Source organism: Pedobacter sp. A2324 (assembly GCF_059693705.1).
In genome coordinates this window covers 57,672-115,342 of the sequence record NZ_JCASSK010000007.1, presented here as the reverse complement: position 1 = coordinate 115,342, position 57,671 = coordinate 57,672, and the positions used below count along the sequence as shown (strand labels likewise).

48 protein-coding genes (1 of these 48 only partly in view) are annotated in these 57,671 nt (G+C 39.0%); 15 read left to right on the top strand and 33 right to left on the bottom strand.

The genetic code is table 11. The features are described 5' to 3' along the window. The 12 genes from AC570I_RS19595 to proS form a co-directional block, all read right to left on the bottom strand. A protein-coding gene (locus AC570I_RS19595; RefSeq protein WP_047800957.1) for a sulfite exporter TauE/SafE family protein crosses the window boundary here: on the bottom strand, positions 1 to 475 show its 5' portion. It extends 359 nt beyond the left edge of the window; only the first 475 of its 834 coding nucleotides appear in the window; it begins with the start codon at positions 473 to 475; its stop codon lies beyond the left edge, outside the window. A gap of 8 nt (positions 476 to 483) precedes the next feature. Beyond that, on the bottom strand, positions 484 to 1,140 hold the full coding sequence (locus tag AC570I_RS19590; RefSeq protein ID WP_497406839.1) for a FadR/GntR family transcriptional regulator: 657 nt from the start codon (positions 1,138 to 1,140) through the stop codon (positions 484 to 486). A 112-nt stretch (positions 1,141 to 1,252) separates the two neighbouring features. Next, the gene (locus tag AC570I_RS19585) at positions 1,253 to 1,633 is read right to left on the bottom strand and encodes a LytR/AlgR family response regulator transcription factor (protein ID WP_497406838.1); all 381 of its coding nucleotides are present in this window, start codon (positions 1,631 to 1,633) and stop codon (positions 1,253 to 1,255) included. Between the two features lie 191 nt (positions 1,634 to 1,824). Further along, positions 1,825 to 2,493, bottom strand: coding sequence for a response regulator (locus AC570I_RS19580; RefSeq protein ID WP_053058482.1), 669 nt, complete (start codon positions 2,491 to 2,493; stop codon positions 1,825 to 1,827). Between the two features lie 79 nt (positions 2,494 to 2,572). Beyond that, positions 2,573 to 3,544, bottom strand: a complete 972-nt coding sequence (locus AC570I_RS19575; protein WP_497406837.1) for a PorP/SprF family type IX secretion system membrane protein — start codon at positions 3,542 to 3,544, stop codon at positions 2,573 to 2,575. A gap of 8 nt (positions 3,545 to 3,552) precedes the next feature. Next, a complete protein-coding gene (locus AC570I_RS19570; RefSeq protein ID WP_497406836.1) occupies positions 3,553 to 4,881 on the bottom strand; it encodes a T9SS type B sorting domain-containing protein in 1,329 nt (442 codons plus the stop codon). A 9-nt stretch (positions 4,882 to 4,890) separates the two neighbouring features. Then, complete coding sequence (locus tag AC570I_RS19565; protein WP_497406835.1) at positions 4,891 to 6,348, bottom strand: CshA/CshB family fibrillar adhesin-related protein; 1,458 nt, start codon at positions 6,346 to 6,348, stop codon at positions 4,891 to 4,893. Between the two features lie 6 nt (positions 6,349 to 6,354). Then, entirely contained in the window at positions 6,355 to 13,695 is a 7,341-nt protein-coding gene (locus tag AC570I_RS19560; protein ID WP_497406834.1) for a phage tail-like protein, read from the bottom strand. Positions 13,696 to 14,188: 493 nt separating this feature from the next. Next, positions 14,189 to 14,803: a Crp/Fnr family transcriptional regulator gene (locus AC570I_RS19555; protein WP_497406833.1), complete on the bottom strand. Its 615-nt coding sequence runs from the start codon at positions 14,801 to 14,803 to the stop codon at positions 14,189 to 14,191. Between the two features lie 117 nt (positions 14,804 to 14,920). Further along, positions 14,921 to 15,688, bottom strand: a complete 768-nt coding sequence (locus tag AC570I_RS19550; protein ID WP_497406832.1) for a TIGR02757 family protein — start codon at positions 15,686 to 15,688, stop codon at positions 14,921 to 14,923. Between the two features lie 92 nt (positions 15,689 to 15,780). Beyond that, positions 15,781 to 16,920, bottom strand: coding sequence for a cystathionine gamma-synthase (locus tag AC570I_RS19545; RefSeq protein ID WP_497406831.1), 1,140 nt, complete (start codon positions 16,918 to 16,920; stop codon positions 15,781 to 15,783). 83 nt (positions 16,921 to 17,003) lie between these two features. After that, positions 17,004 to 18,476 carry a proline--tRNA ligase gene (proS, locus tag AC570I_RS19540; RefSeq protein ID WP_497406830.1) on the bottom strand — a complete coding sequence of 491 codons (1,473 nt, stop codon included), beginning with the start codon at positions 18,474 to 18,476 and terminating at the stop codon, positions 17,004 to 17,006. 194 nt (positions 18,477 to 18,670) lie between these two features. On the opposite strand from proS, the gene AC570I_RS19535 reads away from it, so the two are divergent. After that, positions 18,671 to 19,621: a hypothetical protein gene (locus AC570I_RS19535; protein ID WP_497406829.1), complete on the top strand. Its 951-nt coding sequence runs from the start codon at positions 18,671 to 18,673 to the stop codon at positions 19,619 to 19,621. Between the two features lie 18 nt (positions 19,622 to 19,639). Continuing rightward, positions 19,640 to 21,142, top strand: coding sequence for an OmpP1/FadL family transporter (locus tag AC570I_RS19530; protein WP_497406828.1), 1,503 nt, complete (start codon positions 19,640 to 19,642; stop codon positions 21,140 to 21,142). A 72-nt stretch (positions 21,143 to 21,214) separates the two neighbouring features. Here the strand turns inward: AC570I_RS19530 and AC570I_RS19525 are convergent, their stop codons facing one another. The 3 genes from AC570I_RS19525 to AC570I_RS19515 form a co-directional block, all read right to left on the bottom strand. Next, on the bottom strand, positions 21,215 to 23,425 hold the full coding sequence (locus tag AC570I_RS19525) for a hypothetical protein (protein ID WP_497406827.1): 2,211 nt from the start codon (positions 23,423 to 23,425) through the stop codon (positions 21,215 to 21,217). A gap of 243 nt (positions 23,426 to 23,668) precedes the next feature. Next, positions 23,669 to 25,504, bottom strand: a complete 1,836-nt coding sequence (locus AC570I_RS19520; RefSeq protein ID WP_497406826.1) for a UbiD family decarboxylase — start codon at positions 25,502 to 25,504, stop codon at positions 23,669 to 23,671. 105 nt (positions 25,505 to 25,609) lie between these two features. Further along, entirely contained in the window at positions 25,610 to 26,089 is a 480-nt protein-coding gene (locus AC570I_RS19515) for a Dps family protein (protein WP_047801255.1), read from the bottom strand. A 281-nt stretch (positions 26,090 to 26,370) separates the two neighbouring features. Between AC570I_RS19515 and AC570I_RS19510 the strand changes: the two genes are divergently transcribed. Further along, complete coding sequence (locus AC570I_RS19510) at positions 26,371 to 27,891, top strand: muramidase family protein (RefSeq protein ID WP_497406825.1); 1,521 nt, start codon at positions 26,371 to 26,373, stop codon at positions 27,889 to 27,891. Beyond that, the gene (locus AC570I_RS19505; protein ID WP_497406824.1) at positions 27,888 to 28,535 is read left to right on the top strand and encodes a uridine kinase family protein; all 648 of its coding nucleotides are present in this window, start codon (positions 27,888 to 27,890) and stop codon (positions 28,533 to 28,535) included. The genes AC570I_RS19510 and AC570I_RS19505 overlap by 4 nt, the downstream gene beginning before the upstream one ends. Positions 28,536 to 28,579: 44 nt before the next feature. On the opposite strand, the gene AC570I_RS19500 is transcribed toward AC570I_RS19505, so the two are convergent. From AC570I_RS19500 to AC570I_RS19485, 4 genes are all read right to left on the bottom strand, one after another. Beyond that, positions 28,580 to 29,242 carry a CoA transferase subunit B gene (locus tag AC570I_RS19500; RefSeq protein WP_497406823.1) on the bottom strand — a complete coding sequence of 221 codons (663 nt, stop codon included), beginning with the start codon at positions 29,240 to 29,242 and terminating at the stop codon, positions 28,580 to 28,582. Positions 29,243 to 29,272: 30 nt separating this feature from the next. Next, positions 29,273 to 29,986 carry a CoA transferase subunit A gene (locus AC570I_RS19495; protein ID WP_497406822.1) on the bottom strand — a complete coding sequence of 238 codons (714 nt, stop codon included), beginning with the start codon at positions 29,984 to 29,986 and terminating at the stop codon, positions 29,273 to 29,275. Positions 29,987 to 30,345: 359 nt separating this feature from the next. Further along, on the bottom strand, positions 30,346 to 32,724 hold the full coding sequence (locus AC570I_RS19490; protein ID WP_497406821.1) for an endonuclease MutS2: 2,379 nt from the start codon (positions 32,722 to 32,724) through the stop codon (positions 30,346 to 30,348). A 1-nt stretch (position 32,725) separates the two neighbouring features. Next, positions 32,726 to 33,280 (bottom strand): DUF4296 domain-containing protein, encoded by a 555-nt coding sequence (locus AC570I_RS19485; RefSeq protein WP_047801261.1) that lies wholly within the window; start codon positions 33,278 to 33,280, stop codon positions 32,726 to 32,728. 68 nt (positions 33,281 to 33,348) lie between these two features. Here AC570I_RS19485 and AC570I_RS19480 point away from each other — a divergent pair, with 68 nt between their 5' ends. From AC570I_RS19480 to AC570I_RS19465, 4 genes are read left to right on the top strand one after another with little or no spacing between them, the layout of a single operon-like run. Then, positions 33,349 to 34,047, top strand: coding sequence for a YggS family pyridoxal phosphate-dependent enzyme (locus AC570I_RS19480; RefSeq protein ID WP_497406820.1), 699 nt, complete (start codon positions 33,349 to 33,351; stop codon positions 34,045 to 34,047). Further along, the gene (locus AC570I_RS19475; RefSeq protein ID WP_497406819.1) at positions 34,048 to 34,515 is read left to right on the top strand and encodes a GNAT family N-acetyltransferase; all 468 of its coding nucleotides are present in this window, start codon (positions 34,048 to 34,050) and stop codon (positions 34,513 to 34,515) included. A gap of 3 nt (positions 34,516 to 34,518) precedes the next feature. Next, positions 34,519 to 35,790: an aspartate kinase gene (locus AC570I_RS19470; RefSeq protein ID WP_497406818.1), complete on the top strand. Its 1,272-nt coding sequence runs from the start codon at positions 34,519 to 34,521 to the stop codon at positions 35,788 to 35,790. Positions 35,791 to 35,792: 2 nt separating this feature from the next. Beyond that, the gene (locus tag AC570I_RS19465) at positions 35,793 to 36,977 is read left to right on the top strand and encodes a THUMP-like domain-containing protein (RefSeq protein ID WP_497406817.1); all 1,185 of its coding nucleotides are present in this window, start codon (positions 35,793 to 35,795) and stop codon (positions 36,975 to 36,977) included. Positions 36,978 to 37,037: 60 nt separating this feature from the next. On the opposite strand, the gene AC570I_RS19460 is transcribed toward AC570I_RS19465, so the two are convergent. The 4 genes from AC570I_RS19460 to AC570I_RS19445 form a co-directional block, all read right to left on the bottom strand. Beyond that, a complete protein-coding gene (locus AC570I_RS19460; protein WP_497406816.1) occupies positions 37,038 to 37,235 on the bottom strand; it encodes a cold-shock protein in 198 nt (65 codons plus the stop codon). 198 nt (positions 37,236 to 37,433) lie between these two features. Beyond that, complete coding sequence (locus AC570I_RS19455) at positions 37,434 to 38,069, bottom strand: peroxiredoxin (protein ID WP_497406815.1); 636 nt, start codon at positions 38,067 to 38,069, stop codon at positions 37,434 to 37,436. Positions 38,070 to 38,229: 160 nt separating this feature from the next. After that, positions 38,230 to 39,327: a trypsin-like peptidase domain-containing protein gene (locus AC570I_RS19450; protein WP_497406814.1), complete on the bottom strand. Its 1,098-nt coding sequence runs from the start codon at positions 39,325 to 39,327 to the stop codon at positions 38,230 to 38,232. Between the two features lie 8 nt (positions 39,328 to 39,335). Then, on the bottom strand, positions 39,336 to 39,902 hold the full coding sequence (locus tag AC570I_RS19445; RefSeq protein ID WP_047801269.1) for an RNA polymerase sigma factor: 567 nt from the start codon (positions 39,900 to 39,902) through the stop codon (positions 39,336 to 39,338). A gap of 81 nt (positions 39,903 to 39,983) precedes the next feature. Here AC570I_RS19445 and AC570I_RS19440 point away from each other — a divergent pair, with 81 nt between their 5' ends. From AC570I_RS19440 to AC570I_RS19415, 6 genes are all read left to right on the top strand, one after another. Next, positions 39,984 to 40,331, top strand: coding sequence for a hypothetical protein (locus tag AC570I_RS19440; protein ID WP_231582726.1), 348 nt, complete (start codon positions 39,984 to 39,986; stop codon positions 40,329 to 40,331). A gap of 140 nt (positions 40,332 to 40,471) precedes the next feature. Continuing rightward, on the top strand, positions 40,472 to 40,693 hold the full coding sequence (locus AC570I_RS19435; protein ID WP_047801270.1) for a hypothetical protein: 222 nt from the start codon (positions 40,472 to 40,474) through the stop codon (positions 40,691 to 40,693). A gap of 146 nt (positions 40,694 to 40,839) precedes the next feature. Further along, entirely contained in the window at positions 40,840 to 41,058 is a 219-nt protein-coding gene (locus AC570I_RS19430) for a hypothetical protein (protein WP_047801271.1), read from the top strand. A gap of 259 nt (positions 41,059 to 41,317) precedes the next feature. After that, positions 41,318 to 41,518, top strand: coding sequence for a hypothetical protein (locus AC570I_RS19425; protein ID WP_047801272.1), 201 nt, complete (start codon positions 41,318 to 41,320; stop codon positions 41,516 to 41,518). A gap of 124 nt (positions 41,519 to 41,642) precedes the next feature. Then, entirely contained in the window at positions 41,643 to 42,989 is a 1,347-nt protein-coding gene (purB, locus tag AC570I_RS19420) for an adenylosuccinate lyase (RefSeq protein ID WP_497406813.1), read from the top strand. Positions 42,990 to 43,076: 87 nt separating this feature from the next. Then, a complete protein-coding gene (locus AC570I_RS19415; protein ID WP_497406812.1) occupies positions 43,077 to 43,628 on the top strand; it encodes a NifU family protein in 552 nt (183 codons plus the stop codon). Between the two features lie 122 nt (positions 43,629 to 43,750). Here AC570I_RS19415 and AC570I_RS19410 read toward each other — a convergent pair whose 3' ends face one another. From AC570I_RS19410 to AC570I_RS19380, 7 genes are all read right to left on the bottom strand, one after another. After that, entirely contained in the window at positions 43,751 to 44,542 is a 792-nt protein-coding gene (locus AC570I_RS19410; RefSeq protein ID WP_047801275.1) for an inositol monophosphatase family protein, read from the bottom strand. 46 nt (positions 44,543 to 44,588) lie between these two features. After that, complete coding sequence (locus AC570I_RS19405) at positions 44,589 to 45,740, bottom strand: prolipoprotein diacylglyceryl transferase (RefSeq protein WP_497406811.1); 1,152 nt, start codon at positions 45,738 to 45,740, stop codon at positions 44,589 to 44,591. A gap of 93 nt (positions 45,741 to 45,833) precedes the next feature. Beyond that, the gene (mtaB, locus tag AC570I_RS19400) at positions 45,834 to 47,156 is read right to left on the bottom strand and encodes a tRNA (N(6)-L-threonylcarbamoyladenosine(37)-C(2))-methylthiotransferase MtaB (RefSeq protein ID WP_497406810.1); all 1,323 of its coding nucleotides are present in this window, start codon (positions 47,154 to 47,156) and stop codon (positions 45,834 to 45,836) included. 106 nt (positions 47,157 to 47,262) lie between these two features. Next, positions 47,263 to 47,838 carry a UbiX family flavin prenyltransferase gene (locus tag AC570I_RS19395; protein ID WP_497406809.1) on the bottom strand — a complete coding sequence of 192 codons (576 nt, stop codon included), beginning with the start codon at positions 47,836 to 47,838 and terminating at the stop codon, positions 47,263 to 47,265. 481 nt (positions 47,839 to 48,319) lie between these two features. Further along, positions 48,320 to 48,967: a Crp/Fnr family transcriptional regulator gene (locus tag AC570I_RS19390; protein ID WP_497406808.1), complete on the bottom strand. Its 648-nt coding sequence runs from the start codon at positions 48,965 to 48,967 to the stop codon at positions 48,320 to 48,322. Between the two features lie 296 nt (positions 48,968 to 49,263). After that, positions 49,264 to 50,127, bottom strand: coding sequence for an OmpA family protein (locus AC570I_RS19385; RefSeq protein ID WP_047801280.1), 864 nt, complete (start codon positions 50,125 to 50,127; stop codon positions 49,264 to 49,266). Between the two features lie 72 nt (positions 50,128 to 50,199). After that, on the bottom strand, positions 50,200 to 52,713 hold the full coding sequence (locus tag AC570I_RS19380) for a beta-L-arabinofuranosidase domain-containing protein (RefSeq protein ID WP_497406807.1): 2,514 nt from the start codon (positions 52,711 to 52,713) through the stop codon (positions 50,200 to 50,202). A gap of 340 nt (positions 52,714 to 53,053) precedes the next feature. Between AC570I_RS19380 and AC570I_RS19375 the strand changes: the two genes are divergently transcribed. Beyond that, positions 53,054 to 53,377 (top strand): RNA recognition motif domain-containing protein, encoded by a 324-nt coding sequence (locus AC570I_RS19375; protein ID WP_316798488.1) that lies wholly within the window; start codon positions 53,054 to 53,056, stop codon positions 53,375 to 53,377. 233 nt (positions 53,378 to 53,610) lie between these two features. Here AC570I_RS19375 and AC570I_RS19370 read toward each other — a convergent pair whose 3' ends face one another. Genes AC570I_RS19370 through AC570I_RS19360 form a run of 3 tightly spaced genes read right to left on the bottom strand, consistent with a single transcriptional unit; the run spans position 53,611 to position 57,541 of the window. After that, a complete protein-coding gene (locus AC570I_RS19370; RefSeq protein ID WP_497406806.1) occupies positions 53,611 to 55,287 on the bottom strand; it encodes a sodium/sugar symporter in 1,677 nt (558 codons plus the stop codon). 29 nt (positions 55,288 to 55,316) lie between these two features. Continuing rightward, the gene (locus AC570I_RS19365; RefSeq protein WP_497406805.1) at positions 55,317 to 56,468 is read right to left on the bottom strand and encodes a galactokinase; all 1,152 of its coding nucleotides are present in this window, start codon (positions 56,466 to 56,468) and stop codon (positions 55,317 to 55,319) included. An 11-nt stretch (positions 56,469 to 56,479) separates the two neighbouring features. Then, on the bottom strand, positions 56,480 to 57,541 hold the full coding sequence (locus tag AC570I_RS19360; protein ID WP_497406804.1) for a UDP-glucose--hexose-1-phosphate uridylyltransferase: 1,062 nt from the start codon (positions 57,539 to 57,541) through the stop codon (positions 56,480 to 56,482). Between the last annotated feature and the right edge of the window lie 130 nt (positions 57,542 to 57,671).

Below are 57,671 nucleotides of genomic sequence, written 5' to 3'. Positions count from 1 at the left end.
CCCCGACATTCCTGAGTTCATATTTCACAATGCCTTCGGCAGTTGGATAGCTTCCATTCAATTTTAGCTTTGCTGCCAGCAGACTGCCATGCTGAAGCGCATCCTGGTTCTTTTTTCTGATGGTCATTGCCGCAGAAAACAACAAAATGCTGCCAAATAGAATTGCGATGGTATTGGTTGGAGTATATACGGCAATTACTGCCCCCATTACAGCACCAACTGTTGTGGCTATTTCGAGAAACATACCTAGCCGTATATTGGTAATGCCTTCCTTAACGTATGCGCTTGCAGCGCCTGATGAGTTAGCAATGGAAGCAAGTAATGCTGCACCAATGGCATATCGGATATCTACGTGAAAAACAAGTGTTAGCAGTGGAATAACCACTACACCGCCACCGAGACCCGTAAGAGAACCTACAAGGCCAGCTAAAAAGGCGCCCAGTAAAAGGATAATAGAAAAAGTAAGAATAGTCATACTGGTAATTAATAATTATTTTCAAGAATTTCATTTGTAATCTGGCGGGCTTTAGCGGCATCACCTTGCTGAATGGCGTTGCAGAGCTGCTCATGAAGATGGTGGCTCATGGCAAAATGGCTTAAACCCTGTTTTTCCCGCTTGAGAAAGAAGTCGCGGATTAAAGCAGTAAAGCTACGATACAGATCGGCAAGAACTTTATTGGCTGAGGCATCCGCAATGGCTGCGTGAAAAGCAATGTCAGCATTGATACAATCCTGACGGTTCTCTTCAAAAATTGCATGCTTTCGGGCCTTTAGGTGTTCGCTTATGAGCTCCAGGTTTTCGGTTGAACGGTTTGTGACAGCCAGATTGACAATCTCAAGCTCCAGTAACTTTCGGACCGCATTGAGTTCATCGAAATCGGCTCGCCGCAAACGCTGATCTATGGTTTCAGAAAGATTAACTTCATTTACAAACGTTCCTGATCCTTGCTGAACCGTTAATATACCAATTTCAACCAGCGAGCGAACAGCTTCACGGATGGTAGAGCGACCAACGCTGTACATCTCCATTAATTCTCCTTCGGAAGGTATTTTGTCGTTTTGTTTCCATCGACCGGAAGTAATATCATGGCGAATTTGCCTGCTCACCTTATCTCCAAGTCTTTCTTTGATATCATTCATTGATACAAAGGTATGATGTTATATTTAAACATCAGACGTTTAATCAGAACATGACATTTCCAGGATGGATTACTGCATTAACCACATAGCTAATGGGTTTTGTAAGACAAAATTAATTAACTACAGATTGTTCGGTGTGTTTAATGAGGCGAAGAACTGTTTGCGTGAAACGTTTCGGAGAGATGGGTTTTCCGAGGTAACATTCAAATGAACCATCAATGTTGCGGATGTCCTGTTCAAGATTGGAGGACGCGTAAATCACATTTTTAACACGTGACTTTAAATGCTGCCATAGTTCTGTGCCTTTCATACCCTCCATATCAACGTCGAGAAAGAGAAAGTCAATCTGATCGTCGGAAGTGATTTCGGCAAGCGCATTCAACGGATTGTTGTACGTTTTTGATAAATTTAGAAATTCACAATCATTAATATAATCATGCAGGATATCTATTGCATGTTTCTCATCATCCACGATGGCACAGTTGTACGGCATAAAAGTCTAGCTAAGTTTACAAATATGGTTCGCAAAAACATATATCCCAAATAAAAGAATTAATTAGGGTAAAATTACGGTACCAGAAACTGTTTGACTAAAGTTCAGGATAATTGAAAAGCACTTAGGATTTGAAGACGACCAGGATAAAAATAAATTAAGAGAAGCGATAGAGAGCGCTATTTTCTCTTTTATCGCTCATATATACTCATCTTTTCTGCGAGTTCTATGATACTCTTAATCTTTAACTTTTGAAATAAACGAAGTTTATAGGTACTCACTGTTCCCATTTGCAAGCTTAGCTGATTTGAAATTTCTAAAACCCCGATTCCCTTTGTCAGTAATTCTGCTACCTCTAGTTCTCTGGATGAAAGTTTTGTAAAAGGGTTATCGCCATCATTGCCCAATATGCTGTTAAACATATTTTCTTTTACGTTTCTACTTGAGTACCTGCTACCCGCAAGGATGGTGGTTATTGCTGTAACGATTTCCGATTCCTCAGCATTTTTAGTCAGATAACCTGATGCTCCGGATTTCAAATAAGGTACGGCATATATATTTTCGTTCAATGAAGAAAATACGAGAATCTTAGCATTTGGCTGAACCAGTTTTAGCTGGTCAATTACTTTCAGATTATTCCCTCCCGGTAAGTTAACATCGATAATAATGAGGTTGGGAGATTTTTCGGTTTCAATTAATGCCTGTTCTAAAGTTGACGCCTGAAGCAGTTGAACACCGGCCCAGAAATCTGAAATCAGACTTTTTAAACCTCTGCGGATGATCTCATGGTCATCGGCGATAAGAATAGTAAACGTCGATACGGCGTTCTTAGGTTTTAAGGGATTAGGGATAGTTGACAATGTTGTAAAAGTTAGTTGTGATATATTGTTTGTTATGTTACTATTTGCTTACTCTGTTGGTCTGCAACAGATTTAATTTTTAGAACACCCTTGGTGTGGCCAGTCGGATGTTTGGTTTGATGAATGAATAGGCAATCGAGATCTCATGTGTACCTCCGCTATAGCCCTGTAATGGACCAATAGAGAAATCATAGCCATAACCAATCCTGATTTTCTCTGACGGGAAGATCTGTATCGCTGCAACAGCAGAGTTGCGTGGCGTCAGGTCTGCCTGGAGATAGCTCTTGTCGTACAGCTTTACACCCGTACGGTATGATCCACCTACCCAAAGAAATTCTTTAATCAGTAAAAAGGCATTTAAATCCAAACTCGTTGGACCGCCCCTGTCGTCTTTTAGCAGGAATGAGGGTTTGATCTGAAAGTTTTCATTAATCGGAAACAGTGCACCGCCTGTAAGGTAATAATGGGGCTTTGGTTGTGCGATGAAAGCATAACTATCGATATTGATGTAAGTTGCAATCAGGTTATCAACAGAGAATCCGGCATAATACCTGTCGTTGGCAAAGTACACCCCTGCCCTTGCATCCGGTACAATGGTGCTTTGTACACCAACAGGCTGATAAGGTTCAGGATCGTTAGGGTTTAGTAGAGATCCATCAATCCCCAGTTGCATCATGCCGACACCCAATCCCAAAGCTAAACGGGAACTCCCGTCATCGTTCATCCGTATCCGGTAGGAATAATTTCCATAGATACTCAGGTTGGTCTGCGCACCAAGTTTATCACTGGCAACCTGTAAAGCTAGTCCCACATTGCCACTGTTTGCAATGGCATCAACAGCAAGGGCCATACTTTTGGGTGCGCCGGTAATACCCGTCCACTGACTGCGGTAAAAGCTGTGCACATTAAGTACCTCTTTGTAACCTGCGTAAGCCGGATTGATGTATATCCCGTTGAACATATACTGACTATACTGCGCATCCTGTTGGGCAGATGCCGGCCTTAACATCAGTAAAAGTGAACTCAACACCAACAATAATAATTTCCTCATCCTCACATTTAATTTTTAAAAGCCCTGATCAAGGTGATATACCCTTTAAATACCTGCCACGGCGCAGCTGCATTTTCTTTCACACGAAGTACGTAGTAATAAGTTCCTTCATTTAGCCCTTCACCTGTCCAGTTATTTTGATAATTATCTGATTTATAAACCTGATTACCCCATCTGTTAACAATTACGAGATCATTTTGCGCAAACAGGTTTAACCCTCTGATTTCAAATGTTTCATTGATACCATCGCCGTTTGGCGTAAATAAGTTGGGAACAAATAAACTACTGCCTGAAACCGAATGCTTGGTAAAAAAGGCGCCGTTTGCTGCCATATCGGTGGCCACCATTACATTGGTGCGCACGTGTACACCGGTTGAAGGATTGGTTACAGATAAAAGATCCCAATTAGAGCTACCAAGATATTTTGCAAGGGTTGCAGATGCATCAACAAATTTCGCACCGTCGGTACTGATGTTATGTTGTAGTGTAATTGTTGTTTGGACAGGTACCGAAGAGTAGATGTTCCACATCCTGTCGATACCTTGTATAGTGGTGATTCCTGGCAGGCTTGCTGCGGAATAATTTTCGACACTAACGTAAAATTTACCTGCCGACTGAGGTTGCAAAGTTGCCGGGGTATAATCGCCTTCCGCAATACCTACAGGGAATACAAAAGCAGTATTGCTATCAAACTCTTTTACCATGTGACCGATTATACTATTGCCGGTGACAACCATCCTGTCGCGGCTGTAGTTAGTGATTTTACCTGCGGCATTGAAGGCCAGGTTATTTCCATTTAAAATAATGTTTGCTCGGTTCACAGCCAGATCAAGTGTACCCCCAATATTAAGTGTAGCAGCAAGTGCACCTGTAGGATTAACCGTATTATATCCCGGATCTTTTACGTCCGACAGGATCACGTTATTCTTATTCCTGTGCTCAATAATGAGATTAATAAAATTACTGTTATTTCCATCGATGGCAGTAGCGCCAGCAGACATAGTGGTATAGTAAGGGTTATCACCAGGATTATAGATAATGATTTTACCTGTACCATTAAAAGTAGCGCCGGGTGCAATCCAGATGTTTTTACTGTAGATTTCCAGTACTCCATTGATTACCCAATTCGCATTCGGCCCAAAATAGCATCCTTCAGTATAGCGGGTTTCGGTACTCCCTGCGTTAATGGTAACAGCAGAGTTATCTACGGTCATGCTTCCTGCACCTGTTTGAGCATAGCTTGTTATCCCACTAAAAAGAAGCAGAACAGCAACTAACACTAACTTAAACAGCCGCAGTTTAACTAAACAGCTTATATTCTGATATGGCGAATTCATTTAACGCATTTAATTTTTTCGCCCTTTTGAAGGAAGCATCGGATTGGTTATGGTTGGCCCCTGAATAAAGATTTTGTGATCTTCTACCTCTCCGCCTGGGGTAGCTGTGGTTGGAGACAATAAATCGGTATAATTGCGTCCGTACCTCAAACGTACATAAGTACTTCTGATGATCCTGGAAAATGGCACTGTCCACGTTAAAGTAACTGAAGTACCAGCTTGAAGCGCCGGAACTGTTACCCGCTCACTATCTTCAAACACACCATTCTGATTGAAATCGATCCAGCCGGAAATATATCCGTTAAAGGTTCCTGAGTATGGGATAGTAGCGGCTATAATGTTGCCGGGCATATAGCTGGCTTTGTAAGAAAAGCTTTTATATTTTGTTGGCCATGCATCTTCTTCCAGTACACCAGCGGGTCCGTTATTATTATCACCCATGGCATCTTTACTGTATAGCGGTCCGGCATCAACGTCTGGTGCTATGGTTCCTAGATAACCAGATGTAGAAGCAACCAGCGATCCGGGGGTATAAGCAGTGGTATTTAAATTGGTTGCCGTTGCCATGGCGGTATTTGCGGCAATTCCATCGGAAGTAATGGTTACTTTTTCAACCGCATGCAATGGGGCACCGTAACTGGCCGGCGCATCACCTCCATCCACGCCCGGAGGCAAAACACCGAGTGCAATTGCTGTTAAGCCCCCACCTTTTAGCGTCACATCGAAGGTTACGGCATAATCGGTACCACTAAAAGCCGTTTCGTTAAAGGTTAAAAATGATATAGCGCCCGTATTATCATCGTTACCTCTTAAAAACTCAAAACGCTGGGCAGTGGTGCTTACGTTCACTTTTCTTACCTCATAAGGGGTAGTTGTATTGGTAAGATTTTTTTGTAGCTCCACGATATTCCACACACCATCAGCAGTAGCATTAAAATACTCGGCCGGTGCTAAAGACTCCGCATCGCCCAAAACCATACCGGTTAACTTTACCGGTGATCCCTGCAATGTCGCTTTACAAGTAATCCTGAAGCTACATAAGCCTTTATCCACCGCATTTCTGATTCCGTTTACTAATTTGTTTGCTGTCCCTACTCCTCCGATATTGTAACGGTCATCCATCGAATCGTAGGCAAAGTTTCCAGGCGCATAGCTTTTAATACCGTTGCCCGTCAGATTCGAAATCACTGCCTGTAAACATAAATATCTGCCACCACCCAAATCAATCGACGCGTAAGATGCTGCGCCATCAGCAAGGTCAACATTATGTTTGCCGTAGGGGTTATCAGCTATATTATCAAGCGTTGAACCCCAGGTAAGCCAAAGCACCTGGTTTTTATAGGGACTGGTACCTCCCGTTGCAAATGTCGCCGTTTTCGGTTGTAAAGGATAACATTGAGCCGCAGCATTCTGAGTATGTAGCATTCCCAGAATTATGATCGATGATAAAATGAATATTCTTCTCATGTTGATTTATTTAACAGCAAAAACAATATTCATAAAAGAACCAACAGTCACATCTGCACCCGCAACAACGGTATAGGTTAGTACTCCGGCAGCACTTACCTGCACATTACTAAATACTGTAGCATCATACCAGGTAACATAATAATACAGGTCGGTTTTGGCAAAAATTGGCAATGCAGGGGCACCGGGACTGCTTTTTAATGGCGTTAGAAACTGCTTCGAGTAGCGATCGTAAAGATTCATTGTTCCGAAAGACTCACCGGTAACACCTGATTCAGCGACGAACTGGTCGGCCGCAGTAGGAATGACTACTGATGGCATATAAAAGAATTTCGGCATAGCTGCTTTAACCTGTTTTAATATACCGTTCGCATCGGCTACGACTACCTGATCTGTTACGGTGCCAGTTTGTAATCCAGTAACGGCCATTGTATTGTTGCCTCCGGTCGCGACTGTTAACAAATTGGTTCCGGTGGTTACCGTTGTTGCCTGATTTAAGGTACCGCCTAACTGAACGTTATTGTTGGCAACTGTTAAACCGTTATTTGCATTCAATCCCAGTTCTCCGTTGCTGTTGATGGTTACCGGGCTTGTTGCAAGTTGTTTCACCACACCGGCCGTAGTACCGTTTGCTGTAGCGACGTTCACCTTATAATCTGTTACATTTCCTGTAGTCGTTCCGGCAACTGTAGTATTCAAGCCGTTGGATAATGTAGTTGTCTTTTGCGTAGCCACAACTGCTGTCGAAATATCCAGTGGTGTACTTGCTACACCATTTACTGTGGTGATTAGTTTATTGCCAGCATCAAGACTAGTGGTGTTGGTATTGATAATATTTACGGCAGTGCCTGCTTTGCCGTTTACTGTAGTAGTTAAACTATTTCCTGTTGAGGTATTGCTTACCGATGTCGCGGTTGATTTGTCGACCCATTCAGTAGCTGTTCCTGCAGCATTTGTAACCAACATTTGATTTGCTGTTCCTATAGTAATCTGGTTGTTGGTTACTTTACCGCCAATGTTGGATAGGGTTAAGTTTGCCTCGTTAACATCAACTGAAAACGCTTTTAATGCAGCACCTGCTGGGGTTCCTCCCAAAGTTACTTTATTGCTTCCTGCACTAACATTTTCACCTGTGATTGATCCGCTTGGAATTGTGTTAGAGTACGTTACGGCACCTATTGCATCAGCAATAGCTAAACGACCTGCTGTGCCGGTTCCAGCATCCAGTTTTGAAGCAGTTACTGCTTTCGCATCAATTTTTGCATTAGTTACTGCAGCAGTTGCGATATCATCGGTCTTAACTTCACCGTCTTTAATTTTATCCGTTGTGATCGCATCAGCACCAACTTTAGCATTAGTTACTGACCCGTCAGCAAGTTTAGCTGTAGTTACTGCACCGTCAGCAAGTTTAGCAGTCGTGATTGCACCATCGGTAATTGCTAAAGTAACATCTTTCAATGTTGAACCTGCTCCACCAGTTACCGTGATTCCTGTAGCCGTGATTCCTTTAGTACTTGTTAAGTTAGTTTCTGATAAAGTTTGATAAGTAACTGTTCCGTTTGCATTGGCCGTAGCCACTTGTCCAGCTGTTGCGCCAGTTGCATCCAGATTTGTAGCAGTAATTGTTTTATCAGCAACTTTATCTCCTGTTACTGCTTTATCGCCAAGATCAGCAGTTTTAACTTCACCGTCTTTAATTTTATCTGTTGTGATTGCATCAGCACCAACTTTAGCGTTAGTAACAGCACCGTCAGCAAGTTTTGCAGTCGTGATTGCACCATCCGTAATCGCTAAAGTAACATCTTTCAATGTTGAACCTGCTCCACCACTTACCGTAATTCCTGTAGCAGTAATCCCTTTTGTACTGGTTAAGTTAGTTTCTGATAAAGTTTGATAAGTAACTGTTCCGTTTGCGTTTGCTGTAGCTACCTGACCAGCTGTCGCGCCAGTTGCATCTAGTTTTGTAGCCGCGATTGTTTTATCAGCAACTTTATCTCCGGTTACTGCTTTATCGCCAAGATCAGCAGTTTTAACTTCTCCGTCTTTAATTTTATCCGTTGTGATTGCATCAGCACCAACTTTAGCATTAGTTACTGACCCGTCAGCTATTTTAGTAGTAGTTACTATGCCATCAGCTAATTTAGCGGTAGTAACCGCACCGTCAGCAAGTTTAGCAGTCGTGATTGCACCATCGGTAATTGCTAAAGTAACATCTTTCAATGTTGAACCTGCTCCACCAGTTACCGTGATGCCTGTAGCGTTGATTCCTTTAGTACTTGTTAAGTTAGTTTCTGATAAAGTTTGATAAGTAACTGTTCCGTTGGCGTTTGCTGTAGCTACCTGACCAGCTGTTGCTCCCGTTGCATCTAGTTTTGCTGCAGTAATGTTTTTATCTGCAAGATCAGCAGTTTTAACTTCACCGTCTTTGATTTTATCCGTTGTGATTGCACCAGCGCCAACTTTAACGTTAGTTACTGACCCGTCAGCTATTTTAGTAGTAGTTACTGACCCGTCAGCTAACTTAGCGGTAGTAACCGCACCGTCAGCAAGTTTAGCAGTCGTGATTGCACCATCGGTAATCGCTAAAGTAACATCTTTCAATGTTGAACCTGCTCCACTAGTTACCGTGATTCCTGTAGCAGTGATTCCTTTCGTACTGGTTAAATTGGTTTCTGATAAAGTTTGATAAGTAACTGTTCCGTTTGCATTAGCAGTAGCTACCTGACCAGCAGTTGCGCCGGTTGCATCTAGTTTTGCCGCAGTAATGTTTTTATCTGCAACATCAGCAGTTTTGACTTCACCATCTTTAATTTTATCTGTAGTGATTGCATCAGCACCAACTTTATCATTAGTTACTGACCCGTCAGCTATTTTAGTAGTAGTTACAGCACCGTCAGCAAGTTTAGCAGTCGTAATTGCACCATCCGTAATCGCTAAAGTAACATCTTTCAATGTTGAACCTGCTCCACCAGTTATGGTGATTCCTGTAGCAGTGATTCCTTTCGTACTGGTTAAGTTGGTTTCTGATAAAGTTTGATAAGTAACTGCTCCGTTTGCATTAGCAGTAGCTACCTGTCCAGCTGTTGCGCCAGTTGCATCTAGCTTTGTAGCAGCGATTGTTTTATCAGCAACTTTATCTCCGGTTACTGCTTTATCGCCAAGATCATCAGTTTTAACTTCTCCGTCTATAATTTTATCCGTTGTGATCGCATCAGCACCAACTTTGGCATTAGTCACTGACCCGTCAGCTATTTTAGTAGTAGTTACCGCACCATCAGCAAGTTTAGCAGTCGTGATCGCACCATCGGTAATCGCTAAACTAACATCTTTCAATGTTGAACCTGCTCCACCAGTTACCGTGATTCCTGTAGCAGTAATTCCTTTAGTACTGGTTAAGTTGGTTTCGGATAAAGTCTGATAAGTAACAGTTCCGTTTGCATTCGCAGTAGCTACCTGTCCAGCTGTTGCGCCAGTTGCATCTAGTTTCGCTGCAGTAATGTTTTTATCTGCAACGTCAGCAGTTTTAACTTCACCGTCTTTGATTTTATCCGTTGTGATTGCATCAGCACCAACTTTAGCGTTCGTAACAGCACCGTCAGCAACTTTAACAGTAGTAACAGCACCATCAGCGAGTTTAGCAGTCGTGATTGCACCATCGGTAATGGCCAAAGTAACATCTTTCAATGTTGAACCTGCGCCACCAGTTACCGTGATTCCTGTAGCAGTAATCCCTTTTGTACTGGTTAAGTTAGTTTCTGATAAAGTTTGATAAGTAACTGTTCCGTTAGCATTAGCAGTAGCCACTTGTCCAGCTGTTGCGCCAGTTGCATCTAGTTTTGCCGGAGTAATGTTTTTATCTGCTACATCAGCAGTTTTAACTTCACCGTCTTTGATTTTATCCGTTGTGATTGCATCAGCACCAACTTTAGCATTGGTAATAGCACCATCAGCTATTTTACCAGTAGTTACTGCACCGTCAGCAAGTTTTGCAGTGATGATACCGCCATCAGCAACTTTCAATTTTGAATTTACCAATGTTGCTCCAGTTCCATCGGTTACTGCGATTGAACCGTCTTCTGCAGTCAGGTTTTTACCTGAAATGTTAGTAGCTGATAAAGTTTGATAAACAATACTCCCATCAGCCTGAACCACGCCTACTTTATCTTTGTCAGCAGGATTAGCCGTAAGCTTTTCAGCAGTTACTGTTTTATCAGCGATTTTATCTCCCGTTACTACTTTATCGCCAAGATCAGCAGTTTTAACTTCTCCGTCTTTAATTTTATCCGTTGTGATTGCATCAACACCAACTTTAGCGTTAGTTACTGATCCGTCCGCTATTCTAGTAGTAGTTACCGCACCATCAGCAAGTTTAGCAGTCGTGATACCGCCATCAGCAACTTTCAATTTTGAATTTACCAATGTTGCTCCAGTTCCATCGGTTACTGCGATTGAATTGTCTTCTGCAGTCAGGTTTTTACCTGAGATGTTGGTAGCTGATAAGGTTTGATAAACAATACTCCCATCAGCCTGAACCACGCCTACTTTATCTTTGTCAGCAGGATTAGCCGTAAGCTTTTCAGCAGTTACTGTTTTATCAGCAATTTTATCTCCCGTTACTGCTTTATCGCCGAGATCAGCAGTTTTTACTTCTCCATCTTTAATTTTGTCTGTGGTAATCGCATCAGCACCAACTTTAACATTAGTTACTGCACCATCAGCTAATTTAGCAGTCGTAACTGCACCGTTTTTGATATCGATATTAACATCTTTTAATAAGGAAATCGAGCCGTTTGCAGAGATTGTTAAATCATTTGATGACAAGGCTTTTCCAGTGACAATTGCCGAAGCATCAACCAAAAGTGTTCCTGTTCCATCTACTGTTAAACCAGCGCCTGGTTTAACAGCTCCGGTTGTTGTTGTCGTAGCATTATTTACATTTACCTTGTAATCGGTAACATTTCCTGTTGTGGTTCCGGTAGCAGTGGTGTTGCTGCCATTAGACAATGTCGTGGTTTTTTGTGTAGCGACAACCGCTGTTGAAATATCCAGTGGGGTACTTGCTACGCCGTTAACGGTGGTGATTAGCTTATTTCCGGCATCAAGACTCGTTACATTAGTGTTGATAATGTTTACTGCAGCACCTGTTGTACCATTAACCGTAGTCGTGATGATATTTCCTGTTGAAGCGTTACTAACTGAAGTTGCAGCTGATTTATCAATCCATTCTGTGGCTGTTCCAGCAGCATTGGTCACTAATATCTGGTTTGCCGTTCCTGTGATGATCTGATTGTTGGTTACTTTACCTCCAATATTAGCTAAGTTTAAATTGGCTTCGTCCACGTCAACAGAAAAGGATTTTAATGCAGCACCTGTCGGCGTTCCGCCTAAGGCTACTTTATTGCTTCCGGCAATTACATTCTCACCGGTAATTGATCCACTCGGAATAGTGTTAGAATAAGTTACAGCTCCTGTGGCATCAGCAATAGCCAAACGACCCGCTGTTCCTGTTCCCGCGTCAAGTTTTGCGGCGGTAATGTTTTTATCAGCAACATCAGCAGTTTTAATTTCACCATCTTTGATTTTATCTGTCGTGATTGCGTCAGCACCAACTTTGACGTTGGTTACTGCACCATCAGCCAATTTAGCAGTATTAATACCACCATCGGCAACCTTCACTTTTGAGTTTACCAGTGTTGCACCAGCTCCATCAGTTACTGCAATTGAACCATCTTCAGCTGTAAGATCCTTTCCTTTTATGTTACCACCAGATAATGTTTGATAAACAATGCTTCCGTCTGCCTGAACCACACCGACTTTATCTTTATCTGCAGGGTTCGCGATTAACTTATCAGCGGTAACTGTTTTATCAGCAATCTTATCGCCGGTGACAGTCTTATCACCGAGATCAGCCGTCTTAACTTCACCATCTTTGATTTTATCCGTTGTAATTGCATCGGCACCAACTTTAACGTTGGTTACTGCACCATCAGCTAATTTAGACGTGGTAATGCCTCCATCAGCAACTCTCAGCTTGGCGTTAACTAAGGTAGCACCAATTCCATTCGCTACAGCGATTGAACCATCTTCCGCCGTTAAGTCTTTACCTGAAATGTTTGACGAAGTTAGAGTCTGATAAACAATGGTTCCATCTGCCTGTACAACGCCAACCATTCCTTTATCTGTTGGGTTGGCAACAAGTTTGTCGGCACTAATCACCTTAACTGCAACCTGATCACCCGTAACGGAGCCTTTGCCTATCTTTTCAGTGGTAACAGCCTCATTAGCTAACTTCACAGTACTGATGGCACCATTCTTAACCTCAACTTTATAACTTGTGTTATTTAAGATAGTGTTTGAAGTTACTTCTGTAGTTTCACTGTTTGATAATAATGTTGTAAGTTGATTTTTTGTAACCAGTTTTGCTATATCAATAGTATTGACAATTTTATTTTCATCAGAGTATGTCAGGGTATTTTTAACCACGTCATACACCAGACTAGTAACGGTTTCTTCCTTATCTATAACATTTTTAATGGTGGTATAGAGTGCACCTTCATTAATGATATTCGTATTTATATCGCCTATCACGTTAAAAGTTACCTTATCGTTTTTCTCATTAGTGTAGGTATAGCTACCATCTGTATTCTTTACCAATGTAGTTATGGTTTCTCCACCCTTTACAATCTGTGTAAGATTTATTACTTGTGTAGCACCGCTTTTATCAATATATGTCAAATTTGTACCATCAAAAAATACGTTGCCGGCAGTATTTTTGACAATATTTTCGATGATCTGTTTTACCGATAATGTGTTGGCAATGGTTTGAAAGTTGTTAATCACATCTGTTGGAACATTGATCGTGGTTTTCGCGCCATCTTCTGCAGTGTAAACATAGGTTCCGTTTTCCTGTTTTACCAAAGAAGTTAATGTTTCGTTTTTCTTGACAACGTCGCGCAGATCAACCAGTACGGCAGCATTGCTTGACGGGTCGAGGAAACTTAAAGTATAAGTTGTAGGGTTATAAGATAGGTTTGTAGCCTGACCCTGGCGGGCAAGTGTCCATTTGCTTCCATCATTATAATAGATTCCCGGTACCACATCTGATGCCGTTTGCGTATTATATACCATCATACCTGCAATGTGCGCAGATAATGGAGCCGGATCCCTGGAATCCTTAAGTGCTACTCTCGAAAATAGTAATCCTTTATTTGTGCTTTCTAATTCCAGAATGGCATCCTTATTAGGCAGATTACCATATGTAACCGTGCCATCTTTCATTTTTTGTTGAGCCAAGGCTCCAAAAACACTTAATACAAGAACTAAACTGAGAGATAGTTGTTTTTTCATTTCAATTGTAATATATGAGCATCAATTTTCAGCATTTGAATATACTTAAAGAAATGGTCTGGGGAGTTTTCTACACCTGCATTGGGTTTGAAGAGAACTTATATCTTATTAAAAAGCTTATATCGAGATAGTTAAGCAACCATGGGTCAAAGAACGTACTGGATTCAGCGTTTTTAGATAGACGACTTCTTTAAGCTGAGTTCATTTCCTGATTCTAAACAAAAATTCGAATCCGGGGACAGAAATGATACTTAAAGCTTTAAATACTGTATTATCAATACTACAAAGTAACTGAAAAACAATGTAACAATTTGTCATCGTAATTCAAGTAAACCCATATGGCCTGCATTATTTGATAATAATCAACAACATTTCTTTAAAAAGCAGTATTAATCATACAAAATAAGGAACTGAAATGGTTTTTTTATAAAACAATAAGGCTATGATTTTGTTAAGTATAGCTCCACGTTCTAAATACGAAGAAATTTGAAACTTATAGTTTGGCCCGTATCCGGCTAAGTGTTTCGAGCCGCACTGCCAGGAACGAAGCGATATATTTCAGGGATACCCGGTTAATTAAATCGGGGAATGAGGCGAGAAATCTTTTATATCTTTTTTCTGCGGATGATATACGGCACAAATATGCCCGTTCTTCGGCTGACCGGTAATAGAGTTCCATCATTTTTCGACCTACAATATTTGCCTCCGGAAAGTTCTCGTAAAGATATTCCGATAACACATGCGGAATCGCAATTAGCTCAACATCTTCCAGCGCCTGTAGGTATTCTTCTGAATCGCCATCAATCCATAAATTGCGGATAGTACCGACTACCTCATTTTCTTTTGCAATCCACGTAGTAATTTCCGTTTTGCCATCTTTGATAAATCCCCTTACTATTCCTTTTACAATTAAAAACAGATATTTATTATGATCTACAGGAGAAACAAGAAATTTATTCTTTTTATAACTAATTGGAAAAGTATGCTGATTAATTCGCTGTTCGATCTCATCATTAAGAGGATGAAAGTTTTTAAAAACAGAAATCAATGGTGAGGAATTATTGTATCTTCTCCACCTATCTTCATCAGATAAATTAACTGCAATCATGTTTGTTTAGCTTAGCGATAGACGCAACTTACATCAAATGTAAAATCAGTATGTAATGATAGGAAGTTTCAAGGGAAAAACGAAGGTTTGAGGTTATTTTTCTAATACAGAAAAATATCACAAAACTTTTTCCACCCCAAGACCAAATAGCGCAAAATCATATTTAACAGGATCCAGCTCATCGAATTGCTTGAGCTGTGTGGTTAACTCGACTGCGGTAGACCAATCTGTCTGTTTTCTGGTAATTAGTCCGAGCAATCTGCCTACCCGATCTACATGTACATCGCAAGGGCACACCAGATCCTCCGGTCGGATGGTTTTCCAGATGCCAAAATCTACACCCTTGTCATCTTTCCTCACCATCCATCGTAAAAACATATTTAATCGTTTACACGTAGATTTTTGTCGCGGCGATGAAATGTGTTTTCTGGTACGATGTGGAAAATCTTCAAGTGAAAAAAAGTAACTTCTGAAGTGATTTAACGAATCTTCAATACTAAATTCGCCTCTTGCCGGAATGAATGCCTGTTCGAAAGTATCAAATTTGCCGTAGTGCATTTTGAAGAATGAGATAAAATAAAGCAGATCAGTATCGTTAAATGTTCGGTGCTTAAAAAAGAGTAACCGCTTTAAATCGTCATCGGTGTGGTTCAATACAAAATCATAAGGGGCGTTATCCATACGATTTAATAACTCTCTACATTTATTGATGATCGTTTTACGTTGTCCCCAGGCTAGCACCGCAGCAAAAAAGGCAGAAATTTCAATATCCTGCTTTTGCTGAAAAAGATGAGGAATGCAAACCGGATCATTAACAATAAAATCTGGTGTATTATATTGTTCAACTTTTCTGTCAAGAAAATTCTTGAGTTCGAGAAATTCCATATGGCCAAAATAAAATACAAATAGCAGCTATTGCTGCTATTGAAGGTGGTTAAAAATAATCAGGCAAAGCGTAATTTGCCTGATTGTTCTTATTAAGAAAGTGCATTCTCGAGATCTTCCAAAAGGTCGTCAATATCTTCTACACCAACACTTAAGCGAAGTAAATTATCTGTAACGCCAACTTTTTCTCTCTCTTCTTTTGGAATAGACCCATGAGTCATCGTTGCAGGGTGATTGATTAATGATTCTACTCCTCCCAACGATTCTGCCAAGGTAAACACTTTGAAGTTAGAGGATACCCTGAATGTTTCAGCAAGATCTGCGCCTTTTAACGTAATGGAAATCATGCCTCCAAAGCCCCGCATTTGTTTTTTGGCAACCTCGTGATTTGGATGATCTTCAAATCCTGGCCAGTATATCTTATCTACTTTGGGATGAGATTTTAAGTAATGTGCTATTCGCTCGCCGTTCTCGCAATGTGCCTTCATACGCAAATGCAGTGTTTTAATACCTCTTAGTACCAGAAATGAATCCTGGGGACCTGGTGTTGCGCCGCATGCATTATATATAAACCAAAGGTCTTTATACAATTGCTCATTACTGGTTACCAGCGCGCCCATTACCACATCCGAGTGACCACCAATATACTTGGTTACCGAGTGCATAACTATGTCAGCACCTAAATCGATTGGGTTTTGCAAGTAGGGAGAGGCAAATGTATTATCAACCGTGAGAATTAAATTCTTCTCTTTGGTAATTTTAGCTACCCCTTCAATATCAATGATCTGCATAGTTGGATTAGTAGGCGTTTCAATCCAAACCAATTTTGTTTTTTCATTAATGTATGGCAACATATTTTCTGGCTTAGAAAGGTCCAGAAAATGAAATTTGATACCGTACTTAGTGAAAATTTTGGTAAAGATGCGGTAAGAACCACCGTAGAGATCGTTACCAGTGATCACCTCATCGCCTGGCTGAAGAAGTTTTAAAACGGCATCTGTAGCCCCCATTCCGCTTGAGAACGCTAAACCATATTTCGCATTTTCTAACGCCGCCAAGCAGTCTTCAAGCGCTTTACGCGTTGGATTTGTTCCTCTGGAATACTCATAGCCTTTATTATCGCCAGGAGATTTTTGCCAGTATGTGGACGTTTGGTATATGGGTGTCATAACCGCACCCGTTGTTGGATCAGGTTCCTGACCTGCATGTATTGCTTTTGTTGCGAATTTCATTTCTTATTGTGATCTGAGATCTGAGATTGGAGTTAACGAGTTGAGATTAACGCTCAACCCGGTTTCTCAAATCTCAAATCTAATTAATATGCTCTTGCGAACAATACCCTTTGTGTAGATGGTTTGCCTGAATAAATACAAACGCCATCTTCCAACTTATTATCCAAAGGAATACAACGGATCGTTGCTTTTGTTTCTTCTTTGATTTTCTGTTCGGTTTCAGAGGTTCCATCCCAGTGTGCAGAAATAAAACCTGCTTTACCATCCAATAGATCTTTAAACTCCTGATAGGTATTTGCCTCAGTAATGTGTTCATCTCTGTAAGCCAATGCCTTATTAAACATACTCGTCTGGATATCCTCTAACAATTTAACAATATAAATATCCAGGCCTTCCTGAGGTACGGTTTGTTTTATCTTAGTATCCCTTCGGGCAATTTCTACCGTTTTATTTTCCAGATCCCTTCCACCTATAGCAATACGAACCGGAACACCTTTCAATTCGTAATCTGCAAACTTATAACCTGGACGTTGTGTATCTCTGTCATCGTATTTTACCGAAATACCCATGCCACGCAGTCGCATGGTAAGCTCATTTACGTAAGCAGAAATTTTTGCCAGGTCTTCATCTCCTTTATAAATTGGAACAATTACTACCTGAATCGGAGCGAGTTTTGGTGGAATAATTAAGCCTGAGTCATCACTGTGGGCCATGATCAGTGCTCCCATCAAACGGGTTGAAACACCCCATGAAGTGGCCCAAACGTGATCCAACTTTCCATCTTTACCGGTGAACTTAACATCGAATGCTTTAGCGAAATTCTGGCCTAAAAAGTGTGATGTACCCGCTTGAAGTGCCTTGCCATCTTGCATTAGAGCCTCAATGCAGTAGGTATCAATTGCACCAGCGAATCTTTCATTCGGAGATTTCCTTCCTCTTACCACAGGAACAGCAAGCCAGTTTTCAGCAAAATCAGCGTAAATGTTAAGCATGCGTTCAGTCTCCTCGATAGCCTCTTCAGCCGTGGCGTGAGCAGTGTGTCCTTCCTGCCACAAAAACTCTGCAGTGCGTAAAAACAAACGGGTACGCATTTCCCATCTAACTACGTTTGCCCATTGATTGATCAGTATAGGCAAGTCACGATAGGACTGAATCCAACCCTTGTATGTGTTCCAGATAATGGTTTCGGAAGTTGGACGAACAATAAGTTCTTCTTCCAGCTTTGCCGTTTCGTCAACTACAATATTTCCATTACCATCATTTTTTAGACGATAATGTGTCACAACCGCACATTCTGTTGCAAAACCCTCAACGTGAGAAGCTTCCTTAGAAAAAAATGACTTTGGAATGAATAATGGAAAATAGGCATTCTGATGACCCGTATCCTTAAACATCTTATCCAAAACTGCCTGCATTTTTTCCCATATAGCATAGCCATTAGGCTTGATAACCATGCAGCCACGAACTGCAGAGTGCTCTGCCAGGTCAGCTTTTAATACAATATCATTATACCACTGGGAATAATCGGCTTCTCTACTTGTAATTTCTTTGCTCATATTATGTATTTGGAACGTAATTTGTGTGTTAAATAGTGTAAAATTAGCGCACAAATTTATAAATTTATGCCTAACAAATGCGATTAACATTGACTAGCTGTAAAATTTATATATTTTATTCCCTTAATAAATAGTTAGTAATACTTTTGATTTGTTTATTTATCCGTGAACACACACAACTAAATATAAACACAATGAAACCAATTAAATTTTTACCCGTAGTGATGATTGCTGCCGCTGGGTTGGTAGCGTCATGTTCTACATCAAAATTGGCTAGCAATAAGCCAGTTGATGATGTGTACAACTCTGTTGCGAAAGCACAGGAAGTTGAACAATATATTCCAACTCAAAATCAGGTTCAGGCTCAAACGCAGCAAGGCCAGACTGAGAACTACGATGAGTATTATGGAACAAGTAATCCTTATTACGATATGGATTATTCTTCAAGAATTAACCGTTTCTACAATGGTTACAGTTTCCAGGGTTATTATGATCCTTATTTTGACAATTACTATTATGGCAATAGTTACGGTGTTTCTAATTATCTTGGATACGGCATCGGCTGGGGTAATGGTTATGGATTAGGAGGCTGGGGTGGAAATTACTACGGTAGCATCTGGAATAATCCATTCTATTATGGTAATTCGGGCTTTGGATGGAACACCGGTTTATATGGCTGGAACTCATGGGGTCCTTACTCCTACTACGATCGTTTCGGTTGGGGTGGCGGCTGGTATGGCGGCGGATGGGGTGTAGGTGGTGGTTACTATGGAGGTGGTGTTGCTACCAACCGCGGTAATTACAGACCAAGACCTGGAAGCAATGATACTGGCGTTCCTAGAACTTCTGTAGCGGGTGTAAATCCAAACTACGGTCGCCCTAGCAGATCTGGTTATACCGGTAATGGTAATGGATCTATCAGTTCTACCAATCCTAATGGTAGCGGCAGACCAACAAGAAGTTATCAGCCGACAAATAACGGAAACACTTACACACCCAGCGAACGTCCTACTCAAATGAGTCGTCCTACTAGAACTGAGAGTGCTCCGAGTTACTCGCCTCCTGCTAGCAGCGGATCAGGTTCTGGTTCAAGCGGCGGTGGTGGCGGCGGTGGCGGCAGACCATCAAGAGCAGGAAGAGGTTAATTTAGCGAAACACACAACATGAAAAAATATATACTGGCTTCCATAGTAGCTACAGTAGCTACTATAGGAACATCATACGCTCAAAGTTACGCGCCCGATGCTTTTCGTTTTTCACAAACTAACTATGGCAGTTCGGCCCGTTTTAAAGGAATGGGAGGTGCTCAGATTGGTGTAGGCGGAGACATGGGATCTATTAATGCCAATCCGGCGGGATTGGGCCTATTTACAAAATCTGAATTCAGCTTAACTCCCGAATTTAATTCGGTTTCGAATAACAGTTCATTTTTAGGAACAGACACCAAGGCTACTAAAAACCAGATTAATCTGAATAATATTGGAGTTGTATTTTACAACCCAGCCTATAAAGCTAAGGGAAGCGACGTAAATAAGGGTTTGGTAAGTACTGTTTTTGGTTTAAGCTATACCCGAAACAATGATTTTTTAAATAACATCAACTATGGTGGTGTAAATACCAATAGTTCAATCAGAGATGCATATGCTGAACAGGCAAACGCTTATGGGATTGATAATACTGTTGCCGGTGATGCTTATGACAGTTATTTAATAAACAGAAATGCTACTAATTTCCCTAACGGTTTTTCTGCAGAGCCTTACACCGGTACGAGCTTTAACCAGAATTGGAATGAAGCGCGACTTGGGTCGACATCTGAGTTTAACGTTGCCGGTGCTTTGAACTTTGGTAATAAGGTCTACATTGGCGCTACCGCGAGCTTTGTAAATGTTAGATATGTTAGCGATGCTACATTTACTGAAAGTGGCCTGGTAAACACCTACGATGCGGCTGATGGATACGCAGGTAATGAAAATTATAGCCTTACACACTTCAGGAACCAGGAAACAAAAGGTGGCGGCTTTAACCTGAAACTGGGATTGATCTTCAGACCGGTTAGTGAATTTAGAATCGGTTTGAATTTTCAAACGCCAACGTGGATGAATATTCAGGATAATACCAGCGAAACTGTCAACAGTCAGTTAGCTGGCTATTCCTCAAACAACCCAAGCAGAAATTACACCTTTACCTATAATCTGCGCACGCCTTTGAAAGCATCAGCGGGTTTAAGTTATGTGATTGCGGGAACGGCACTAATCTCGGCAGATGTTGACTATATTGATTACGCTTCGATGCGCTTCTCATCAGACAATGGTTCAGATCCGGCGACAATCAATAGCTCGAACACCTTTATTAAAAATTCTTACAAAGAAGCTGTGAACTACCGTGTAGGAGCTGAGGTTAAGGTGAGTCCTGAAGTTAGTATCAGAGGCGGTTATGGTGTAAATGGAAATGGTGTTAAAGGTGGAGATAATTCGTTTTATCAAGGTCAGTATTTCACTGGTGGAATTGGTTATCGTGTTGATAATTATTACTTCGATTTGGCTTACCAGAATTACAAAACTAATTTCAGTTCTGCTCCTTATGAGCTTAACGATTATTCTGAACCTGTTGCTGACGTTAACAGCAAAAGAAACAATGTATTCTTAACCTTCGGTGTTAGGTTTTAATAACAAATACTCAAAAACATATAGGTATTTAATATTGCCTCCAAAAAGCTAAACGCTTATTGGAGGCATTTTTTATTTCCGCTGGACTGTAATTATCTTTTCCCCGTAAATCAATCCATTATCTGCGACGCCTTGTACCACCACCTTGAATTTTCCAGTTAAATCTCCGGTATTGAATTTGATAACAGTCGGCTTATCAGCAGTTAATGGCGTTTGATAGTTCCAATATACTGTTGCAAAGTTTATCGGTTCATTTTTGTTTGTGACATCCGAAATATAAAATTCTTTTGGAAGTTTAACGCCATTCAAGACATAGACATTTGGTTTCGGTTCATAACCTGTACATCCTATATATACTATATTGCCTCCCCTACCGCCATTTCCATAGGTTCTCCCTTTTACTGGTGCACGGTTACCAGAATCTCCGGGATGATTTGGACAATTGAGAATATTGTATTGACATACATAGTCGCCACATTCATTGGCATGCTGATGAGATAAGCCATTATTACGATTTTCGGTAATGATGACCTCTTTTAATTTAATACCCCCGGTATGTGACTGCCGATCGTTTAGATCATTTATGGAAATCATTTGGGAGGAATCCATTTTGTAGCCTTGCAACCGCAGCTCTTTTTTAATCCTATTTAAAGGATCGTTAAAACTCAGGTCATAACCCGATGAATTCTTTTCCTGCAAATTTAGCCATACTTTCCCCTTATCTTTTGCGAGCAGATACTCTACTGGTATTGTAAAATAACCGGCATTATCCGTTTTGAATACATTAACGTTATTAGCTGCAATTGTGAAAAGGCTGACAGGTACTTTCAGATTTTTTTTCCCTTTCTTTACCTGACCAGTTAGTTCCATGCTCGAAATGGAGTCACGATACTCTAGTTTTTCGACCGGCCACCTGTAACGAGTCCATCCTTTGATCATCAATAGCTCATTCAGAAATGCCCGATCAGAAAACCTTATTCCAGACAAATTGGAGGGGAGCACACCTAATTCTTTCTCTAATAAGTAATAATCAACTATGTTTCTTTCATTTATAAGTGTTAAACGATTTGCCTGGACACATGCAATGGAAACAAAACCGCTTTTCCATGGAAGTTGAGACTGCAAATCAAGTTCCAGATGAACACTGTCACGGGTTGAATATATTTCTTTATCGATTTCTATATTAATTTTACTTAGTTGGTCATGGTGTGCGAAGATTGCTTTCTCGGCCAATGGCCCGTACAAACTATCTAGAACGGTTATGCTGTTAAGCCCAGCAGGTACCGAATCAAGCTGGAACTTTACTGGCTGTGACATATTGGCCTTAAGCATCAAATTTGTATGAAGAAAAATACCGGAATAATTATGTAATACAAGGTGGACTTTTGCATCTAAATTACTCTTTAAATGAATTCGCAATATATTGTCGCAGATGCTTTCTGTAGCAGACAAGGTAATCCCGGTTCTAAGTATTTCTGGCAAGAGTCTAGTTTGGCCCGAACCGTCACCGCTTAAAATCTTAATATAATATTTAGACTTTAAGTTGGGGTAAAGGTTAAAGAAACCAAAGCCATGCGAATTGGTAGAAATGGTATCAAGTACTTCGTTATCCCGAAACAATAATGCTCTGGCTTTGATTGATGCATCATTCAATCCTTTGATTTCAAAACCAACTCTACTTGTTATTCCGTTTACTAGATAACCACCTTCGGGAAAAAATCTAACCTGATATTGTTGTTGATTTGTGTAAGGCAAATCATAGTTGATGTACCGAGTATCATTGCCTTTATTAACGGTGATGGAAAGCAAATTATTTTCTGCTGTAATTGCGGCAGATGGGTAATCAATCATTAATTCTCCGATGACACTACTTTTCGCGGTACCTCTTTTTAGTATTTCAGACCTTCCGATAGTATAGTTAATCTCGGCATTTTCTACAAAGCGGTTATCACTTGTAAGCACTTTTAATAAAGCTGTTCCCGTTTTGTTATTTTCCTGATTTCTGTTAAAAATAGCGACAGTAGCTGTTAATTTATTAACTATTGTAGATTTTATCGTAATGGGCTGGATAAATTCAACATCAGACTTACCATTGACGATGACATTGGCATTGATAACGAAACGGTAGTTTCCACCAGTTATAGAATCAGGCAGTGTGAGATTACCGAAGCAAATTCCTTTTTCAATAAGAAACTTATCTTGCAGAACAACAGTACTATCGAGGTTATTTACTAATGATATATATAGCGTGTGGTAATTAGCCAGATCTGTTACACCTTTCAACAAATAACCGGTAAACCAAACCTGATCATTATTGGTGTATACATTCTTATCAAAGTGAACGAACAAGGTTGATTTTATATGATGCTTTCCATAATGATGTAGGTTATCGGCGATGCTATCCAGCTTTTGACCATACGACTTTGATGCGCATAAAAGCACTGGCAGCAAAATGAAGAATCGAAATAGCTTAGGCATTATATTAACCTTTCTTTCTCAGATCAATAAAACATTAAATATTTAAAACTAAATTATTCCAGCTAATATAGCACCAGGCTGCCCCATCTGATCTACTTTATTTTCTACATCTGAGTTTTTGACTAGTTCTGGGGCATGATGGGTTTTTTTCCTGGCATCGATAATTAAAGAACCTTTACATCCCCAGTGTTTATTAATTGTAAAATCATTTATGCCATAAATATCGGCAGCGGGATTGCTTCGGGTAAATGTGATCCAGACCAGGTTATCAATATTTGCTGCTGTAAATTCGGCATCATCAGCTAAAATGAGTAGAGGAAATCCACTCAGATCCTGATCAATCAATGAGATATTTAATTTTGCGATTTCAACTGCCGTTTTCTCTGCGCTTATAAACTTGTCGCACTCCAGTATCAGCACTCCAGCGATGGCCACTTCAGCCGTATAACAGCCGTCTCCCAATTTGAGGTTTTCGGGAAGTGCTTCCCATAGTTCACGTTTTTTTTCGCCGGCCGCTGCAATAACTACTTTAGATCCGCTGTTTAGCCCATCCCCACTGTAATCCAATGTATCAATTGTGGTATTTGTGTAGAAATGTACATCTCTGGTAAAATCAATACGCTCAAGAATATGGGATAAGAAGCCCTTAATATCATGAGTGTTTAGGGTTTCATCGTCCTCTTTTGCAGCAATAAAAACATATTTAGCCAGACTAAGCTGATTTTTGCCCAAAATATGGTTGGCGATGGTTAGTATTTCCTGGGGTCTTCTTTCCTTTAAGTATGGGGTATATCGCTCACTTCCGATAGCAAACAATAAGGGATGAACACCTGCTGCATCTACAGCATGAACTTCTTTGAGACCATGAATTTCCTGAGGAATGGCAGATCCCGTAATTTCATGAATAAGTGCGCCAAAGCTGGTATCTTCCTGTGGAGGGCGTCCAACTACGGTAAACGACCAGATGGCATCTTTTTTATGGTATACATTGTGCACCTTCATCAAAGGGAAGGGGTGTGTTAAACTGTAATAGCCTAAATGATCCCCGAACGGTCCTTCTGGTTTATTCTCATTTGGATGGACAGTTCCAGTAATGATAAAATCGGCATCCGCAGAGATACAGAATCCTTCCTCATCATAAAAATACCTGAACCGTCTATCGCCCAATGCGCCGGCGAAAGTCATTTCAGACAATCCTTCAGGCAAAGGCATCACAGCAGCAAGGGGGTGTGATGGAGGACCCCCAACGAAGATACTTACCTTTAGTGGTAAACCCAATTTATTAGCTTTAGATTGGTGAACACCAATTCCACGATGAATCTGATAGTGTAATCCGATTTCTTTATCCTGAATGTAATCGTTACCACCTAACTGGATACGATACATACCCAAATTAGCGTTAAGCACCCCTTTTTTCTCTACATCTTCTGTGTATACTTGTGGCATGGTGACAAAGGGTCCACCATCCATTGGCCAATTTACGATTTGCGGTAATTGACTAATACTTGTTTTTAGAAAGTTATGCCTTGCTGACGGCGTTTTTAACGGTAGGGCTGACAATGCCGACATTGCTGAACCCGCGTATTTAAAAGGATTCTTAAGGGCCTTAATAGGATCGTTACGTAAAGAAACCAATTGTTGCACTTTTGGCAAAGTATCTCTAAATATGAATTTAGATCTTTCCAGCGTACCGAATAGATTTGAAACTGCAGGGAACGGGCTCCCTTTCACGTTTTCAAAAAATAACGCAGGACCCTGTTTTTCATAAACCCTTAAATGGATGGCTGCCATTTCCAGGTAAGGGTCTACCTCTTCTTTAATACGAATTAAATGACCATGCTTTTCGAGGTCTGCAATACAGTCTGCCAAACTTTTATATGCCATGCACCAAAGATAATTAATTACTTATGCTATAAAACAAAAAGCCCCGGATAAACAGATTTTAATATTCATCTATTTATCCGGGGCAAAGAATTTTTATTCAATTTGCTATTTCTTACCTGCAAATGAGCGTAACATCCAGATTGTTTTTTCTTTGAACTGCATGAATTTGTTTACCATGTCATTCGTCCCATCATCACCCGCCTGATCAGCAGCTTCCATCACCACGCGTTCAATCTCGATCAATTTAGACATGTCATCAAGTAGTGCTTCAACCATATCAAGGTCTTTCATACCGATGGTATCGATTTCCTTAATTTGTGATTCGCTGATGTAATCGGCAAAACGGCTGTGAGGTGGTTTACCTAAAGTTAGCACACGCTCCGCGATTTCGTCGATGGTAACCTGTGCATTCGTATATAATTCTTCAAATTTAATATGCAGTGTGAAGAAGTTTTGTCCCTTAATATTCCAGTGACAACCTCTCAACTTTTGGTAATGAATGTGATAATTAGCTAAATAATCATTTAAAAGATCAACCACAGGTTTAACTTCCTTTTCGTTTAAGCTTATCTCTTTAGCGTCCATTTTCTTTTGTTTATATTGTTTTTATTGTGTGATTAACAAATCAGGCTTACAAAAGTTTTAATGTATTTTTCACTTTAAACAATACCATTATTATTCGCTCGTTTATTAATCGACATCATAACAAACACCAATTTTACAAGTTATTAGAAATGAATAAAATACAATCTAATCAAAGCTAGAAATGTGAGTTCCCGGCTGATGTTGCTTACCCTGTATACCCTTTCATTTATAATATTATTCGTATAATTGCTTTCTTTGACTTAGAATTTACATAAAAATAAATGCACAAAATATATTTATCTGCTGTAGTTTTATTTGCGATAAACATCGCAAATGCAAAGGCTAATTCAGCAAGAGACTCTATCGGCGTAGAAAATAATAACGGCAAAAAACTTATCATCCATCAGATCGTAGCCAAAGACACTTACTATTCAATAGGGAGAAGATACAATGTAGCTCCAAAAGACATCATGACCTATAATGACAACAAATATCTCCAGATTGGGGTAGTCATTAAAGTGCCTACAAATACCCCCTTTGGATCAGCCACTGCGGCCGCTCAAACACCGGCTAATGTAGAAGGAGGAATTATTGAGCATACGGTGAAAGCAAAAGAAAACCTGAATATGCTGGCGGAGAAATACGGTACAACGGTGAATGAAATTAAAAGATTAAACAATCTTTCGGGAAACAATCTCAGCATCGGACAGGTATTAAAAATTTCTTCTAAAACCACCAGCCAGTCAGTTCAGCAAACCGAAAATGCCCCGGCTAAAGTAACCGCACCACAACCTCAGCAAGAAAATACAACAACCGATCAAACCATGATCGAACATACGGTCGCACCAAAAGAGTTTCTGGGGAAAATAGCAGAGAAATATGGAACTACGGTTGATGAGGTTAAAAAAGCGAATAATCTATCAGGCAATAACCTTAGAATAGGACAAAAGCTAAAGATTCCGGCAACAAAAAACGTTGAGGAGAATAAAATTGTAAGTGTAGCCGAGCAACCTCAAACAGAAGCGGCAAAGACAGCTGATGCTGCCGGAAGCCATACCGTATTAAGAAACGAAACTATTTTCACCATTGCCAAGCAGTACGGTGTTACTGCCTACCAACTGAGAAAACTTAATGATTTACCAGATAACAATCTGAACATCGGGCAGGTAATAAAAGTTCCGGGTGGAATAGTAATGGAAGTTCAGGTACCGAAAGATAAACAGGGAGAGGAGGCTAAACAAACAACCCCAATAACTGCTAAAGAAGAGAGTTTTATTCATACAGTTGTTGACGGAGAAAACATTTTCAGCATAGCAAAAAAATATAACCTCACCGCTTATCAAATCAGGGTAGCCAACAAAATGGACGACAATATTTTGAAAGTTGGTCAGAAGCTTATTATACCTACGCCACCTCAGCCTAAATCAGTTAATGATTTATCGAAAGAAGCACAGGAAAATGAGCCGGATAGCACGGTAATTAAGGATCCGAAACTCCGTCGTGACCCTAGTGTTTACGGTTTGAGCCAGATCGAGGAAAAAGGAACTGCAATCTGGATTGCTGATGCAGATTTGGATGGAACAAAGATGTTGGTTTTACACCGTACTGCACCCGTTGGACGTGTAATTAAAATTACCAATCCGATGACTAACAAAACAACTTTTGCGAAGGTTGTTGGTAAATTTACTGAGAATGAATCAACAAAAGATGTTATCATTGTAATGACTAAAGCTGTAGCCGACTCTTTGGGAGCTTTAGATAAGCGTTTTTTCTGCAACTTAACATACAGTGCTGCTCAATGAGTTCAATTAAAAAGCCTTTTATAATTGGTATTGCCGGAGGTAGTGGATCGGGTAAAACATTTTTCTTAAACTGCTTTCTACATCATTTCAAACAGGATGAGGTTACGTTGGTATCGCAGGACGACTATTATATCCCTGCAGGTGAAATGACCCAGGAAGAGAATAAACTTTATAACTTCGATCTGCCGTCAACCATTGATAGTGAACAGTTTTTAAAAGATATCAAGCAATTGATAAATGGTGAGGTGGTTTATAAGAAGGAATATAATTTTAATAACCCATTAGCGGTTGTGAAAATTCTGGAAATTAAATCTGCCCCTATTATAATTGTTGAAGGGCTTTTTATCCTACACTTTAAAGAGATAGCCAATTTACTAGACCATACCATATTTGTAGATTCGGATGAACAGGTAGCGCTCGATCGGCGCATCAAGCGCGACGGCTTGGAACGTGGCTATCCGGAAGAAGACGTTCTATATAAATGGCACAATCATGTTGTTCCTGCATACAAGGAATACTTATTACCGTATCGAGAACAATGCCATAAAGTAGTGATGAACAATACCAATGAGCCTGATGAAATTATTGCGATTACCGAAGATATTTCTAATAATTTGCGAAATAGTATTCTGATTGATGTTTAAAATTCTTTTTTAAAGTCAGACTTATCCAGTCTGACTTTTTTGTTTTAATCCAGATTCATTTCTGATATCTCCCCTTCTATAACTAATCGCCCGGCAGTTGATTGTCTGATAAAATCTATACTGACACCGGGTGCCCTTTCCAAAAGCTTAAAACCGCCTTCAGGCAACACATCTAAAACGGCAAGTTCAGTCACTATTTTTTTTATGCACCTTACACCAGTTAACGGGAGCGTGCATTTTGGTAGTAGTTTACTTTCTCCAGCTTTATTAACATGCTGCATGGCAACAATAATATTCTTTGCAGAGGCTACCAGATCCATCGCTCCGCCCATCCCCTTTACCATTTTACCCGGAATTTTCCAGTTGGCAATATCACCATTTTCAGAAACCTCCATTGCTCCGAGAATGGTAAGATCGACTTTTTGGGCCCTGATCATTCCAAAGCTCATCGCCGAATCAAATATCGAAGAACCAGGTAGAGTGGTAATGGTTTGTTTTCCGGCATTAATTAAATCGGGATCTTCTTCACCTTCAATTGGAAAAGGACCCATTCCAAGTAAGCCATTTTCAGACTGTAAAACGATATTAATATGATCAGGAATGTAATTGGCCACCAGCGTCGGGATACCTATTCCCAGGTTTACGTAGTATCCGTCTTTTATTTCCTTAGCAATACGCTGGGCGATTTCTTCTTTTGTGAATGGCATAATGAATGATTGAAATAGAAAATAAATGAGTTATTTATTTGGCTGATTGACTGTTCTGGTTGTCCTTTGCTCAATTCGTTTTTCATAGTCCTTGCCCTGAAAAATACGGTGAACATATATTCCAGGTGTATGAATGTGGTCGGGATTGAGTTCGCCGGCTTCTACAAGTTCTTCAACTTCGGCAATGGTGATTTTGCCTGCCATGGCCATTACAGGATTAAAATTTCTGCTTGTCGACCTGAATATCAGATTACCTGCTGTATCTCCTTTCCATGCTTTTACAATGGCAAAGTCTGCATCGAAAGCATATTCCAATAAATAATCTTTACCGTGAAAGTTTCTAATCTCCTTACCTTCTGCAACCTCGGTTCCTACCCCTGCTGGTGTAAAAATAGCAGGCATACCGTGGCCTGCGGCCATGCAGCGCGTAGCAAGGGTTCCCTGTGGAATGAGATCAACCTCCAATTCGCCACTCAAAAGCTGACGTTCGAATTCCGCATTCTCACCCACATAAGAAGAAATCATCTTTTTGACCATACGCTTTTTAAGCATCAAACCAATTCCGAAGTCATCAACTCCGGCATTATTTGATATACAGGTAAGCGATTTTATCTCTTTAGCTACGAGAGCAGTGATACAATTTTCCGGAATGCCACACAAACCGAAACCTCCGAGCATAATTGTAGCGCCATCAAAAATATCTCTGATAGCCTCATCGGCACCCGATACAACTTTATTGATCATTTTTACGAATTTTGGTTAGACTCCTAAAATAATAAATCCGAATCAATATACGTTACAAAAACACTCCGAATTTGTTTAGATTCAGTTTAAATTGGAAATAACCATAACATCTATTACCTTTGTAATGCAATGATTTACGAGAGAGACGACAAAACATTTATTATCCCAAGCGATCCTGAATTTCAAAAAGGAATGGGGTTCATTTTAAGTTGTAGCGCAGAGCATAAAAAATGCTGCGAGAAATTTAAGAAAGGTAAACGCTGTAAGAAATGCCCCGGTAACAAAAAGTAACCGTTGATATTTTCAGAAGTAGCTAACTAATAATCGGGCTAGCCACTTCTGTTTAAGTATTATTTTTGTTAATTAAGATAAACATAGGTAATTCCATCTCCGCCCCTGTCTGCGTGTTCATCCTCCATCCTGTTAACCTGACTGTATTTTCTCAAATACTCTCTAATCATTTTCCTCAAAATCCCATCACCTTTACCGTGAATAATTTTAATTGATGGAAAACCAAGCATTATCGCTTTATCGAGATATTTTTCCACTTCAAATAAGGCATCCTCAGTACGTTTTCCACGTAGGTCAAGCTCGGCCCGAAAACCAGAAACAGCATCGTTCATACGGCCAGCGAAAGAACCACCACTACTTTGAATCACCTTTTTCGCTTCTTTGTTACTAATTCTTTGAACACGGTTCTTTTTAACCGTTGAACGTAGATCGCCAATAGCCAGTATCAGTTCGTTACGGTTAATTTCCAATACCTGGGCCGTGGTTTCACTATCGGTAAATTTTACCCAATCGCCCACTACAACCTCTCCACCAACAATAACCTGAACTGGTTTGGCTTGTTCTTTCGGAACAGCATTATTGATCAGCTCACGCTGAAGATTTTGACGCAACTCTTTAGTAACCAATTTATCAGCCTGCTTTTCTTTAATTTCTGCTATTGTGTTTTCAACGAGTTTATTGGCATTTTTAATAATAGTCTGCGCTTCCTGCTTGGCTTCCTTAATTAATACCTTGCGATTTTCATCTAAAAATGCTTTGAGTTTTTCATTTTCGGCAACCAGGTTCCTGGCCTTATTTTGCTGATTGGCCAAACTTACTTTTGCATCATAAACATTTTTCTTTTCCCGTTCCAGATCAACCAGCATTGTATCCACCCTGTTCTGATTAGAGCCAGTTTTCTCTTTTGCCAATGCAATAACTTCTTTAGGCAGCCCTATATTCTGAGCAATTTCAAAAGCATAAGAGCTTCCCGGCTTACCCATTTCCAATATATACAGCGGTTTCATGCGTGCGTTATCAAAAAGCATAGAAGCATTTTCAAGGCCCGGAGTATTTCCTGCAAAAAGCTTCAGGTTAGAATAGTGGGTGGTAATTACACCACGTACCTTTTTATTGTTCAGTACCTCTAATACCGCTTCGGCCATGGGCCCTCCAAACTGGGGATCGGTACCTGTTCCGAATTCATCAATCAAAACCATTGTTTTTGGCGAAGCATGCTCTACGAAATACCTCATTTTTTTCAGGTGGGCACTGTAGGTACTTAAATCACTTTCAATGGACTGATCATCTCCAATATCGGCAAAGATATTCTCAAAAATTCCAACTTCGCTATTAGCGTCAACCGGAATAAGCAGTCCGGTTTGTAACATAATTTGAAGGAGACCTACCGTTTTCATACAAACGGATTTACCGCCGGCATTAGGACCGGAAACCAACACAACACGGGTCTCTGCGTCAATATGAATATTTAGCGGCGTTACCGTTTTCTTTTCGCTGGCAAACGAAATGGACAAAAGCGGATGTCTTGCATTAATTAGTTTTGTTTTCGGCTCTTTTAGCAATCCCGGCATTTCAGCTTCAATATCCAAAGCAAATAAAGCCTTTGCCCGTACGAAATCAAGCTTAGTTAAAAAGCCATGATAGGAAAGCAAAAGCGGAGAATAGGGACGCAGATCATCAGTTAGTGAGATAAGTATTTTGATAATTTCTCTACGTTTATCAAACTCCAGATTGCGGAGATTGTTATTGAGTGTAAATACCTCTTCCGGTTCAATATAAACTGTTTGGCCCGTTGCAGATTCATCATGTACAAAGCCCTTTAATTTACGTTTATTTTCTGCCAGAACCGGGATACACATCCTGCCATCGCGAATAGTCAAACTACCATCGGCTACCCAATTGTTGGCAATTGCTTGCTTGTAAATGGAATCCATTCGCTTGCGTACATCCTGCTCAGTCCTTGAAATCGCAGCAGTAATCTCCTGCAGTTCTTTTGAAGCATTAGGTTTTATTTTTCCTTTCGGATCGATAACGGTCTCAATTTTCCTTAAGATGCTTTTTTCAATGGGTAAATGCTCGAAAAGTGCTTCGAGGGTGGGATAAACTTCAGCACGCTCTTCGAAAAACCGTAGAACAGAGAATACCGTTTGTAATGAAGTGTAAACCTGAAACCATTCATCTTCCAGAAGGTACGTTCCTTCCACCCTAATCTTATCTACAAGTGATTTAATATCAAAAAAAGTATTGATTTGCAAAGGCTCCTGGTTTTGCAGGATACTTTTAAACTCGTTTGTTTGCCGTAAAAATTTATCAATCTGATCAAAACGGTTCATTACCTGCATCTTTTGCACCATTACCTGGCCCATAGGGCTCAAACAATGTTTACTGATCAGTTGCCTGATTTCAACAAATCCTAAACGTTCTAAGCAATTATCGGGATATAACATATTATTGTACTGCTTGCGCCGGAACCAACAGAGGTTCGGCCGCCTTTTTTAAATTGATTAACGAATCTGCCTGTTTCTTTTTCCTGGCAATCTGTCCCAGGGCTTTTACTTTTGATAAAGAATCAGGTTTCATCTTTTTTCTGATCTCCAATGAATCAGCCTTAAATTTCTTGGCGATTTTAGTAGAGTCACTTCTAAACTGTTTTTTTCTAATCATCCTGTCAGCTATTTCCATAGCTTTTTTTTGTTTAGATAAGCCAGACTGGATTCTTTTATACATCTGTTCCAGTTCTGCAGGATGATTGTTGTACCAGATTAAACTAGTGTGATATTCAGTTGAATCGGTAGAGAACTTTTTATATATTCCGTTATAGTAACCCGACGCTACCTTTTTTGCAGAATCTTGTATATAAATGGTAGAAAGATAACCATCAACTACGTGTATATCAAACAAAATCTTCTCCATTTTATCTGGCTGGATAACATTAGCGGGTACTCCGGGTTTGCATCCGAGCCAGAATATACCAATCATTAATACCCATATTAGTTTCTTCATTGTTAATTAATCGTTATTTATTGCCCAAATTGCGGCAAGGTTATTAATTTTACCAAAAATAGTTATAAATGAGCATAGCTGATAATCTTAAAAAATATAAAAGTGAGGTAGAATCTGATGGTGTAAAGCTTATTGCAGTATCCAAAACGCAAGCTACCGAGCTGATAAAGGAAGCTTACGATGCGGGACAACGGGCATTTGGGGAAAACCATGTACAGGAAATGGTTGATAAGCAATCACAACTCCCTAATGATGTTGAGTGGCACATGATTGGCCATTTGCAATCGAATAAAGTGAAATATATTGCTCCCTTTGTTAACCTGATCCATGGGGTTGACAGCCTGAAATTACTGCAGGAAATCAACAAGCAAGCTTTAAAAAACAAGCGTATTATTGATTGCCTTTTGCAAGTATACATTGCAGATGAGGATACTAAATTTGGATTGGGTTATGATGAAGTTATTGAGATATTGCGATCGGAAGCGTATCAGGAGCTGAAAAATATTCGCATTGTTGGTTTAATGGCTATTGCAACCAATACCACAAACGAGAAACAGATAACAATTGAGTTTAACGAGTTAAAAGTATTCTTTGATGGACTTAAGGCCAGCTTTTTTAAAGACAGCGAAACCTTCTCTGAAATATCTACCGGTATGAGCGCGGATTATAAAATTGCAATAGAAGAAGGAAGTACAATGGTAAGAATAGGCTCAAGTATTTTTGGAAAAAGAGTGATCAAACATTTTAAAAATATCTCTGCAAATTAAATGAAGCTAAATATCAGAATTGCTGTAAAAGACGATTGTCTCCGAATACTGGACCTCATTAATGAACTGGCAGCATACGAAAATGCTCCCGCTGAAGTAACTGTTGAACCTGATCATTTTATTGATGCTGGTTTTGGCTCAAATCCGGTATGGAAAGCATTCGTTGCTGAAGTAGACAATCAAGTAGTTGGATTTGCCTTGTTTTATACGCGTTATTCCACATGGAAAGGCTCTAGGTTATATCTTGAAGATTTTATTGTTACGGAAAATATGCGTGGAAAAGGAATTGGCAAAGTTCTTTTCGAGACAGTTATTGAAGAATCTAAAAACGGCAACTACAACGGGATGGTTTGGCAGGTGTTGGACTGGAATGAACCTGCGATTAATTTTTACAATAAATACAATGCAAACCTGGAAAGTGGGTGGTTAAATGCATCACTTTCTACTGAACAGGTAAAAGCTTTTTAGTTTATGGACATATTTAAGTTTGGGGGCGCATCGGTTAAAAATGCAGACGGCGTAAGAAATGTAGCTAACATTATAAGAGACTATAAAAAGGGAAATTTACTTGTTGTAATTTCTGCAATGGGCAAAATCACTAATCGGCTTGAAGATCTCAATGATGCATTTCTGTCGCAAAGTGAAGATACACACAACATATTTGAGGAAATTAAACTTTTTCACTTTAGTATAATCGAAGAACTTTTTAAAGGAAAGCCAAACCCGGTTTTCGACGACGTAGCGAACACCTTCGTTGAAATTGAATGGCTCATCGAAGATGAGGCAGATGAAAATGCTGAATATATCTACGATCAGATCGTATCCATTGGCGAAGTTGTTTCGACAAAAATTATTGCTGCCTGGCTCAATGAAACGGGTAGCAAAACGCTATGGGCAGACGCGAGAAATTATATCCAAACCGACAACACATATAAAGAAGGTAAAGTAGACTGGGCTAAAACCAATCAGATGATCCAAAAAGATATGCCCCCCCTGTTAGCTGACCAAATCGTGGTAACACAGGGTTTCATTGGCGGTACAAGTGAAAATTACACCACAACGCTGGGTAGAGAGGGATCGGATTATTCAGCCGCGATTTTTGCGTCTTGCCTGGATGCGGCTGCATTAACGATATGGAAAGATGTTCCAGGAGTGCTGAATGCAGATCCAAAATGGTTCGATAAAACGGAAAAAATCGCCCAGTTATCTTATCATGATGCCATCGAACTCACCTATTACGGAGCAACGGTAATACATCCTAAAACAATTAAACCTCTTCAAAACAAGGGCATTCCATTATTTGTAAGATCTTTTATCGAGCCGAAAGGTTCAGGCACAGCCATCACAAAAGATAATAACCCGTTGCCGATACCCTCCTTTATTTTCAAGGTAAACCAGGCGCTCGTATCTATCTTTCCGAAAGACTATTCGTTTATCATCGAAGAAAATCTAAGTAACATATTCGAACTTTTCCATAAGCATAAAATCAAAATCAATACCATGCTAAACTCTGCAATTAGTTTCTCAGTGAGTGTTGATGACCATGCGGGGCAAATCGAAAAACTGATTAACGACTTATCAGGCGAGTTTACCGTAAAATATAATAAGGGGTTGGAATTAGTTACCATTCGCTATTATAACCAGCAAACCATCGATCGTGTAACTATTGATAAAGATATTCTGCTGGAAGTGAAAAGCAGACATACCTGCCAGATGGTAATGAAAAACAGATATTTAACATAGAAATGAATTCAAAAATTTTAGCTGAAGCTGTTCAAGAGTACTTGCATAAAAATCAAAATGCAGATGCGAATGATATTGCCCTGGCTAAAAGTCCTTTCGAGTATATCAGTGCTGCTCAATTGGCAGGCCAGATACAGGCCAGAAAAAAAGCCGAAAAAAAGTTACCAACCTGGTTTAATACCAAGGGAGTGTATTTCCCCTCTCCACTATCCATAGAACAAACTTCGTCTGAAATTACCGCAGCATATAAAGCCAAATTAGCCAGGGGTGCATCTCTTATCGATTTAACAGGTGGTTTTGGAGTAGATGCATATTATTTTTCAAAAAAAGTAGCTCAGGTTGTACATTGTGAAATTGACCCTTCCTTATCAGAGATCGCAAAGTACAACGGCGGAGTACTTGATACACAGAATATTGAGTTTAAAAATAAAGATGGTATTGAGCATGTTAAAACTGGTTCAGCTGTTTTTGATACTATTTATGTAGATCCTGCAAGGCGCGCAGAAAAGGGCAAAGTATTTATGCTGAAAGACTGTACTCCTGATATTGCGGGCAACCTGATTGAGCTGCTCAATAAAACTACCCGGATTATTATCAAAACAGCTCCTCTGCTAGATCTTTCTGCGGGACTAGCAGAATTGCAGCATGTTAGTCAGATTCATATTGTGAGCATTAAAAACGAATGCAAAGAGCTTTTATGGATCATTGACAAAGATTATACCGGAGATGTAGAAATCATTGCTACAACCTTAAATGAACATGAAAAGTGTTTGATGATCAATAAGTCAAATCAAAACACCACGGTAATCTTTACAAATGAATTTACAACAGGAGATTACTTATATGAGCCAGATGCAGCTCTTTTAAAGTCCGGAGCATTTAATTTTATTGGCCAACACTATCAGCTGAAAAAACTGCATCCTCAAACGCAACTATATGTTTCGAAAAGCGTAAACGATAGTTTTCCGGGGCGTATCTTTAGGATTGAAGAGATGCTGACAACTACAGAACTCAAGAAAAGAAAAACACTGAAAGGAAATGTTATCGTGCGAAACTATCCCGCCAAAGCAGAGGAATTGGTTAAAAAATATAAGATAAAACCGTCTGCGCTACAGTTTTTGATTTTCACAAAAATATCAAATGGAGATAATATTATTTTAGTGGGATCCATTAAACAGTATTACTAAAAACAAAGGCCTTTCAATAATGGAAAGCCTTTGGTTTTAACGCAGATACGTAATAGCGAGCTACAGTTTCTTAACGTTTACTGCCTGTAAGCCTTTTCTGCCTTCAGCAACTTCGAACTCAACATTATCGTTTTCCTGTAAACTATCTATTCCGCCTAAAACATCTTTAAAGTGAACAAATACGTCTTTATTATCTTCCTGAACGATAAATCCAAAACCTTTTTGAGTATTAAACCACTTTACTTTACCTATTGCCATAAAAAATAAAAAAATAAATGAACAAAATAAATTTTTAACACCTTCATCAGCATTTCATTTAACCATTTTTATTATTTACAGCAAATAAATAACCAGATTGAGCGTTAATCATAAACAAACTAACCAAATATAATAATTAGATCAATTATTTCATCAAAATAAAGCCAATCACACAATAAAGTTGCGATTCAAATATAATTATTTGTTTGGTTGTGGTGTTGTTCTCAAATATGGCTTAATAACCTGATGACCTTTTGGAAATTTTGCAGGAATGTCTTCGGTTTTGATGCTATTCACTACAATAACATCCTCTCCATCTGTCCAATCAGCTGGTGTAGCCACGCTGTAATTAGCCGTTAGCTGAAGCGAATCAATAACCCTCAATACCTCATTAAAGTTTCTACCAGTTGATGCAGGATAAGTAATGATTAGTTTCACTTTCTTATCAGGACTGATTACAAAAAGAGACCTCACTGTTAATGTTTCTGAAGCATTCGGATGAATCATGTCATACAAATTTGCAACTGTACGATCGGGATCAGCTATAATGGGAAATTCAACCGAAGTATTTTGTGTTTCGTTAATATCGCTAATCCACCCTTTATGCGATTCCGCAGAATCAACACTAAGTGCAAGAACTTTTACATTTCTTTTCGCAAATTCATCCTTCAATGCTGCTGTACGTCCAAGTTCGGTGGTACAAACCGGTGTATAATCTGCAGGATGGGAGAACAAAACACCCCAGCTATCACCAAGGTATTCGTAAAAATCAATTTCACCTATTGAAGTAGTTGCCCGGAAATCTGGTGCAATATCGCCTAATCTGATACTCATAATATTATATTTTTAAATTTGATTAAAACAAATCTAAACATAACTATAGTAAATACATAGGCATTATATCTATTTAATACAATGAAATTATAATTCTATAAAAAAAACCCTGCAGATATAGTTCTACAAGGTTTTCAAGAATATTAATTTATTTGGGAAATTAATTATAAGCCTTAATCATAAATACATAATCCTGTATTTTTTCGATCTGTTTAGTACGCTTTAAACCAGAAAGCGTACTGCGTTTATTTGCTGATAGTTTGTTTTTACCAAGTGAGTCCTGGGGAATTGCCCTCATCGCTTCGAGGATATACTTTGATTTAACTGCAAAAGCTGCCCCCTCAGTTTGATCTGGTTTACTGCTGATGATACCAATCAAATTTCCGCTATCATCCAAAACAGGCCCTCCGCTATTGCCCGGATTAACCGAAATTGCCACCTGGTATTGAGTAGTATCACCCACAAAGCCATTTTTCGAACTCACATAACCTTCACCCAAAACTGCATCATCTTTAGGATAGCCTAAAGTATATACCATTTCGCCAATACTACTTGTACTCTTCTTGATTGTGTAAGGAATAGATGATAAGTTTGAGAAATTCTTGTCACTGATTTTCAATATCGCGATGTCATTTTGCGGATCTGTATATACCGATTTCACTTTGAAGGATTCGCCTTTACTATTTTGTACATAAAGAGAATCAGCTCCGTTAATCACATGGAGATTGGTTAAGATATATCCATTTGTAGACACCGCAAACCCTGTTCCGCCAACACTATTCTGTACTGCTGGTTTGCCCGCCGCGGCAGACGTACTATTTATCTTGCGAATGAGGCTGTTCTGAGTTTTTATGGCTTTATTAACCTGAGTGCTTAATAAAATAAGTTGTTCTTTTTGTCTCGTATTATGCTGTATGGAGTAAACAGACACCAGGGAAAGTATAAGAAATGAAGCCGCAACAGCGATCGCCGACTTGTGTTTACGCCAAAGCTGTACCACTTTTGATGGATGGGGTTTAAAAACCTCGGCTAAAGTTTCCACATCGATCTCCGCATGGATATTATCTAACTGCTCTTTTAAACGTGTTTGTGCAGCAAAAGCTTCCATAGACTCCAGAAAGAACTTATGTGAAACAACTTTATGATCAACGCCAGCATCATTCGCAAGCAGAGCTTCAAAAGCAGCTGTTTCCTGAGCACTCAACCTACCCAGCAGATAATCTTCAATAATTGCATCTAACTCCAAATCGTTTCTCATTTCACTTTCTATGGTTGAAAAAATATTTTCTTTAAACGTTGCAGACACTTATACTTCTGTGTCTTGGCATTATCCGTATTGGTATAACCAAACTTTTCACATATATCCTGCATCGACATATTGTGTATATAAAAATCCTGAATAATAGTCTTACAAGGTTCGCCAAGGTGTTCAAGAGCTGATTGCATTTTAACAAATGCAGCATCCTTTTCCTCATGTTGCTCAACATCCTCTTCAACAGCAAACACTTCCTCATAATCAGTAATGCTGCCTGCCTTTTTACTATTCTGACTCAATTTCTTTAACCAAGTGCGCCTGCAAACTGAATAGATATACGTTTTTAGTTTGCTGCTCAACTCAAAATCACCGGCCTTAATTTTATTGTACAAAACAATAATGGTTTCCTGATAAACATCTTTTGCATCGTCTTCATCTCCGTTATTATTGAGAATGAACTGCAAAGCCATCGGATAATATGCCTTGTATAACTTATTAAGTATGTCTTCCGAGTTATTTAGAATACCTAAAATAACTTCTCTATCTGTTGGAACTGAACTCTTTAAACTGTTATTCACTAGTTAATACATTTTTCGATAAATAGTAACCCAATATTAGAGAAAAAAATATTTATAGCTACTATGTTTGATTAATACATTATGCACGCACTCGGTAACCCAACTTCACAAATAAAAAATATTTCAACTTTTTGTAAAATTATCGGGTTACCTTTTTACCTTTGCGGCATTAACAAGAAAATTAATTACCTAAAAAAATTCAAGAAAATGAAAAATGCATTCAAATTAGGCTTTTTAGCTTTAGCTTTATCTTTATCAGTTGTTGCTTGTAACTCAGAGAAAAAAGCTGAAGGTGCTGATACTACTTTAACTGATTCTTCAACTATCGTTACTGATACTACTGCTGTTGATACTACAGTAAAAGATTCTACAGTTAAAGATACTACTGTAAAAGCTACTACAACTACTACAGAAGAAGTTAAACACTAGTTCAACTTTACCCATAAAAAATGGCCTTGATTTAATTATCAAGGCCATTTTTATTTTGTTCATTTTTTTTGAGTTTAGCGGGTTACCTTTTCACTTTTCACGTATTAACAATAAATTAATTACTTAAAAGAAATTTCAAAATGAAAAATGCATTCAAATTAGGCTTTTTAGCTTTAGCTTTATCTTTATCAGTTGTTGCTTGTAATTCAGAAAAAAAAGCTGATGGCGCTGATACTACATTAACTGATTCTTCAACTATCGTTACTGATACTACTGCTGTTGACACTACAGTAAAAGATTCTACAGTTAAAGATACTACTGTAAAAGCTACTACAACTACTACAGAAGAAGTTAAACACTAGTCTGACTTCACCCATAAAAAAATGGCTTTGATTTAATTATCAAGGCCATTTTTATTTATTTTACTTTTTTCTCCATTTTATAGGGTTACCTTTTAAGGTTTCCCGTATTAACAATAAATTAATTAATTACTTAAAGAAATTTCAACATGAAAAATGCATTCAAATTAGGCTTTTTAGCTTTAGCTTTATCTTTATCAGTTGTAGCTTGTAACTCAGAAAAAAAAGCTGATGGTGCTGACACAACTTTAACTGATTCTTCAGCTATTGTAACTGATACAACTGCTACTGACACTACAGTAAAAGATTCTACTGTTAAAGATACTACAGTTGCTGTAACTACTGAAAAAACTGAAGTTAAACACTAGTTTTAACTTTAATTTATAAAAAAGGCTTTAAGTTTCTTAAAGCCTTTTTTTATTGATTAAAATTTGCCTCAAATGAGGCTTAAATTATTGAAACAATTAATAAAGAATGAAATTTTAATTAAATTCAGGTACGATCACACAAATAAAAATGAAAAAGCAGAAAATATAAATGCTTTTACCATAATTAATCGCTATCATCTATTTTTTTACATAAATTAGCCATTAATTAATCAGAACCACAACAAAAACAAAAGACAAAATGAAAAACGCATTCAAATTAGGCTTTTTAGCCCTTTCTCTATCTTTATCAGTAGTTGCCTGCAGTTCAGACAAAAAAGCTGATGGCGCAGATTCTACTACAACCGACAGCACCGTTGTTGATACCACTGTAAAAGACACTACAGCTGTTGATACAATGATGAAAGACTCAACGACCACTGATACAGCTACGAAAATGTAATCTTTTTTAGAAATTACAGAAAGGCTTTGGGTAATAACCAGGGCCTTTTTTGTTTTTATACCATAGAGATGAATTATTAACCGACATTTTATAGTAAATTTGCGGCAAAATTATAAACCGCATAATGAATTTAACATCGCTACAAGCAATCTCACCCATAGATGGTCGTTATAGAAGGACAACCGAAAATCTGTCTGCCTATTTTTCGGAAGAAGCTTTAATTAAATACCGTATTTTTGTAGAAATAGAGTATTTTATTGCGTTGTGCGAAATCAATATAGCCGGCTTGGAAAACTTCGATAAAAGACTTTATCCCAATCTACGTCAAATTCATGAAAATTTCTCCGAAGTTGATGCATTGGAAATTAAAGAAACGGAAAAAGTAACTAATCACGACGTTAAAGCAGTTGAGTATTTTATCAAATCAAAATTTGACACGCTTTCGCTACAAGAATACAAAGAATTCATTCATTTTGGATTAACTTCGCAGGATATTAACAATACAGCAATCCCATATTCTGTGAAATTGGCATTGAATGAAACCTACTATCCAGCTATTGAATCATTAATCACAAAAATAAATGAGCTAGCTGTAGAATGGGCCCACATTCCTATGCTCGCCCACACTCACGGGCAACCGGCCTCACCGACTAAATTAGGGAAGGAATTTCTGGTATTCGCTGATCGACTGAGCATACAGCTTGATACTTTGAAATCAATCCCTAACAGTGCAAAATTTGGTGGAGCAACAGGAAACTTTAATGCACACCACATTGCTTATCCCGAAGTAAACTGGGTCACTTTTTCAAACCAGTTCGTTAATGAAACATTAGGCTTAACAAGAGCGCAACATACTACTCAAATTGAGCATTACGATCAGTTCGCGGCACAATGTGATGCTTTGAAGAGAATTAATAACATTATCATTGATTTAGACCGGGATATCTGGACTTATATTTCAAAAAATTATTTTAAACAAAAAATTAAAGCTGGAGAAATCGGTTCATCAGCTATGCCACATAAAGTGAACCCAATCGACTTCGAAAATGCAGAGGGAAATGCAGGTATTGCAAATGCATTATTCGAATTTTTTGCTGCTAAACTTCCCATTTCAAGATTGCAAAGGGATTTAACCGACTCCACAGTATTAAGAAATATTGGTGTTCCATTTGGTCACACGTTAATTGCAATTAACGCTACCTTAAGAGGCCTTAATAAAATTTTGCTGAATGAATCCACTCTACATGCTGATTTAGAAGATAACTGGGCAGTGGTAGCTGAAGCCATTCAGACGGTGTTACGCAGACAAAACTTTCCAAACCCTTATGAAGCTTTAAAAGAGCTCACCAGAACAAACACCAAAATCAACGCTGCAAGTATTGCTGCGTTTATTGAAGGATTGACTGTAACTGAAGAGGTGAAAGTACAATTGAGAACAATTACCCCATTTAATTATACGGGTATTTTTTAAGTGCATTAAATTGACGCTAAACAGACAGCCTTAAAAAAGATTATTGATGAGTAATTCTTAATTTTGTTTATTCAAATTGATTAAGACATGACGATTAACGTATATACAGAACAAACCCCTAATCCAGCTACCATGAAATTCATGGTCAACAAGCTGTTGATTAACGGAAGTGAGGATTTTGCAACCAAGGAAAGTGCTGAGCAATCTCCTTTCGCGAAAGAATTATTTAAGTTCAACTTTGTTTCTGGTGTATTTTTCGCCAGCAACTTTGTAACAATTACCAAAACAGATGATGCAGACTGGGCTGATATCGAAGCGATTTTAAAGGAGTTTGTAAAAGGAGCAGTAGAATCTGAATTAAAGATCAAAGAAGTAAGTACGGATGAAGCGCCAACTTTTGAAGGTTCTGAAACCGAAATTAAAATTCAGCAGATTCTCCATGATTATGTTCGTCCGGCTGTAGAGCAAGACGGTGGTGCGATTACCTACAAATCGTTTGACGAAGGCGTTGTTACCGTGGAATTACGCGGTTCATGCAGTGGGTGCCCCTCATCAACAATTACCTTAAAATCAGGTATTCAGAATTTGTTACAGAGGATGGTACCAGAAGTTACAGAGGTTGTTTCTGAAGCACTTTAATATAGCGCATTTTTCATAGTACCTATATCAGAATGGCCAGCTAATTTAGCTGGCCATTCTTTGTTTACACAATTTTTTTTATTGCCCCAGCTATTTCCTTCCTGATGGGACAGGTTGTAAAACTATTTGAAATATCTTTTAATAGCTTCCAGCATTTCATCGGTTAATTTACCGTTGGTTGCCAATATCTCCCTTTTAACAAAATAATCATTACCTCCGGAAAAATCGAATACCTCACCACCTGCCTGCTGCACGATGAAGCACCCTGCTGCAAAATCCCACTGCTGGAGATTATATTCGAAGAATGCATCGAAACGACCACAAGCTGTGTAGACAAGATCAATAGCTGCTGCACCGATCCGGCGAACGCCATGACTTTTTTGCATCATCTCTTCCAGCAACTTTAAATACTGAGCTTGTTTATCGAACTGGTAGTAGGGAAATCCTGTGGCTAGCAGGCTTGATTTTATATCCGGATTAGCAGAAACCCCGATTTCTTTTTTATTCAAATAGGCCGACCCACCTTTGTATGCATAAAACATTTCGCCTCGGTTTAACTCGCAAACCACTCCTATCACCGGAACACCATCTTCATAAAGTGCTACACTGATACCATAAGCCGGAATCCCATGTATAAAATTGGTAGTTCCGTCCAGTGGATCGATAATCCAGGTATAGGTTTTACCATCTCGGTTCACCGTTTTCTCCTCAGTGATAAAGCCTGCGTCAGGTATCAATTTTTCCAGGTTCTGCACCAATTTCTGTTCTGCCGTTTTATCAACGTAAGAAACCATGTCATTTAAACCTTTGTATTCAATTTTATTGACGTCAAACTGCATCGACTCTTTACGGATAAAATTTCCTGTGAGTCGTACAATTGAGATCACTTTATTGCATAGTAATTCGTAATTCATAGCCGTTTAACAAATCCCCGGATGGGTTGTTGTCATTTTAATGAAATTATTGTGCGAAATTATTTTTATTCCTTAAGGCATAACCGCTTAAGGCAATGCCACCTAGAACAAGAAAAGTAGATATCATTTCTGCTTGTGTGAACGATAAACCGAATACATGGTATTTAGAGTTTACCCGGATTAACTCGATACAAAAACGCTCAACACCATTTAAAATCATATAAATTCCGAACATAAGTCCTGGCGCTTTAATCTTATCGCGTACACTCCATAGAAATGCAAAAAGAATAAAACATATAATTACTTCGTAGATCGGAGTAGGATAAACTCCCTGAGCCAGTTCATTGCAGAACTTACCGGTGCACCCCGCAATCGGAATACCCTCTCCCACCACATTGTTGGGATATTGGTAAGACCATAGCCAGTCAGGTAGCCACGAAAAAGGTTTTGGATTTGCATTAACAATACCCCAGTCACCATCCCCTGCCAGGTGACAACCAATCCTGCCAACCGCATAGGCTAACATCATTCCAGGCCCACCTACGTCCAGCATATGCAAAGGCTTAATTCCATTGCGTTTAGCTATAATCAGCACTGCAGCACCACCACAGATTAACCCGCCATAGAAAGTTAAACCACTAAACGACAACAGGCGCTCTATCGGATGCTGTACGAAATCATCCCAGTATTCAAGGTTATCAAAAAACTTAGCCCCCAAAAATCCCCATACAGCTGCCCACACAATGAGATTACTCATAATCTGATACGGATGTACTGTAACTTCTGTTTCTTTTGGTTTATCTAATTTATGCTTATCTTTTTCTTTGTAATCCCAGTAGGCAAAAAGCCCGGCAAAGAATAATCCTCCGAAAATATTTCCTTTTGCCGACATCAAAATAGCCTGCGCATCATTCACAAACATGGAATAATTTACCAGGGCATAAATCAATTTATAACCAATGATAAATCCAAAAAGGCCATTCATGATCAGATCTGAAGTGGTCGCTTTTTGTCCTATTACAACGTTCCTTTGAAATGGATGTAAAACGCCTAGACTTTCCTTACGCTTTAATTCCTTGGTAAAAGCCCAATAACCTGCAACAAAAGCAAGGGCAACAAAAACACCAAAGGTATTAAATGGTAAAGGCAAATTGATGCCTAGTAAGTATTCTAAAAAATGAGATACGGTAGGAAACATAATAATAATTTGCAGCGAAGATAGGAAAGAATGGTCAAAGTTTTAGTACAGCAAATTGATATTTGCGAACTGATCACATTCCGATATTAACGATTAATGATGTGCGTAAACCGTTTCAAGTTCTGCAACTTCGACTTCACCCTCTGCAGTTAGCGCAAGTAGCTTAACTGCTTTTAACTCATTCACCATTAATGGATCATATTTGGCGCGGACTTTAACATAGTTTTTGGTAAAACCATGCATATAGCCCATTTTCTGGTCAGCTTCAAATAATACCTCTCCTTCTGTACCAATCTGCGACTGGTAAAACGCCCTGCGTTTTTTGTCAGAGAGAATATGCAACATTTTACTACGTTCGTTACGTTCGCTACCTGACACAACGCCTTTCATTTCAGCAGCTACTGTTAACTCCCTTTCAGAATAGGTAAAAACATGCAGATATGATATATTAAGCTCATTTAAAAATTGAAAAGTATCAAGAAAATCCGCTTTTGTTTCACCCGGAAAACCAACGATCACATCTACACCTATACAGCAATGTGGCATCACTTCCTTGATTTTTGCCACCCGCTCCACATACAAATCTGTCCTGTACCGGCGGCGCATCAATCCTAATATCTTATCAGAACCCGATTGCAAAGGGATATGAAAATGCGGAACAAATCGCTTTGAAGTGGAAACAAATTCAATGATCTCATTACTTAACAAGTTAGGCTCAATCGACGAAATACGAATTCTTTCAATACCTTCAACTTCATCGAGCGCTTTGACCAGATCAAAAAACTTATCCTCTCGCTCGCCATTGCGAATACCAAAATCTCCAAGGTTTACTCCCGTTAAAACAATTTCTTTAACACCACTTTCAGCTATCGATTTCGCACGATTAATCACATTTTCGATGGTATCGCTCCTGCTGGCGCCCCGGGCAAGCGGGATAGTACAATAGGTACAAGGGTAATCACAACCATCCTGAACTTTCAAGAAAGTTCTGGTTCTATCGCCAATTGAATAAGAGGCAATGAAGTTGTGATTTACTTTTTCGATATTTTGCTGATGAACAACTGTTTTTGGATTTTTGGTCAGGTCGGTAATGTATTCAACAATTCTGAATTTTTCAGCTGCTCCCAAAACCATATCCACACCTTCGATTTCCGCAATTTCCTGTGGTTTCAGCTGGGCATAACAGCCAACAATGGTTACAAAGGCATTTGGTGAGTATTTTAATGCCTCCTTAACAACCTTGCGGCACTTTTTATCTGCATGATCGGTAACAGAACAAGTATTGATCACATAAACATCGGCTTTATCCTGAAATTCTACCACGGCATAACCTGCGTCGGTAAATAAACGACCAATGGTAGAAGTTTCTGAAAAGTTTAACTTACAACCTAATGTATAAAATGCGACCTTTTTCATCTAGCCTGCAAAGATAGGAAATTAGATTTGAGTATTAAGACGTAGGTTTCGACATTAGAGGTAAATTACAGTGAAATAACATTCCATTTAACGAACCACTAACTATTTAATCCGATTTATCATTCCAACGATAACTTTCCTGCTCAAAGCCAGCCAAATCGATCACACGGTTTACAACGGTACCTGCAACTTCTTCGATAGTTTTTGGTAAGCTGTAAAAAGAAGGATTTGCAGGACAAATGATTCCCCCGGCTTCCGTTACCATTTTCATGTTGTTAATATGGATTAAACTAAAAGGGGTATCACGAACGACAGCAATCAGTTTTCTGCGTTCTTTTAAAATAACATCAGCAGCTCTCGAAATCAAATCATTAGAGATCCCATGCGCTATCCTTCCAAGCGTTCCCATAGAACACGGAATAATAATCATCGTGTCGTATTTTGCAGAACCGGAAGCGAAAGGTGCGTTGAAGTCGTTTTTGCTATAAAAAGTAAAGTCATTGTAATCGTTAAAACGCTTGTTACCCAGCTCAAATTCCCAAACTTCTTTAGCATTATCGCTCATCACTACTCCCACTGATGTAATTTGATCTTTCAATTGATGCAAATGATCAAATAAAACATTTGCATAAATAGCCCCGCTTGCACCAGTTACCGCCACAATTACTTTCTTTTTATTCATTATACAAAAGTAGCTATTCCAGGCCATAAAAAAAGGGCCAGAACAATGTTCTGACCCTACATCTACCTATGAAAAACATACCCTCGAAAGGGTAAGAACAAATATATATATTTTTTTAAAAAAAGATAATTGTGAAACGTTAAATAGTGTTATTGTTCAAGATATTTTTAAAAATAAAAACAAAACACTGTAAATCAATAAATTAATTTCATAAAAAATAATCTTAAGTACTAAAAATGATAATTAAAATAGCACTGATTGTTATTTAACAGCAATGTTTTGTATAATAAATTAGCTGTTTTTGAGATGTAAATTATACTTAACAGACATTCTTTGCCTATAAATAATAATTTGAATCATGACACCTTCTAAAGCCGGCCATATTTATTGACTCAAAAAGAGGCAATGAACTGCAATTGCAGGATTATTAAAACCAGAGTCTTTAAGTGATTTTCAGCTATACGAGTAAAAAGAAAACCGCCTATTGATTGGTTTTATGAGCGGCAATACCCGTTAACTTCGACCTGATCCTGCTCAAAGTTTCAAGTCTCATGCATAAAAATGATGCGATGTGTTTTAGCGGTACCCTGTTTACTAGATCAGGATACGATTTAGTAAACCGAAGATATCTTTTTTCAGCAGATTGCAGTCTTGATATATAAGCCCTTTCGCATGCAGCAAGGTAATGGATTTGCGTCATCTTCCTTCCCACATAATTTGCAATATCAAAATTTAAATAAAGCTGCCGCGACATACTGTGCGGAACTGCGATGGCTATCACATCTTCGATGGCCTGCACGTACTCTTCAGTATCTATATCTTCCTCCCACAAGTTGCGTATGTTCCCTACCAGTTCATACTCAGATGCGATCCATGTGGTGATTTCCTTATTTTCTTCTTTCATGTATCCTCTTGCAACCCCTTTAAGCAAAAGAAAAATATACTTGTTGCGATGCAACGGGGAAGAAATAAATTTGTTCTTCTTATAAACTACTGGAAAAGTCTGATTGTTGATAATGAATTCGATCTCTGGAGTTAAATCATGAAAATTCTTGAACACAGTAATCAAGGGGGAGAATCCATTAAAATCAGCCCACTTATCTTTAGTAACTTTTCTTTCAGGATTCATACTTATGATGTACTCATTAATGGAAAAACAGATGAGAGTTATGATACAAATTTAAACTATAACTAGTCATTTATCCTATTTTTATAAAAAAACAATTTTGCCATTGGAATAGGTATTTCGTATCTTGTTTCTCTCTTAAGGACAAAGGACCCATTATTTGTTAATAATTCACGGAAATGCCCCCGTTCAGCCAGGTCTTTGTTAAATGCGGCAATGAGAGGCAGATGCGGGAAAATTGAACAAAAAAAAGCAGGCCAAAATGGCCTGCCTCTCATTAACACGATATATCTCTGATATTACTTCTGAGATTGTTCCGGGGCCTTGCCAATTAAATCCATAAACTGATCCAACTTAGGTGTAATAATAATTTGGGTACGTCTGTTCTTGGCTTTTCCGGCTGGGGTAGAATTGTCGGCTATAGGATTATACTCCCCTCTTCCACCTGCGGTTAAACGTTTGGGATCAACTGCATATTTGGATTGCAGTACCTGCACAACGGATGATGCACGTAAAGCACTTAAGTCCCAATTATTGCGTATGTTGGGTTGAGTAATAGGTACGTTATCCGTATTACCTTCAATCAAAACGTCGTAGGTATTGTAATCCTTAATGATTTTCGCAATTTTATTTAGCGTTTCCCCCGCTTTATCTGATACTTCGAAGCTGCCAGACTTATAAAGCATGTTATCAGCCAGTGAAATGTAAACTACACCTTTTAATACCTGTACATCTACATCACTTAACTCTTCCCTACTTAGCGATCGTGTTAAGTTGTTTGTTAATACCATATTAAGAGAGTCGCTTTTGTTCTTAGCGTTAACCAGCTGCTTGATGTATTTGTTTGAACTATTGATCTCATCAACCAATTTAGAAATATTCACATTTCCCTGATTACTGGAATTTAAACATTTATTTAAGGCATCTTGCAAAGCAGTAACGTTGGCTTTTTCAGAAGCAATCTGCTCTTCCAAACTCTTGACCCTACTGGTAGAGCCAGAAAGTTCTCTCTGACTATCCTGATATTTATTACTTAATTCCTGATTCCTTTCTCTCAGCTTTGAGTAGGTATCCTGAAGTTCTGCATATTTCTTATTGCTCACGCAACCAGAAATCAAGACTCCTGCTAACAGCATTATGGGGATTGATCTATAAAATTTCATAATCTTTTATTTTTTAAGATTATACAATAACAATTTCCTTGCCGCAATGTTTGCACGAACCTTTCCGCATTGTTAAAGCGTGTTAATCTCCAACGAATCGAAAGACGCTAAAGCCTTGTAAGTTCTAAACCCGATACTTCCTGATTGGTATTCACCATCAATTACTGAAACTATGGCGCGCGATGCTCCATCTACAAACACTTCAATTTTAGTTCCTTTAGCTACAACTTTAAGCCGGTAAGTGGAATTTAATTTTACCGGATATTTTACTGTTGCTAAAGGAATCCATTTTTGACTCACTGCCTTACCGATTTGAATCTGACTATTGTTTGCACTCAAACCAACATAATAACCCTGATAGGCATCAGCACCAATTGCAGGGTTCGACACACGGAACATCAGTCCGGCATCTCCATCTGTTGTAACTTTAATATCAGCCATGTAACTGAAATCTTTAAAATTGGTATTATTGGCTATGTATTTTGATCCGTTCATGCCATAGCCGCCCGAACCAGCATTAGAAGCAGCTTGAATTGTTCCATCTTTAAAAAACCAGCCACCACCGTAAAAAACCCAGTTATCAGGCATTCCTTTTTCAAAATTTTCGATAAGATTACCTGTTATTTTTTTCGGTTGACCAATGGTTGGAAAGAGGCTCAAACGAATGTTTTCTGAACCATAAGGCACCAAGGTAACTTCTTCACTTTTTTCTTTAGAAAATACAGGACTTACAGGTACATCAAATGCAGTAAGTTTATTAGGCGCCAAACCCCAGGAGGGTATTTTTTTCGCCTTCACTTTTAGCTTAATGGGTGAGGTTTCTGCAATGAAGGGATTTATGGGCATTAATCCTTTTTCTACTTTGATCGACCCAGCTACATTGTTTTTATCAAAGGCAAGACCATAGTTCCATGCCGACTTTGGATAAATTTCATAATCCGTAAAACCGGCCACTGCATGTGTTTTCGTAATGCTTTTCTCAGCCTTGATCTCCAGTGCATACACTAAAGGACCTCGCTCAATGCTAACAGAATTGTTTACCTGGTTTGGTGTAACAATGTGCATTGGAAAATTAAGTTCTAGTTGATCAGCATCTTTCCATTGCCGGTTTATTTTAAGAAATTCGCCAGGCTTAACCCCTTTTAATACTACTCCATTAAGCTTCACCACAGGTAAGTTGCACCATGCCGGGATTCTTAGAATCAACGGAAATGCCACCGTACCGTTCAGTGAAAGTTTAAGTCTGATCTGCTCATCAAAAGGATAATCTGTTTCTTCGGTGATTTTAATCTTATCATTTGCAACAAATGTTTCAATTTCCATAGGCCCATAAGTAACTATTGCCAAACCTTTGTCCGGGGTAGCTACAACAGCATTTTTAACAAAGTATGGCCAACCCATATGCATATTATACCTGCAGCAACCGTAGCCCGAGTATGGGCTTAAAACAATACCAGAACCATAATCCTGATTGAATCCCAATTCTCCATAAACACTCATTACCTGGTTTGGCAGCGTGTAATAAGAATGGTTTTTAAAGTCCCTGCTAAACTGAGCAGGTAGTGCGTTGAAGGCAATCTTCTCTAATTGATCTCCAATACTGGAGTCGTGAATAATCCGTACTGCAGTTTCCAGGCTCTGCATCCATTCCACTACAGTGCAGGTTTCAACACCGCCCGTAGAGTTTCTACCGGCAAGAAATTCAGTGCCCGAACCAAGACCCTGAGGCTGTACATGGTCGTTCATGATGTGCTCAATCCCTTTTGAAAACGCATCCATATTGGCTTTCGTTTCGTTTAGTTGAGCATAAATTACCGGATACTTGAGTGCCTGCGCCACATTTACCATATGTTTCGGCTGAAAGTCGTCGCCAAAGAAATAAAATTGGTTCTTGCTATAGATATCAACCCAGGGATAAGCCTGTTGATTCAATTTTTCCACTAGCCTAAGTAAGTTTGGGTCGCCGGTTTTATTGTACAACCATAATGCAATTTCCATATTATCACCAGCCCTTGATTTGCCCCATTCCTTAAGTGGATCAGCATCCAGATTGGCAAGTTCATAATTAAAATAGCGGGTTAAAAAAGGGATTACCCTCTTATCTGCTGTGGCCTCAAAATAGCTTTGAAGTGCATACATCATGGGCATCCGTGGCCACCAGTCTTTCATTTTTTCTGGCCCGAATAAACCGTTTTGCTGTTGGCTGTTCAGTGTCCATTCAATATACTTTTGCGCTTTTGCCTTTAGGCTTGCATCATCAAGTGTGTAAGCTAGGGCAACTAAACCTTTTACGTAGTAAGGCACCCGCTCCCATCCATTGCCTTTGCCACCTAACCAATCTGTATTTTTACCCAGGTTATCATCTTCCGGATAAAGCGCTTCGGCAAACCCAGTAGCACCATCGCGTTGTTGTTCCAGTTGTTTCAATAACCAGCCCTTAGCCTTAATACTTCCTATTGGTAACTGAACATAAACATCCTGTTTCAAGGGGAGCCTGTTGAATTCGTTTAACTTTGATTGACCTTTTACCTCCAATACAGCCAAAAATATGATTGTAACGCAAAGCGATTTAAGAATTATGCTCATATAAGAAAACCCGGTTAGATATTTTTACTAAACTAACAATTCCATTTGAATTAATAAAACGTTTTAGCTTTCCTTCCGTTTAAAATAATCAAGTCTAGTACAGACTATGCCATCAACTCTTCAAATATTTTCTTTTGATAATAGCACATTTGGTCCACACCATTACGATCAAATTTCAATAATAACTTCGCAATTGTAAAAAGAAGTTAAAAGCAATATATTTTTCTCAATTATTTTGACTGAGCGCAGCAATTTGCTTATTTTGCACCATTATAAACTGTCTGAATGCAAATACTTCAAATGGCGTTCATGTTGGTTTGTCCTAAAAACGCAAAGTTAAATGGTAAAGATTTTTATTGGCGGTCTGGCTGAGAATATTCAGGAAATGGATATTGCAATTTTTGTTAGTCTTCACGGAAAAATAGAAACGATTAAGGTAGTACGTGATCGCGCTACAAAAAAGTGTAAAGGATATGCATTCATTGAGCTTTTAAGTTTGGATGATGCTAAAAACATCATTTCTATGCTAGATGGCGAAACTTTTAAGGGCAATGTAATCACTGTTAAACTTTGCGCCGAAGAAGCTCCGAAAAAAGCTTTCAAACCAAAACCAACCGGACAAAGTACAGGTTTCAAAAGCAAAAGACCAAGGGTACAACGCTAGTTACCACTCAATTCGTTTACTTGAGCTCTTCTTCATTTAGAACTAATTCCTTTTAGTAAATATTTTTAATTTAGGCTAATCGATTTTCACAGTTAATACCGTGTAGTTTAACCAGGTCCGTCGCAAAGCCACACTGCATTCTTCCCCTTCCATCATCAAATAACCGATTATGAAAAAGGGATAAAGCCTGAAAGACTTTACCCCTAACTAATCATTTATTTTACAAATATTTCTTACCAGTAAACACTATAAAGTGCTACGATTAAACCTAACACAAGCAGCGCACCCACTGTAAATGCACTCGAGGTTTCAAACATCTTAATATCAATTTCAAGTCCTTTTGCCTCTGCTTCCGGCTTATTTGATAAACTGCTAATGATGATCATTCCCAAAATACAGAATACAAACACGAAACCCATTCTATCTAAAAACGGTATCTCATATACACCGGAAGCAGTTTTCACACTGAATCCCATTCCAGAAAGCCACGATAAATCGGTAAGACCTGGCAATACCTTTAGTACAATCGACAATAAGAATCCACCAATGGTTGCAAATAATGCTGCCGCAGAGGTTGTCCTTTTCCAGAAAAAACCTAAAATAAACATGGCAAAAATACCCGGAGAAACGAAACCTGTGTATTCCTGAATGTATTGGAAACCACCTTTTTTGTCGATACCCAGATGTGGTGCAATTAATACACCTAAAATCATGGCTACAACAATAGATACTTTCCCGGTGTTAACCAGATTCTTCTCAGTAGCATCTACCTTAAGCACTTTTTTATAGATATCTAAAGTGAAAATGGTAGCAATACTATTTGCTTTACCAGCTAAAGATGCCACAACAGCAGCAGTTAAAGCTGCAAATGACAATCCTTTCAATCCGGCCGGAAGTAAATTCAAGAGCACCGGATAAGCACGATCTGGATTTACCGTACCGTCCTGAAGCATCTCCGTTTGAAAAGCACCATCCTTATACAATACATAAGCAGCGATACCAGGCAACACCACTATAATTGGCATTAATAGTTTTAATAATGCAGCAAACAATAAGCCGCCTCGGGCAGTCTCTAAGTTAGCACCTAAAGCACGTTGAGTAATATACTGGTTACAGCCAAAGTAATTCAGGTTAACAATCCACATCCCTCCTATCAACACACTTAAACCAGGTAAGTCGATATAGTTTTCATTGTCTGGCTTAAATATCATGTGAAAATGCTCGGAAGCTTTAGTAGTCATTAAGCTATACCCTTCCAAAATCCCCGAAGTGCCATAATGTGTTGACACTAAATTTAAAGCTAAATAAGTAGTGGCAAGACCACCAAGTATTAAAAAGAATACCTGTATAACGTCAGTGTAACCTATTACCTTCATCCCCCCAAGGGTAATAATGATAGCAAAAACGGCAATGGCATACATACAGAATTCCAGATTGAATCCTGAAATACTACTTACTGCCAGGGCACCTAAGTATAGGATGGAGGTTAAATTCACCACTACATAAAGTAATAGCCAAAACACCGCCATAATCATAGCTACAGTGCCATTATAACGTTCGTGGAGGAACTGCGGCATGGTTGCAATTTTATTCTTCAGGTAAACCGGCATAAAAAATACAGCTACCACGAGCAAGGTAACTGCCCCCATCCATTCGTAAGATGCGATGGCCAATCCCATTTTAAAACCCGAGCCGCTCATGCCGATAAACTGCTCAGCAGATATGTTCGATGCGATAAGTGATGCCCCGATAGCCCACCATGTTAAAGATCCTTCAGCTAAAAAATAATCTTTAGAACCTGTAGATTCTGATTTCTTTTTGTTGTAGATGTAAAGTCCGTAAGCGCCCACAATGATGAAATACACTGCAAAAACAATGTAATCCTTAGTGTCCAAGATGTTTTCTTTCATTTTATTTATTTGGTTATTTTTATTTATTTCTAGCTAATTACACTAGTTCCCTGATCTGTCGTAACTACATATGCTGCAAGGCTGAGACCGAATTTCTCTTCATATCTGGAGCTGAGGTTTTCAATCAGATCATCAATCTTTTCATCCTTAACGATGTTAATGGTACAGCCTCCAAAACCGCCACCCATCATTCTGGCCCCCAAAACATAATCAAGCTCTTTTACCGAATCAACAAGAAAATCGAGCTCGGTACAGCTCACTTCGTAATCAACACTCAATCCGTGATGGGTTTGATACATCAGCTGACCAAGGCCATCAAGGTTGCCATTCTTAAGTTGCTCTGCAGCGGTAAGCAAGCGTTCAATCTCTTCAATCACGAAACGGCACTTATTGTAAACATCCAGGTCTTTGGGTTTCACATATTGTTCCAGCATGGCTAAATCAACGTCGCGCAGGCTGTTTACACTTGCGTAGGCTTCTTTTACCCATGCCACCCCCTGCTCGCATGAGGCTCTTCTTTTATTATAGGCCGAATCGGCTAAAGAGTGCTTAACGTTAGTGTTCAATAATACCAACTTATATCCATCCAGTTTTAAAGGAATATAAATGTATTTCATCGAACGGCAATCGAGCATAACTGCATGGTCTTTCTTTCCAAATACCGAAGCAAACTGATCCATTATCCCACAGTTTACACCTGCAAACGTATGCTCAGCCTTTTGCCCGATAAGGGCGATATCCATTTTCGGAATTTCCAGATTGAACAATTGATCAAGTGCATAACCTGTAGCACATTCCACTGCGGCCGATGAAGATAAACCGGCTCCTAATGGCACATCTCCATCAATATAGAAGTTGAAGCCTCCAAGACTGTAACCTCTTTTTTGGATTTGATCCGCAACACCAAGAATGTAATTAGCCCAATCGTTTTCAGATTTTTTCAGATCCTTAATTGATGAAACATCAAGCTGCTGATAGCTCTCAGAGAAGAGGTGAACTTCATGATCATCCCGCTTAGAAATCCCTACATAAATGGCCTTATCTATGGCTGCAGGCATTACAAAACCCTCGTTGTAATCGGTGTGTTCTCCGATAATGTTAATTCTGCCAGGAGAACGTACTATTAATGGATCGGCATTAAAAATGCCTTTAAATATAGATTTAAGATTTTCCAAATTCATATTTGAAATATTTAGTTTTCAGCTTTGCTGGTTTTATAATGCACTATTGACATTTCTCTTAATCGGTTTGCAGCAAATTCAGGCGTAATGTCACGCTGAGGGTTTGCCAGCATCTCATAACCTACCATAAATTTTTTCACACTTGCCGAGCGTAAAAGGGGTGGATAGAAGTGCATATGCCAGTGCCATTCAGGGTAGTCGCCATTATTTACGGGCGCCTGATGCATGCCTGCTGAATAAGGGAATGAGGTTTCAAAAAGATTATCATACTTCGTAGTCACTACTTTAATCGTTTCGGCTAACGCTATTTTTTCGGCATTGGTAAAGAGTTTAATGCTATTGATATGCCGTTTGCAGACAATCATCACCTCGTATGGCCAAACTGCCCAAAAGGGAACGAGCGCAACGAAATGTTCATTATCAAATACAATACGTTCCGATTTTTTAAGCTCCAGTTTCAAATAATCACCTAACAAACTTCTGCGGTGAACGGCAAAATGAGTTTTCTGACGAGCAGTCTCCTTCATAATTTCCAAGGGAATATCGCTCTGCGACCATATTTGACCGTGCGGATGCGGATTGCTGCAGCCCATAACCTCACCCTTGTTTTCAAAAATCTGAATATATTTAATCCACTCCTGCTCTGCAAGCTTACTGAATTCATTCTGCCACACTTCAACAACTGCCGTAATTCCCTTAATACTCATTTCTGGTAAGGTTAAGTTGTGCTTCGGACTGAAACTGATCACCCTGCATATACCTTTCTGGTTGTTAGCAACCAAAAGATTATCTTCATTTAGTCCACCGTCAGGCGTATCAGATAACAATGCTGCGAAATCGTTGTTAAAAACAAAACTTTCCTTATAATCGGGATTGGTATCCCCATCAGCCCTGCCATTTCCAGGACATAAGTAGCATTTTGGGTCATATTCCGGACGGTTGTCTGGTGTTAAATCCTCAACTTTTCCTTGCCAGGGCCTTTTAGTGCGGTGTGGTGAAACCAAAACCCATTCGCCTGTTAAAATATTTAAACGGGTATGCGGATTGTTGTCTAATTCAAATGTAGAATTCATATTGTGTTTGTGCTGTCAGAATTTAGCCTCTTTTTTGGTTAAAATATCTATGGCGCAAATTATAAAATTATTATTAATTGTCAAGCAGACATTTAATAATAATTTTTATATTCGTAAAAAAATGAACATC

Excerpts from the sequence above, each read along its gene's own strand:
- AC570I_RS19590 (WP_497406839.1), bottom strand. The coding sequence starts at position 1,140 with ATGAATGATATCAAAGAAAGACTTGGAGATAAGGTGAGCAGGCAAATT.
- AC570I_RS19585 (WP_497406838.1), bottom strand. The coding sequence starts at position 1,633 with ATGCCGTACAACTGTGCCATCGTGGATGATGAGAAACATGCAATAGAT.
- AC570I_RS19575 (WP_497406837.1), bottom strand. The coding sequence starts at position 3,544 with ATGAGGAAATTATTATTGTTGGTGTTGAGTTCACTTTTACTGATGTTA.
- AC570I_RS19570 (WP_497406836.1), bottom strand. The coding sequence starts at position 4,881 with ATGAATTCGCCATATCAGAATATAAGCTGTTTAGTTAAACTGCGGCTG.
- AC570I_RS19565 (WP_497406835.1), bottom strand. The coding sequence starts at position 6,348 with ATGAGAAGAATATTCATTTTATCATCGATCATAATTCTGGGAATGCTA.
- AC570I_RS19560 (WP_497406834.1), bottom strand. The coding sequence starts at position 13,695 with ATGAAAAAACAACTATCTCTCAGTTTAGTTCTTGTATTAAGTGTTTTT.
- AC570I_RS19555 (WP_497406833.1), bottom strand. The coding sequence starts at position 14,803 with ATGATTGCAGTTAATTTATCTGATGAAGATAGGTGGAGAAGATACAAT.
- AC570I_RS19550 (WP_497406832.1), bottom strand. The coding sequence starts at position 15,688 with ATGGAATTTCTCGAACTCAAGAATTTTCTTGACAGAAAAGTTGAACAA.
- AC570I_RS19545 (WP_497406831.1), bottom strand. The coding sequence starts at position 16,920 with ATGAAATTCGCAACAAAAGCAATACATGCAGGTCAGGAACCTGATCCA.
- proS (WP_497406830.1), bottom strand. The coding sequence starts at position 18,476 with ATGAGCAAAGAAATTACAAGTAGAGAAGCCGATTATTCCCAGTGGTAT.
- AC570I_RS19535 (WP_497406829.1), top strand. The coding sequence starts at position 18,671 with ATGAAACCAATTAAATTTTTACCCGTAGTGATGATTGCTGCCGCTGGG.
- AC570I_RS19530 (WP_497406828.1), top strand. The coding sequence starts at position 19,640 with ATGAAAAAATATATACTGGCTTCCATAGTAGCTACAGTAGCTACTATA.
- AC570I_RS19520 (WP_497406826.1), bottom strand. The coding sequence starts at position 25,504 with ATGGCATATAAAAGTTTGGCAGACTGTATTGCAGACCTCGAAAAGCAT.
- AC570I_RS19515 (WP_047801255.1), bottom strand. The coding sequence starts at position 26,089 with ATGGACGCTAAAGAGATAAGCTTAAACGAAAAGGAAGTTAAACCTGTG.
- AC570I_RS19510 (WP_497406825.1), top strand. The coding sequence starts at position 26,371 with ATGCACAAAATATATTTATCTGCTGTAGTTTTATTTGCGATAAACATC.
- AC570I_RS19505 (WP_497406824.1), top strand. The coding sequence starts at position 27,888 with ATGAGTTCAATTAAAAAGCCTTTTATAATTGGTATTGCCGGAGGTAGT.
- AC570I_RS19500 (WP_497406823.1), bottom strand. The coding sequence starts at position 29,242 with ATGCCATTCACAAAAGAAGAAATCGCCCAGCGTATTGCTAAGGAAATA.
- AC570I_RS19495 (WP_497406822.1), bottom strand. The coding sequence starts at position 29,986 with ATGATCAATAAAGTTGTATCGGGTGCCGATGAGGCTATCAGAGATATT.
- AC570I_RS19490 (WP_497406821.1), bottom strand. The coding sequence starts at position 32,724 with ATGTTATATCCCGATAATTGCTTAGAACGTTTAGGATTTGTTGAAATC.
- AC570I_RS19485 (WP_047801261.1), bottom strand. The coding sequence starts at position 33,280 with ATGAAGAAACTAATATGGGTATTAATGATTGGTATATTCTGGCTCGGA.
- AC570I_RS19480 (WP_497406820.1), top strand. The coding sequence starts at position 33,349 with ATGAGCATAGCTGATAATCTTAAAAAATATAAAAGTGAGGTAGAATCT.
- AC570I_RS19475 (WP_497406819.1), top strand. The coding sequence starts at position 34,048 with ATGAAGCTAAATATCAGAATTGCTGTAAAAGACGATTGTCTCCGAATA.
- AC570I_RS19470 (WP_497406818.1), top strand. The coding sequence starts at position 34,519 with ATGGACATATTTAAGTTTGGGGGCGCATCGGTTAAAAATGCAGACGGC.
- AC570I_RS19465 (WP_497406817.1), top strand. The coding sequence starts at position 35,793 with ATGAATTCAAAAATTTTAGCTGAAGCTGTTCAAGAGTACTTGCATAAA.
- AC570I_RS19460 (WP_497406816.1), bottom strand. The coding sequence starts at position 37,235 with ATGGCAATAGGTAAAGTAAAGTGGTTTAATACTCAAAAAGGTTTTGGA.
- AC570I_RS19455 (WP_497406815.1), bottom strand. The coding sequence starts at position 38,069 with ATGAGTATCAGATTAGGCGATATTGCACCAGATTTCCGGGCAACTACT.
- AC570I_RS19450 (WP_497406814.1), bottom strand. The coding sequence starts at position 39,327 with ATGAGAAACGATTTGGAGTTAGATGCAATTATTGAAGATTATCTGCTG.
- AC570I_RS19440 (WP_231582726.1), top strand. The coding sequence starts at position 39,984 with ATGCACGCACTCGGTAACCCAACTTCACAAATAAAAAATATTTCAACT.
- AC570I_RS19435 (WP_047801270.1), top strand. The coding sequence starts at position 40,472 with ATGAAAAATGCATTCAAATTAGGCTTTTTAGCTTTAGCTTTATCTTTA.
- AC570I_RS19430 (WP_047801271.1), top strand. The coding sequence starts at position 40,840 with ATGAAAAATGCATTCAAATTAGGCTTTTTAGCTTTAGCTTTATCTTTA.
- AC570I_RS19425 (WP_047801272.1), top strand. The coding sequence starts at position 41,318 with ATGAAAAACGCATTCAAATTAGGCTTTTTAGCCCTTTCTCTATCTTTA.
- purB (WP_497406813.1), top strand. The coding sequence starts at position 41,643 with ATGAATTTAACATCGCTACAAGCAATCTCACCCATAGATGGTCGTTAT.
- AC570I_RS19415 (WP_497406812.1), top strand. The coding sequence starts at position 43,077 with ATGACGATTAACGTATATACAGAACAAACCCCTAATCCAGCTACCATG.
- AC570I_RS19410 (WP_047801275.1), bottom strand. The coding sequence starts at position 44,542 with ATGAATTACGAATTACTATGCAATAAAGTGATCTCAATTGTACGACTC.
- AC570I_RS19405 (WP_497406811.1), bottom strand. The coding sequence starts at position 45,740 with ATGTTTCCTACCGTATCTCATTTTTTAGAATACTTACTAGGCATCAAT.
- mtaB (WP_497406810.1), bottom strand. The coding sequence starts at position 47,156 with ATGAAAAAGGTCGCATTTTATACATTAGGTTGTAAGTTAAACTTTTCA.
- AC570I_RS19395 (WP_497406809.1), bottom strand. The coding sequence starts at position 47,838 with ATGAATAAAAAGAAAGTAATTGTGGCGGTAACTGGTGCAAGCGGGGCT.
- AC570I_RS19390 (WP_497406808.1), bottom strand. The coding sequence starts at position 48,967 with ATGAATCCTGAAAGAAAAGTTACTAAAGATAAGTGGGCTGATTTTAAT.
- AC570I_RS19385 (WP_047801280.1), bottom strand. The coding sequence starts at position 50,127 with ATGAAATTTTATAGATCAATCCCCATAATGCTGTTAGCAGGAGTCTTG.
- AC570I_RS19380 (WP_497406807.1), bottom strand. The coding sequence starts at position 52,713 with ATGAGCATAATTCTTAAATCGCTTTGCGTTACAATCATATTTTTGGCT.
- AC570I_RS19375 (WP_316798488.1), top strand. The coding sequence starts at position 53,054 with ATGGTAAAGATTTTTATTGGCGGTCTGGCTGAGAATATTCAGGAAATG.
- AC570I_RS19370 (WP_497406806.1), bottom strand. The coding sequence starts at position 55,287 with ATGAAAGAAAACATCTTGGACACTAAGGATTACATTGTTTTTGCAGTG.
- AC570I_RS19365 (WP_497406805.1), bottom strand. The coding sequence starts at position 56,468 with ATGAATTTGGAAAATCTTAAATCTATATTTAAAGGCATTTTTAATGCC.
- AC570I_RS19360 (WP_497406804.1), bottom strand. The coding sequence starts at position 57,541 with ATGAATTCTACATTTGAATTAGACAACAATCCGCATACCCGTTTAAAT.